The organism is Roseibium sp. RP-7 (genome assembly GCF_053005225.1).
The window spans coordinates 1-56,507 of record NZ_JBRKQA010000004.1 but is presented as its reverse complement, the minus strand read 5'-3'; the positions used below and the strand labels follow the sequence as shown (position 1 = coordinate 56,507).

The window sequence follows — 56,507 nt, the reverse complement described above, 5'->3', positions numbered from 1 at the left end:
ACATCTGGAAGGAGATGGGCAACCCGGAACCGCGTCCGCCCGCGATGGAGATCATCGCGCCCTTCATGTCGCCCTACGAGTTCTTCGAGAACATGGGCATTCGTACCTGGCCGAACGGGCACGGGCATACCGGCGTGCATCACTCGATCCATTCCGACTATTCCGCGATACCTGGCTATTTCGAGGCCTTGAGCGAAACCCACGGCGAGGAGCGCGCGAAGGAAATTCTCGGCGAGAACCGGCATAACACCGTCTATTTCCCGAATATCATGATCAAGGGCCCGATCCAGCAGCTGCGCAATTTCATTCCGCTGGGGCCCGACAAGACACTGGTCGAAAGCTACATCTACCGTCTGGTCGGGGCGCCGGACGAACTTCTGGCGCGCACCGCCATGTACAACCGGATGATCAACGCTCCGACATCGATGGTCGGCCACGACGATCTGGAAATGTACGAGCGCGCGCAGGAAGGCCTCATGTCCAACGGCATGGAATGGGTCAACGTTCAGCGCCTCAGAACGGAAGAGGAAGACTTTAGCGAGGAGGCCGTGGAAAACGGCACCACGGAACGGCAGATGCGCAACCAGTTCGATGCCTGGGTGAAATTCATGACAGCTACGATGGAGAATGCGTGATGGCGGTTTCCAGGGAAGAGGTCATCGACTTCATCTATGACGAAGCAAGAATGCTGGACGAGGGCCGCTACAGTGAATGGCTGTCGTTGTGGCTGGAAGACGGCCACTACTGGATGCCGCTCGACTACAAGCAGACCGATCCACATCTGGTGACGTCCCTGCTCTACGAGGACATGTTCATGCTGCGCTTGCGCGTGGAACGGCTGAACGGGGCCAGAACCTTCAGCCAGAAGCCCAAGAGCCGTTGTCACCATGTCATCCAGCGGCCCTTCATCGACGAGATGGACGGGGACCGGATCGTCACCAACACATCCATTCATTATGTCGAAACGCGCCTGGACGAGCAGTTTCTGCTGGCGCTGACGGCAACGCACGAACTGAAAGTGGTCGATGGCGAGATCAGGATCGCCAACAAGCGTGTCGACATCCTCAATTGCGACGCCGCCTTCGGCAATATTCAGTTGCTGCCATGACGGCCATGACAGTTGAAACAGTTTATGAGGCCTTCGCTGCAACGGCGGAGAAATATCCGGACCGGCCGTTTCTGAACGTTCTGTCCGGCACTGCAGATGTCTACGGCATACCGCCCGGCGAGCTGACATATGGCACCGCGCGCCAGGAAGTCGACGCACTTGCGCGGGACTTGATGCAGGCTGGCTATGGTGCAGGCATGCGTGTTGCCCTGCTTCTGGAAAACCGGCCCACGTTCTTCCTGCATTGGCTCGCGCTAAACCGGATCGGCGGCTCCGTTGTGCCGGTCAATCCGGACCTGAGAGCAGCGGAGCTTGAATATCTCATCGGCCATTCCGAACCGGCGCTGATCATATCGATCGAAGACCGCCACAAGGAACTTGAGGCCGCCGTTGCCGCTGCCGGCATCAAGGCGGCCGTGATTGCCCCCGGCGACCCGGTTCCCGGGCCGCGCGACCAGGCGGTCACCGCCCGGCCGCTGGAAGGCGAAGCCCGCGAGGCGGCTATCCTCTACACCTCGGGGACGACCGGCAAACCGAAGGGCTGCGTCCTTCCCAACACCTATTTCCTGCTTGCGGGCCGCTGGTATGCCGGTGTCGGTGGACTGGCAACGCTGACGGAGGACGGCGAGCGCATGATCACGCCCCTGCCCGTCTTCCATATGAACGCAATGGCCTATTCCTTCATGGCGATGGTCATGGTTGGCGGGTGTCTTACCGTTCTGGATCGCTTTCACCCGCGTGCGTGGTGGCAGGATGTTGCCGCGTCCCGGGCAACCTGTCTGCATTACCTGGGCGTGATGCCGTCCATGCTGATGGGGTTCGACCCTTCCCCTGAAGAACGTGCGCATCAGGTTCGCTTCGGCTTTGGCGCAGGCGTCGACCCGAAGCTGCAGATTGCCTTCGAGGACCGTTTCGGCTTTCCGCTGGTTGAAGCCTGGGCGATGACGGAAACCGGTGCCGGGGCGGTGATTGCCGCCTCGGGTGAAGACCGGCTGGTGGCGCAGGCAAGCATCGGCAAGCCAGGCACGGGCGTCGAATGCCGGCTTGTCGACGATAGCGGCAGAGAGGCGGTTCAGGGTGAATTGCTGGTACGCCACGCGGGGCCGGATCCGCGCTACGGCTTCTTCTCGGAATACTACAAGGACGCTGCCGCGACGGACGAGGCCTGGAAAGACGGCTGGTTCCATACCGGCGACATCGTCCGCCAGGGCAAAGACGGCAACCTGTTTTTTGTCGACCGCAAGAAAAACGTCATCCGGCGGTCGGGCGAGAACATCGCCGCCGTGGAGGTGGAATCGATCCTGATGCGCCATCCCGATATCGAGGCGGCTGGTATTGCCCCTGTGCCCGACCCGGTGCGCGGCGACGAGGTGTTTGCTTGCCTGAAAGTGAAGAACCCGAGCCGAGACAAGGCCGAGGCGATCACACGCTGGTGCCTGGAGCAGATGGCCTATTACAAGGCGCCGGGCTACATCGCCTTTGTCGACAAGCTGCCGTTGACGCCGACCCAGAAGATCCAGCGGGCCGCCTTGAAGAAATTGGCCCTGCAGCTTCTGGACGATCCCGATACAATCGCCACCGGTCACATGAAAAAGCGGCAGGCCAGTTGATGGGGAAACGACAGAGCTATGAGGGCGTTGCGGTCACTGCACCGGTTTCAATTCCCTATCAGCGTTACTCCATCGAAACGGCCCATTGGTGGATCGCAAGCGCATTGCGCGGATCCCTTCAGGCCGCTGGTTTGAGGCCTGCGGATATTGACGGGTTTTCGGTTGCAAGCTTCACCCTGTTTCCGGATACGGCTGTCGGGCTGACGCAGCATCTGGGCCTGTGCCCCAGGTGGCTGGACAATATTCCGATGGGTGGTGCCAGTGGTGTGGTTGCCCTGCGGAGGGCCGCACGTGCAGTTCAGGCGGGCGATGCGGACATCGTGGCCTGCGTTGCCGGCGACACCAACCACATCGACAGCTTCAGAAACCTGCTGTCGAGTTTTTCCCGCTTTGCCCAGGATGCCTCCTACCCTTACGGATTTGGGGGGCCGAATGCCAATTTCGCGCTTCTGACCGACCGGTACATGCAGGAATATGGCGCGACACGCGAGGATTTCGGCAGGATCTGCGTTGCGCAGCGTGCCAATGCCCTGCGCAATCCGAACGCGCTGATGAAGAAGCCGCTGACGCTCGAGCAATATCTCGACGCCCGCCCGATCGCAGATCCGATTGCCCTGTTCGATTGTGTCATGCCTTGCGCCGGGTCCGAGTGTTTTCTCGTCATGCCCATTGAAGAGGCAGAGCGGCGGAACCTGCCCTATGCCGTGATCGGCGGAACAATCGAGCGCCACAACGCCCACGCCGAGGATCCCGTGCAACTGCGTGGCGGCTGGACGCTCGATGTCGAAGAACTCTACGCCATGGCGGAGTGCTCGCCGGACGACATCGATCTCCTGCAGACCTATGACGATTATCCCGTCATTTCGATGATGCAGATCGAGGATCTCGGTTTCTGCGACAAGGGCGCCGCCCCCGATTTCGTCAGGAACCGCGACCTGACAGTTTCCGGAGACTTTCCGCACAACACCTCCGGCGGACAACTGTCTGCCGGTCAGGCCGGGGCAGCGGGTGGTTTCATCGGCCTCGTGGAAGCACTGCGCCAGGTACTGGGTACCGCCGGAGGCACGCAGGTGGCAGATGCGACGACCGCGATGGTTTCAGGCTTCGGCATGATCAATTACGACCGCGGCGTCTGCACGAGTGCGGCCATTGTGAAAACAGGGAGCCCGGCATGAGCACACCGCTTTCCCCTCCCCTCAAGAAAGATCCGCAAAAGCGCACGCAGTCTCCGCTACGTCCCCCGGAGGCCCGGTCCCGCGCGGCTCTCGGCCTGACCGCGGCTGCGGCGGAAGGCCGTTTCGCTCTTCAGGTCTGTGACGACTGCGGCACGGTGCAATATCCGCCCCGGGATGTTTGCGGAAGCTGCCTGTCGGCGGGGCTGGAATGGCAGGACATCTCGCCGGCGGGCACACTGCTGGCAGAAACCCGGATCCGCACGTCGATCAATCTCTACTTCCGGGAGAGAACGCCGTGGCGCATGGGCTCGGTGCAACTGGATGCCGGTCCCGTGGTCCTGTGCCATGTGCATGGCGACTGCGAGCGCGGCGGGGAAGTTACACTGTTGAACCGCCTGGACGCGTCCGGCCAGGGCGTTTTGCTGGCAGTGCCCAAGGACAGGACAAGCAATATGGAAGACGATCCGCAAATGCGTGCCCTTTCAGCCGACCCGAAACACAGGCGCATCCTGATCACGGACCTGCGAAACCCGAATACGCCGGCTCTGGTGAACTCGCTGCTGGAGGCAGGGGCTTCGACCATCTTTGTCGGCGAGGCCGAAAGCTGGCGTCCGCACGCCAACCGCGATCTCTTGTCCGGGCTTGAAAAGGTCAGCGTGCTGCCGCTTGACGTCACGGACACCGCATCGGTAGAGCGGCTTGCCGGGGAAATTGTCGGCAAGACGGATATTCTGGTCAACAATGCCCGGTTTCTGCGGCCGGGCGGTGTTCTGGCAAGAGGCGATACTGCCTTCGCGCGTGAGGAAATGGAGACCAATTATCTTGGTCTGATGCGTCTTGCGCAGGCCTTCGGACCGGGCATGTGCGCTCGCACCAACGATGGCGTCAACTCGGCGGTTGCCTGGGTGAATATCCTGTCAGTCTTCGCCCTGTCCAACACACCGGACTTCGGCTGCTTTTCTGCCTCCAACGCTGCTGCCTATTCGCTGTCGCAGTCCCTGCGCGCAGAATTCCGTGCGTCCGGGCTGCGTGTGATGACCGTCTTCACCGGACCGGACGAAGACGACTGGACCCAGCCGGTGCCGCCTCCCAAGGTCAATGCAAAGGCTCTGGCAAGGTCTGTGGTCACGGGGCTGCAGCAGGGGCTTGAAGACGTGTGGTGCGGTGACGTTGCCATGGAGATACGCGAACGCTGGCGGCGGGACCCGAAAGTCCTGGAACGTGAACTCACGCAAGGGGGAGAAGGCGCATGAGCGGTCTGAACCAGCTGGTCTCCGGCCTCGCCACCGGAGCCGTCAGGATTGTGGATCTGACCCACACGCTCGATCCGGACTTTCCGGTGATTGTGCTGCCGCCCGAGTTCGGTCAGTGCGCGCGTTTCCGGATGGAGGAAATCAGCGCCTACGATCACCGTGGTCCGGCATGGAAATGGCACAACATTTCCATGAGCGAACACACCGGCACCCATTTCGATGCGCCCTCGCACTGGATTTCCGGAAAAGACGTGCCGAATGGCTCGGTCGATGAGATCCCGGTCGAGGCTTTTGTCGGGCCTGTGGTGGTAATCGATTGCTCAAAAGGCGCTTCGGAGAACGACGACTTCGAACTGACGCCCGAGGTGATCGCAAACTGGGAAAGCGAGTATGGCCGCATCCCGGAAGATGCCTGGGTGCTGATGCGCACCGACTGGTCCAAGCGCAGAGGCGCCGACTATCTGAACATGCGCGCAGACGGACCGCATTCGCCCGGGCCGACGCCGGAGGCGATCCGGTTTCTGATCGAGGAGCGGAACATCCGCGGCTTCGGTACCGAGACCGTCGGAACGGATGCAGGCCAGGGGGCGCACTACGTGCCGCCCTACCCCGCTCACTACTTTCTGCATGGCGCGGGAAAATACGGCCTGCAATGCCTGGCCAATCTCGATCAGCTGCCCGCGACAGGTGCCGTGCTGATTGCGGCTCCCCTGAAAATCAAGAATGGAACCGGCAGCCCGCTTCGGGTTCTGGCGATGGTGACGGAATGAGTGAATTTACGGCAGTCGTTACCGGCGGCAACAAGGGGATTGGTGCCGATCTGGTCGAAAGGCTTCTCGGTCAGGGTTACACGGTGGTGTCGGTGGCACGAACTGCACCGGAAAAGTCTCACCCGAACCTGCACTCTGTGGAAGCCGACCTTCTCGATGCACAAGCCGTGGCCGCTGCCGCCGGCGCGATCGCGGCGGAGTTCGACGTCACTCATCTGATCCATAATGCAGGGCTCATCTGGCCCAACCTTGTCGAGGATGCCAAGCCCGAAGACATCACCGGCCTTGCGCAGTTGCACCTGGGATCGGCATTAACACTCCTGCAGGCGGCCTTGCCAAACATGAAGGCGCGCCAGTTCGGCCGTGTCATGTTCAACGCCTCACGAGCGGCGCTCGGCGCACCGACCCGAACCGCCTACAGTGCCAGCAAGGCCGGCATGATCGGTATGGCGCGCACCTGGGCCCTGGAGCTTGCCCCACATGGCATCACCGTCAACGTGGTCGCCCCCGGCCCGATCCTGACCGACAACTTCTGGGGCATCGTCGAAAAGGACAGCCCGCAACAGGAAGCCCTCGCAAAACGCATCCCGGTCGGGCGCATTGGCAACGTCCGGGACGTGACCAATGCCTTCCTGTTCTTCTGCGATCCGGAAAACAGCTTCGTGACCGGACAGACGCTTTATGTCTGCGGCGGCGCGAGCGTCGGAACGCTGACGATCTAGTGTGGTGAATTTGAAATACGCCTCATTGGTGCTGCAACCGCCAGAGCGTATTTCAAACTCGAAAACCACACTAGAAACCTATATTTGCTAGTCACCCTTTTGAATCTGAAGTTCGTTCGGAGCATGCCGGAAATTGAGACGAACTTCAGATTCGGGTGACTAGCGGGAGCCGCGTTTGACGGGAAACCAACGCGATTTGTTCTGAAGCGTCTGAGCCGTCAGCTGTCTTCTTGATCTTGCGGCATGCAGGCCAGCAGGGCTGCCTTCACGTCATCCGGCCAGGGAATGGAGCAATGCTTGTCGAGATCGCTGGCGGCCAGCACCTGGGTGCTCGACCAGCGCTTCTCTCCCTTGCAACTGATCTCGTGATGCATGGTCACCGACGACCGGCCGACCCGCTTCACGGTTACTTCGAACTCCAGCTCTTCCCCGAAAAAGGAAGGGCTTGAGAAGTCGCTGGAAAGATGGACAGTCGGAGTGCCCCAACGTTCCTCCCAGATAATCTTGTGCCATGGATAGCCGAGCTTCAGCCAGAATTCCTCGTTCACACCGTTGAGGATGTTCAGATAGGATGGAAAATAGGCTGTGCCGGAGATGTCGCAATCACCGAAGTTGAGCATGCGGGTGGTTTTGAATGGAACGTCCAAGATGCGTTTCTCCCTGCCACTGGCTGGCTCACCATGGAAAGGTGGCCCAATTTTATTTATTTGATTTTGCACATATCGCAGAGGGGCTTCAACACGTGGATTGTTCGCCAGGATGTAAACTCCTTGCCTGCGTAACGCGGGCTGTGCGCTGAGAAATCTGGATAAATATCTGAAATCAAGAAGAATATTCGGAGTTTAGTGAAGCGTTGATCCACCGTGAAAATGATTGCGGAGCGGCGGTGTTTTCTATTGTCGATTGCAAAAAATACATGCAGTTTCATATTTATTGACAAGGCATGCTCATCAATGGAAGTATTCAAAAACGGTCTCGGGCCTGCGGAGGAGCCCAGCCAGACAGACGCATCATTCAAGGGAGAGGAAGATGAAGTCGCTATTCAAGATTGTTGGCGCTGCCGCAGTTTCACTGAGCCTTAGCGTTTCGGCGCTTTCGGCGGAAACCGTTCTCAAGATTTCCAGCTGGCTGCCGCCAACCCATAGCGTGAATACCGGCATTTTTGCCAATCTGATCACCATGATGGAAGAAGCTACAGGCGGCGAAGTCTCGGGTGAGCTGGTCTTTGGCCTCGCCCCGCCGCCAGCCCAGATGGATCTGGTTCTCGATGGTGCCGCAGACATGGCTATCATCTTCCACGGGTATCAACCGGGCCGTTTCGTCGGAACGAAGCTGATTGAACTGCCGGGTTATGAAGGCAACGCAGAAGACGCATCCGTCGCCTATTGGCGCGTTTATGAAAAATACATCGCTGCCCTGAACGAGCATCGCGGCGTCAAGGTCATTTCGCTCAACACCCATGGCCCCGGTCAGATCCATTCCAGCAAGGAAGTCAGCAGTCTTGCCGACATGAACGGCCTGAAGACGCGCATCGGCGGCGGTGTTGCCGGCGATGTGGGGTCCGCGCTCGGTCTGATCGGCATCAACGTTCCGGCTCCGAAGGTTTATGAAACGCTGGAATCCGGTGCGGCCGACGCCGTTGCGATGAATGTCGGCGAGCGTGTCGGCTTCAAGCTGAACGAAGTGGCCAAGTATCTTTATGACATGCCGGGCGGTCTCTATCGCGGCTCCTTTGCCGTGATCATGAGCCAGGAAAAATTCGACAGCCTGCCGGAAGATGTCCAGAAAGCCCTGGACGAGCAAGTGTTTGGTGAGCCCGCGAGCCGGATGGCAGGTGCATCCTGGGACGAGTCCGACACGATTGCCTATGAAGCGACCAAAAACGCAGAAGGCACGAAGATCACGCCTGCGAGCGATGATGACATCGCCAAGTTCGAGGAAATCAGCAAGGAAGTCACGGACAAGGTTCTGGCGGAATTGCAGGAAGCCGGGGTGGACGCGAAAGCCGCCTACGAAATGGTCAAGCAGGAAATGGCCGGAAACTAAACGAGTCCGGGCGGTCCGGTTCGTCCGGACCGCCCGCAGCTGAAGGATCTGGACGTGTCCCGTCTACTCAAGTTTGCGGCCAGTCTGCCGGCGCTGCTTGCCTCGTTTGCCTTGTTCGTCCTCATGGTCATGACGTTCTGCGACGTGGTGCTCCGGTCGGTGTTCAATGCGCCGATCGAAGTTGCCGCCGACATGACGCGTCTGCTCATGGCAATCATGGTTTTCTCCGTTCTGCCGGTCGTCTCCGCAAAGGATGGCCACATCTGCGTCGACCTGACGGATGGCATGTTCAAGCGCTCCGGACTGACCCGCTGGCGTAATGCATTCACAGATCTCTTTTGTGGCCTGATGCTGGTCCTCCCGGCCATGCGCGTATTTGATCTGGCCGAACGAAGCCGCTCCTACGGCGACGTCATGGAATATCTGCGCCTGCCCCTGCACTATGTCGGTTGGTTCATTTCCATCGTCACGGCAATTACCGCCGCAGTCCTCATTGTTCGCGGGCTCGGCCATATTTTCGCACCGAAATTGATGAGCCCCCGGCATGCTTGAAGGACTTCTCGGATTTGCAGCGGTTCTCGTACTGGTCCTGCTGCGAGTGCCCATCGCCTTCGCCATGGGCTTTGTCGGAATGATCGGCTTCATGATTGAATCGGGCTACCGCGCCTCGATTTCCATGACGGCCCGTCTGATCATCGATACCAGTCAGGATTACGGCCTCTCGGTCGTTCCGCTGTTCATCCTCATGGGGTTGTTTGTCAACAAGGCCGGGATCAGCCGGGAGCTCTATGCCGCTTCCAACGCGTTCCTCGGCCATTTCCGCGGTGGCCTCGCGATGGCAACCATCGTTGCCTGCGGCGGTTTTGCCGCCATATCCGGATCGTCCCTTGCAACCGCCGCCACCATGTCGAAGGTGGCCATGCCGGAAATGCGTCGGTTCGGCTATGCCGACAAACTGTCGACGGCTTCGATTGCCGCCGGCGGGACGCTCGGCATCCTCATACCGCCTTCGGTGATCCTCGTCATTTACGGCCTGCTGACCGAAACCTCGATCGGCAAGCTTTTTGTCGCCGGCATCATTCCCGGCCTTCTGGGTGTCGTACTCTATCTGGTTGCTGTCCAGTTCACGGTCTGGCGCGATCCGGAAGCCGGTCCGGCAGGGGAACGCATCAACCTCAGCGGAAGACTGTCCGCCCTGAAGGATGTCTGGGCTGTCCTGCTGCTGTTCTTTCTGGTGATCGGCGGGCTCTATGGTGTCTTCGATGTGCCGCCGATCAACCTGAGCTTCTCGCCGACGGAAGCCGCCGGCATGGGCGCCATGGGGGCTTTTCTGATTGCGCTCGCCCGCCGACGCCTGTCGCTCGCAGATGCCCTGGAAGCCCTGCGTGAAACGGCCATGACCGCAGCCAGCCTGTTTGCAGTTCTGATCGGCGCCTGGATCTTCTCCAACTTCGTCAATATCGCAGGCCTGCCGACCGCACTTAGCGACATGGTGACCGCCTACAATCTGCCGCCGTGGATGGTCATGGGGCTGATCCTGCTGATCTACATTGCGCTCGGCTGCGTGTTCGAAAGCCTGTCGATGCTGCTGTTGACCGTGCCGATTTTCTTTCCGGTCGTCACAGGGCTTGGCTATGATCCGATCTGGTTTGGCATCATCGTCGTGGTGGTAACCGAAATCAGCCTGATTACGCCTCCCGTCGGCCTGAATGTCTTCGTGTTGCGGGCGGTCGTCGGCGACGTGCCGACGGCCACGATCTTCAAGGGTGTCACGCCGTTCTGGATGGTCGATATCATTCGTCTGATCATCTTGCTGACACTGCCGGGACTAGTGCTCTTGCTGCCAAACCAGATGTAGGATCAGATTTGGTCTGGCATCTGACGGCAAGCCTCTGGCATCGGAGCCGACACAGACCGCAGACGTACCTTTTCAAAGGGGGATGCGGTCCGACTACTTTTCTGGGAGGAGGAGAAAATGGAACGCACTGCGAGCCCTGCAGACGCGATGGCGGGCGGTAAGTCTTCAAGGGGCAGACCGGACAACCCGGCCGCTGCCGAAGCCCAGTGTCCGTTTTCCAAGAAGGCTGCCGAATTCGATGCGTTCGCCGGACCCTATCAGGCGGACCCCGCAGAAGCACTGCGCTGGTCACGGGAGCAGTTGCCCGTCTTCTACAGTCCCAAGCTCGGCTACTGGGTGGTCAGTCGTTACGATGACATCAAGGCGGTCTTTCGTGACAACATCCTCTTCTCGCCCCGGAACGCCCTGGAAAAAATCACACCGGCAACGCCGGAAGCAATGGAGGTTCTGAAGGGCTACGGCTACGCAATGAACCGGACCATGGTGAACGAGGACGAGCCCGTACACATGGAACGGCGGCGCGCTCTGATGGACCACTTTCTTCCGGATAATCTGGAAGCCAGGCAGGAGATGGTGCGCCGGCTGACGCGCGAAAAGATCGACGCCTTCATCGACAGCGGCCGGGTCGATCTGGTCGATGCCATGCTTTACGAAGTGCCACTGAACGTTGCCCTGCATTTTCTGGGCGTTCCGGAAGACGACATTGCGGTCCTCAAGAACTTCTCGGTCGCCCACTCGGTCAATACCTGGGGCAAGCCCACCGACGAGCAACAGGTCGCCATTGCGCATGACGTCGGGCAGTTCTGGAACTACGCGGGCAAGATCATCGAAAAGATGCGCAAGGAGCCGGACGGAACCGGCTGGATGCATGAGACGATCCGCAAGAACGCGGAAATGCCGGATGTCGTGCCGGACAGCTACGTGCATTCGATGATGATGGCGATCATCGTTGCCGCCCACGAAACGACGTCGCTTGCCTCGGCAGGAATGTTCAAGACGCTGCTCACCCACAGGCTGGCCTGGCAGGACATCTGCGAGGATCCGAGCCTGATCCCCAACGCGGTGGAAGAATGCCTGCGCTATTCCGGTTCCATCGTTGCGTGGCGGCGGCAGGCCATGGCGGCGACCAGCATCGGTGGCGTCGAGATCCCGGAAGGTGCGAAGCTGCTTATCGTGCAGGCGTCCGGTAACCAGGATGAGCGGCATTTCGAAGATGGCGACAAGTTTGACATCTACCGCGACAACGCCGTCGATCACCTCACGTTCGGCTACGGCAGCCACCAGTGCATGGGCAAGAACATTGCCCGTATGGAAATGCGGATCTTCCTGGAAGAAATGACCCGCCGGTTGCCGCATCTACAGTTGGCCGAACAGGAATTCACCTACCTCGCCAATACCTCCTTCAGAGGTCCGGATCATGTCTGGGTCGAGTGGGATCCGGTGAAGAACCCCGAGCGGGCCACGCCGTCGATTGCAAACGGGAGCCATCATTTCCCGGTTGGAGCGCCTGCGCGCCGTGATATCGCGCGCAAGATCCGCGTCAAGAATGTCCGCAGGGAAGCAGACGGCATTCTTGGGCTGACGATCGAGGATGCCAAGGGCCGGTCCCTGCCGGGCTGGAGTGCCGGGGCACATATCGAAGTGTGCCTTGAGGGCTTCGATCGCAAATATTCGCTGTGCGGCAGAGCGGATAGCAGGGACTACGATATCGCCGTGCTTCTTGAAGAAGATGGGCGGGGCGGTTCCCACCGAATTCACGAGGTCGCCGCAGAGGGGCTTGAACTGCGCCTTCGCGGACCCAGCAACCTCTTCCGGCTCGACGAACAGGCCAGCTCATACGTCCTGATTGCCGGAGGGATCGGCATCACGCCAATCCTCGCCATGGCAGACCGTCTCAAGGCATTGGGGCAAGACTACACGATCCACTATTGCGGTCGATCCCGCGAAAGCATGGCCTTTCTGGACCGGTTGCAAGCCGACCACCCCGGAAGGCTTGCGATCTATGCCGGGGATGAAGGCGCACGCGCGGATCTGGCCGCCATTGTCGCCGGCTTGCGCGACGGCGGGCAGATCTATGCTTGCGGTCCGCAGCGGATGATTTCCCAGCTGGAAGACCTTACTGCAAGTCACCCGGCCGGCACCTTGCATTTCGAGCATTTTTCCGCGCAGGAGACCGCTCTCGATCCATCGAAGGAAAACGCCTTTCAGGTCGAACTGAAAGATTCCGGCCTGACGCTTGAAGTCGCAGCAGATGTAACGTTGCTCGACGCACTGCTTGCGTCAGGTATCGACATTGCCTGCGATTGCCGGGAAGGTTTGTGCGGCAGTTGCGAGGTTGAAGTTCTTGAGGGAGAAATCGATCATCGCGACGTGGTACTGACGCGCACCGAACGCGCGGAAAACAGGCGCATGATGTCCTGCTGCTCGCGGTCTGTGAAGGGCGGCAAGGTCAAGCTGGCGCTGTAGGGTGCCGGGCGACGGTTCGCAAGGAGCGAACCGTCCGCAGACCGGTAATCGTTTCAACGCTGGAAAACCCGCGTTCTGGTGCCGCCGGCAGGTCCTGTCCGGCTGACGGTGCAGGACTGACTGTTGGTGCTGCAGTTGCGACTGCGCGACGCGGTGCCGCCGTAAGGGCCAACCACGTTTCGGGTGGCATTGCATTCACCATTGGCACAGGTGCGGGACTGGCTGGCCGAACCGCCATAGATACCCGTCGTCGTCCGCGTGGCCGTGCAGCTGTCTCCTGTGCAGGTAACTGCCCTGTCACGCGAAGTAACGCGTGCCGCCGGTGCGACCGGATAACCTGGGCGGTAATAATGACCCCAGCGGCCATACCAGGGATAGGCGGCGTAATAGGTGTCCCAATAAGCGCGGTTATAGGCAACGACGGTGAGGCCGACTGCGGGTGCGACCACTGGCGTGACGATGACCGGGTTGCCGCGGTAAACGACCTGAATGTAGCTGGCCGACACCCAGCCGCGATACGCGCCGAAGCTCACGTCGCACCAGGAATAGCCGGAAACGCAGCCGTAAGTCGTGATCCGTGTTCCGGCGGGAACAACAGTGACGACGGGATAGCCGGTCGAAGGGCCAGCTCTCAGGTTCACGTTTCCGGTGGAGACGGCAACCGTTGCCGCCGCCGCAAGCGATGGTGCGCCGATCAGGATCGCCAGCGCGAGGTACAGTCGTTTCATCATGGTGTTCTCCATATGCGTCGCCGCCTTGGCAGCGGCCTCTGGAGACCCTCGACCCGTCGCTTGCACCGGGTCTTTCCGGCGCGTTGCGTTATGTTTCAATTTGTAAAACATGACCGTTCGGTCGGCGTTGGTCCTGCTGGCGCGTACAGGAAGACAAATGCCGTGGCCGCGGTGGTTCTGCACCGTGCGGCGCTCTGGCAGCCAAGGCATTTCGTTAGATTTCCGGTTTGTATGATTTTGTAATCGCTCCCTGTTTTCGTTTGATTTCGCAGGGTCCTCATGTGCAATTGAACTCATGGAACCGGATGCAAAGACAATATTGATCGTCGACGACGATCATGAAATCCGCCGCCTTGTGGGCGAGTTTCTGAGCCGGGAAGGCTTCGAAGTCGTCTCTGCACAGGACGGCCGGGACATGGATTCGGCGCTTGAACGCGTCCAGCCGGACCTTTTCATTCTCGACCTCATGTTGCCGGGCGAAGATGGACTGTCCATCTGCCGCAGGCTGCGTACTCAGGGCAATACGCCCATTCTCATGCTGACGGCAAAAGGGGATGAAACCGACCGTGTGGTCGGGCTGGAACTCGGCGCCGATGATTATGTCGTCAAGCCCTTTGGCCCGCGAGAGCTGCTGGCACGGGTCAGGGCGATGTTGCGCAGGGCCGCCTCCAACCCCTCGCAACCCATGTCGAGACGGTTTGCCTTTGACCGGTTCATTGTCGATCTGGACGCGCGCCAGGTCGAGACCGACGATGGAGATCTGGTGTCCGTCACCAGTGCCGAATTCGATCTTCTGTCGTGTTTTGTTCTCCGCCCGCGCAGGGTTCTCTCCCGCGATCAGATCCTGGACTGGACCCGTGGTCGCAGTGCCGGTCCTTTCGACCGTACAGTCGATATCCTGGTTTCGCGCATCCGCAAGAAACTGGAAAGTTACAGCCCCGGCAGCAGCTTGATAAACACCGTTCGTAATGGCGGCTATCTTCTGACGGCCTCGGTCCGGCAGGTGGCGTGAGATGCGCTTCGGCCTGGTCGCAAGACTTGTTGCCATCGGCGCGAGCCTGCTGCTGGTCTTGTGGCTGCTGGTGCTGGGCGTCGCCTATCGCGAAGGCAGTCTTTCGCGCGCAACATCCAACCCCGAACCTGCGCAGCTTGCCGCGATTGCAGAGCTTTTTGCTGGTACTCCTCTCGCGCAGCAGGACACGGTTCTGAAAGCTGTCCGCTCGCCGGGGATTGATGTTCAACTGGTAGCCGTTTCCGAGGTTCCCGAAACCGACAGCCAACTGCGTGACAGCGGTGTGCTTGAACCCTACCGGGCAATTCTGGGAGAGCGCCTGCTTGCCGCACAGTCTCGCAAGCTGAACGGACTGGACGGCAGCCGCTGGCGTTTCGGCCCCATGCGCCCGCTCAAGTTCTGGATCGCGGCGGGAGACGGCAAGGCTCTGGCAATCGGGGTTCATCTGCCGTTCCCGGTCACGCCTCTGGGCTTGCCTGTCGGCCTGGGGGCGGGTCTGCTCGGTACGGTATTCGCGTTTATCGCGCTGCTTCTGTTCCACCGTGAGATCCGGCCGCTTGCAAGGCTGGCGGCGGCGGTGGACCGCATCGATCCGTCCACCGAACCTGTTCCCTTGCCGGATACCCGCGCCGGTACGCCGGAAATTTCAGCCCTCGTCCGGGCGTTCGACAGGCTGCAAAAGCGGCTTCACACCATGACCCGCTCGCGAATGGCACTGATCGGCGGGCTCCAGCACGACGTGCGCAGCTTCGCCACCCGCCTCAGATTGCGTCTGGAAAATCTGCCGGACGCCTCGGAGCGAGAGCGGGCAACGTCCGATATCACGGACATGATTTCCCTGCTCGACAATGCCCTTCTGATTTCCCGGGCCGGCGTCGGCGTGCTCGACGAGGAGTTGCTTGATCTCTGCGAACTTGTCAGCGCGGAGTTTGCCGAGTTCAGGGAAGCAGGACTGCCTGCCGAAGCGAGTGAGGATTTCGCGCGGAAGCAGGCATGGATCGTCGGCGATCGTGTCGCGCTCAGGCGCATCATTTTGAACGTGGTCGACAACGCCATCAAATATGGCACCCGCGCGCGGGCAACCTTCGACCAGGACGGAGAGCGGATAACGATCCTGATTGATGATGATGGCCCCGGCTTTTCGGAAGAAGCCAGATCGCTGTTGCTCGAGCCCTTTGTGCGCGCGGAACCATCAAGGTCCCGGGGAACTGGCGGTGCAGGCCTCGGTCTTTCGGTAGCCCGGTCACTGACCGAAGCCCATGACGGGGCCATCAGTCTGGAAAACACCCCACGGGGTGGCCGGGTGAAAGTGACGTTGCCCCTCTTCAAGTCAGGCTGACCACCGGGCGGGAAACAAAAAGCTACAATTTCCCATCAGCCGGAAAACCGGCGGATATGCAGAATTTGCAGGATCTCTCCATCGACAACGAGTTGGAGAGTACCGTGAAGAAGCTGATCCCCTTGTCACTTGTGGCCGGCGTCACGCTTGCCGCCGTCATGCCTTTTGCCGCGGTGTCGCAGGACAATCCCTTCGCCATCAAAGGCCCTGCCTATCCACCCGAATTGCCTGTCGTCTTCGGGGGCGTTCACGACATCTACGACGTTGCGGAACGCCTCGATCATCTTCGGCATTTCTATACCGGGAAAGCCGCCAGGTTCAGGCTGGCCGGCGCGTTGAGTTCGCAGGAAACGGCAATAGGCATCCGGGCCGGCCAACAGGACGAATGGCGAGCCTATACCGCTGCAATGCTCGCTCTGGTCCCGGATGCCGGCACGGTGCGCGCCCTTGCAGGAGCGCCTGACGAAGATCCGGCAGGTCCGGAAGCCTTCGGCCGGATTGAAGCTCTGGCGGACGTCCTCTCCGTCTATGGCGAAAAGGGTGCAGCGTTGAAAACCGCAGTCGAGAACCTGCGCGCAGCGCTAACGGAAGAACAGCTTGAGGCCTCCCGGTTTCCTCGCCTTACCCTCAGATAACCCGCATCTCAATACGACAGAATTGCCGGTGCTCCCGCCGCACCGGCAAAGACGGGCGCGTGGCCGCCAATGTTCTACGCGCCCGTCGTCCCCCTCAAGACACAGGATGATTTTCATGAGATTTTTGATTTCGGCTCTTTTGCTTCTGGGCGTCTCCGGGGCTCATGCCCAGGAGCTGACCCGTCAGCAGATGCGGGAAATCAGGACCGCCTGCGAAGCAGACGTGCGCAGCTTGTGCTCCGGCATACAGCCGGGCGGCGGCAGGCTTCTGCAGTGCCTTCAGGCCAATGCGGCAAACATGTCGCCGAGTTGCGCGAACAAGCTTCTTGAACTTCAGGCGTCACGTCCTCCGCAATAACAAAAGCCGCGGCGGCAAGCGCTTCCCGGCAATGCCGCCGCTACCAATTCAACTTTGCCTTTTGAGGGGCTCTGGCCCATGTCGTTTTATGCAGACGGACTGGTCCAGCCTTTCCATTCCAGCTTGCCGGAAAAGGTTTCGACGAGCGCGTCAATCAGGACTCTGACCTTCCGGGGTGTATTCGCGCCAGGGGGGCGGAGTACGTAAAGACCGACTTCAGGTGTTGGATAGTCAAGCAGCAAGGGAACAAGGTCACCACGCTCAACCGCATCGTTGACGAGAAACAGGGGCGCGTGAGCAATTCCAAGCCCCGCAACCGCCCAGGCTACGGTTATGTCTCCGTTGTCAGTGCGCAGACGTCCCGAGGGGCGTACAGAGATGTTCCCGTTGCCACTGTGGAAGATCCAGTCCGGTGAAAGCGCAGCTGTGTAAATGAGGCATTCGTGGGCCGTCAGGTCTTCAGGCGTTTGCGGTGTACCATATTGCTTCAGATAGGTCGGGCTGGCGACGACGATCGAGTTGATCGGTGCGATCTTGCGAGCGACGTAGCTGGAATCGCGCAACTTCCCAATTCGGATCGCAGCATCGAACCGCTCGCCGATCAGATCGACAACCCGGTCAGAAAACGAGGCATCCACTTTCAACCGCGGGTGACGACAGGCCAGAGATCCGAGGATCGGGCCAAGATGTCTTGTCCCGAAGGCAAGAGGGACGGACAGTCGCAATTCTCCGACGATTTCGTTCGAGTGCTCGGAGATTGCTTCTAGCGTGTCTTCATAGTTGGCCAGAAGATCCTCGCTTCTGGATTTGAATTCCTGGCCAGCCTCCGTGGGGGCAATGCCGCGGGTCGTCCGATCCAGTAGACGGGTGCCGAGCAGGTCTTCAATCCTCGCAATTCTGCGGCTGACGATGGATTTCGAGATGCCGAGTCGCGTCGCAGCCGCGCTCAGGCTGCCGCATTCCACGACTTCGATGAAGCATCGCATATCGTCCAGATCAATCATGCGTTCCTCTCAGAGCAACAATCTGGTTCGGAAAATGACGGTTCCGGAAAAGGCATCCGGGAACCAAGTTGACGACTGAATTTCTTACATGAAAAGCAGGACGTACAATCAATGTCTAAAGTTCTCGTACTGACAAGCAGTGTTCTGGGCGATGCCTCCGTATCCAACCAGCTTACCACCCACATCGTAAACCAGTTGCGTCTCAAGAACGGCAAAAGCAAGGTCATTGCCCGCGATCTGGGAAGCAATCCCGTGCCGCACCTGACGCAGGATTCCACGGTTGCCTTGCGTGTTCCCGAAGCTGAAAACGAAGTGCAGGCAAACGCGCAGGCCCTCTCCGACGAACTCATTGCCGAGTTGAAAGCGGCCGACCTGCTGGTCATCGGTGCGCCCATGTACAACTTCGGCATTCCGTCGACGCTGAAAGCCTGGTTCGACTACGTGCTGCGCGCCGGAGTAACCTTTTCCTATAGCGACGCAGGTCCGGAAGGGCTCCTGAAAGGCAAGCGTGCTATCGTCGTCTTGACACGAGGCGGCCTCTACAGCGAAGGACCGGCGCAGCTGATGGATGCCCAGGAACCTCACCTGCGCACCTTGCTCGGCTTCATCGGCATCACGGACGTCACTTTCATTCGCGCCGAGAAACTTGCCTTCGGTGCCTCTTTCCAGGAAGAGGCCATCGCCGCAGCCAAGAAGGCAGCCAATGAGGTGGTTGACGACTTGCAGCTGGTGGCTGCCTGACATCCTTGCAGCGCACTTCGTCGGTTGCGATAGCGAAGCTCGCATTTTTCAACACCGTCGTCCCCTACTCCCGCCCCTGTCTATGTCAGAGGGCGGGGTTTCCGTTGTGAGCGAACGTCTGCAAGACTGTTTGGTCTCTCCTGTTCGGATTTCTGCATCCACATTCGGAAACACCTGTCCCTTCATGCCCTACCCGAGATGAAGATCGGCTCAGTTTGGCGAGTGATCAATAAAGGTGGACGCAGCGGAGGCCGCCGCCGCGTCCAGACCATGTTTCAATCAGAGATTAAAAGTCCCTTGGACGTGTCGATGGTCGGTGTCGGCCGCATCAGACAACCCGTGCTGGAGCCGGATCATATCCGCCGCCCGCTCTCCGATGACGACACATGGAGCCATCGTATTGCCGGTCGTGATACGCGGCATGATCGAGGCGTCGGCCAGCCGAAGTCCCTCGATGCCATACACCTTGAGCTGATTATCAACCACCGCCATGCTGTCCCGCCCCATCTTGGCCGTACAGGATTGATGCCAGTAGGTGACAGCGGATTTCCGGATGAAGTCGATCATGCCTGACTTGTTTCGGGACCGCGGTGCCGTCTCGGTTTTGACCAGCGGTGTGAAGGCTTCACTGTTTCCCGCCTCACGGCATAGTTCCACTGCCGCCAATGCAGCCGTCAGATCTTCCGGCTCACTCAAGGAGTTGGGTTCTATGAGCATAGGGTCGAGGGCATCCGGCCCGGATAGACGCAGCCGTCCCCGGCTTTTCGGCTGTGCAAGCCCGGCAAACATCGTCCAGCCGTGCTCAGGTGTTTCCAGGTCCGTTTCAACAGGGCTGGGCACGGCAAACTCAAGCTGGCACTGAAGGATATCGGGTTGCTGAAGACCGGAATTGCTCTTCCAGTAGAGGGTCGCTTCACAGCCGCCACCGCCGACCTCCTCAGGTTTGCGGTACGCCCAGGTACACCCAAACGCGATGTGATCCTGATGATTGCGGCCAACGCCGGGAAGATGCTGGACAACGGGGATCCCGTGAACCCGCAGTTCATCCTCGGGACCGATGCCCGACTGCATCAGAACCTTGGGTGTGTTAACAGCGCCGAGTGACAGCACTGTTTCATATCGCGCGCGGAACTGCCGAACTTCGCCGTCGACCAAAGCTTCGACGCCGATCACCTTCTTTCCCTCAAATAGGAGCCGCGTGACCAACGCATTGGTCAACACAGTCAGGTTTGGTTGCACCATCATCTTGTGGGTGTAGGACCGGAAGACCGACTCCCGCTTGCCGTTGCGGATCCTCAGTTCCGCGATCGATGCACCGCCGGCACTTTCCATCATCTCGCCGTTGGGCGTGTCGAAGACGGGAACACCAATCAGCTCCGCCGCGTCGAGAAGTGCCCTGGCAACCGGCTTTGGACTGTCAGGTTGCGCGACGTGGACGGGGCCGCCGGATCCCCTTCGCAAAGGATCCGGTGTTCCGCGCCAGTCTTCAATACGGCGGTAGTATCCGAGCACGGACTGGTATCCCCAGGCTTCGTCGCCGGATTCTGCGGCGAAATGGTTCCAGTCTTCCTTGTGGCCCCGGGCCCACACCATGACATTGATGCTTGAACCACCACCAAGCCCCTTGCCCATGCTTAAGGGAAGACGGCGGCCGGCGAGTCCAGGTGTTGGTTCACCAACGAAGCCCCAATCACGGTCACTGCCAAGGTTCAACGGCCATTGAGCCGGTTCCATGACACTTTCGGCGAGATCGTCGCCTCCAGCCTCAAGGAGCAGAACCCTGGCATTGCCGTCTTCGGCCAATCTGGCTGCGACAACCGACCCGCTGGAACCTGCACCGCATACGATGAAATCGAATTCGGCATTTGTCTTTTCGAGCTGCATGGTCTTGTCCATGTGTTCGACCTCTATCGATGCTTGTGTTGTTTAATGCTGGCTCGAGACCGTTTGTGCGGCTTCGTCGATCGTGTCGGCGACGACCTTCGGCCGGGTCATGAAGAGAGCGTGGCTGGCAGAGACCTTCGTGATCTTTGCGCCGATACGTTCCGCCATGTGGATCAGCATGGCCTGGTCGAATGCCTTGTCTTCGGTTGCAATCACCGCCCAACTCGGCTTGGAGCGCCACGCGGCATTCTTCAGCTTCGTGCCAAACGCTGCCAAGTTGAGGGGAACTTGAGAATCCCGCATGAAAGCGGCGTCCGCGTCGCTGACGTCATGGGCAAAGCCGGATTTGAATTTTTCCCGGTCGACATAGGCGAAATCGTCTTCCGAAGTGTCGATGACGAACTCGGAAGCCGCTGGAAATCCATCATATTGTTGAGCTGTCGTTTCGCCGGCATCCGGTGAAAGCGCCGAGACATAGACCAACCCGGCAACCTTCTGGTCGACCCCCGCTTCGGTAATGACCGTGCCGCCCCAGGAATGCCCGACAAGTATGGCCGGGCCGTCCTGCCGGTCCAATGCGCGTTTGGTGGCCGCAACATCGTCTTCCAGAGATGTCAGCGGGTTCTGGACGATGGTGACCCGGTATCCACGTGTTGTCAGTTCGTCATAGACGCCGCGCCAGCCGGAGCCATCCGCAAAAGCGCCGTGAACAAGCACAACATTCCTGACAGTCTGATCCGTCGGAATGGTGTCTGACGCATTCGCGGACTTCAGTCCGATGACGGCAGCGGCGGCAGCCGCCAGAACAAACATTTTCGTCTTGGTCTTCATAGCTCTTCTCCAAACAAATAGCGATAACAGTTATCGCGATAAGAGTGATTATAGGGATCGAATTTTCAGGTCAAGAGAAATGTTATCGCGATATTGTTTCTCGTGATGTGGTTTGATATACGGGGGCAAAGGAGCAGTGCATGACGAATGACCGGAAGAACAGTCCACCGCCTTTGGACGATCAACTCTGCTACGCGATCTATTCGGCAGGGATTGCCATTCAGCGCGTCTACAAACCCCTTCTTGACGAGCTCGGGGTGACCTATCCGCAGTATCTCGTTCTCAATGTTCTCTGGCGCGACGACCAGAAGACAGTCGGGGCAATCGCCGAGACCCTGGCGTTGGAATCCAGTACACTCACGCCGCTTCTCAAGCGTCTCGAAACGGCGGGACTGCTGCAAAGAACCCGAAATCCAAACAACGAGCGACAGGTTGTCGTGGCCTTGACCGACAAGGGCCGTGCGCTTCAGTCCAGGGCAGGATGCCTTGGCGAGGCTCTGCTGACGGCTTCGATGCAAAGCCCCGAAGACCTCGCGAGTCTCAACAAGAACATCCGAAATCTTCGCGACACGATCTATTCTCAGATCGGCGGGTGGGGCACTCCCGCCTGATCCGCACGTTCGTCATGTCTACGTTGTCGGTATGGTGCCCCCGTCAATGACGTATTCGGTGCCGGTGATCGTGGCCGCGCGGTCGGACGCCACGAACGCAATCAGGTTCGCGACCTCTTCCGGTTTTGTCGGGCGACCGATCGGTATTCCGCCAAGCGCCTCCATGATCATCTTCTTGCCGCCCTCGTAATCGGTGCCTGCCTGCTTGGCGAGACGGTCGGCAAGGCGTACCGACGCTTCCGTCTCAATCCACCCGGGCGATACACGCAGCACACGCACGCCCCTTGGCGAGACTTCTTTCGACAGGGCCTTGCTGTAGGTGGACAGCGCTGCCTTTGCCGATGCATAGGCGGTTGTTGATTCAGGCAACGGCAGTTCCCTCTGGATCGACGAAACGTGGATGACGACACCACTTCCCCGTTCAACCATGTCCGGCACGAGTTGCCGGTCCAGACGAACGGCAGGAAAGAGATTGAGATAGAGCTCGTTATGCCACTCGGCGTCCGTCAGGGCGACATACCCGCCTCCCGGAGCAGAGGAACCGCCGAGCATATGAACAATGATGTCCACGCCTCCCAGCCTTTCCCGGACAGCGGCGGCAAGGTCATCGCAGCCTTCGGTCGTGGTCAGGTCTGCCGCGACGAACTGGACGCCATCTTCAAGCCTGTCCGGTCTGGTCCGGGCGCTTGTCAGCACTTCGGCCCCGAGTTCCCGGAATAGTCTGACCGTCGCAGCTCCTGCGCCTCGCGTTCCGGACGTGACAAGCGCCCGTTTGCCTTCAAGACTGAGGAACTTGCTCACGGCAGAATCTCCAGTTCAGCAATCTTTTCGCCCGTCAGGCGGAAAAAATACCTCAGGTCGACCGGGCTGCCGGGAAAGTTCCCGGCAACGTGGCCCGTCACCACCTTGCGATTTCCTTCCACCTCGATTGCGAAAGGCTCGACCGTGTAGGAGTACTTTGTTGAAGCTTCCGCCTTCCATCGGCGGATCGCGGTGCGTCCCGCATGCACGTTTTTCTCGTCCTTGACGACCGCGTCTTCGCTGAAACAATCAGCGACGGCATCGGCATTCCTGTTTCCGTCAGCTTCGAAATAGGCCTCAATCGGTCCTGGTAACCGGATATCCATCTGACATCTCCGTTTCTGGTGATGGTCCAGCCGGAACAGCGGTGTGTTCCGGCGTCGATGGTCGAAATATATGGCTGGACCTTAATCGCGATAATTGGGATAAAGATGGATGTAACATCACGAAAATCGGAACAATGTCACGTCAGATCCTGGGAGAACTTGAAGCGGTTCTGGCCATCGCCAATCGAGGGTCTTTCCGTGCAGCGGCGCTCGAACTCGGGCTGTCGACGACGGCGCTCAGCAATCTTATTGGCAAGATAGAGCGGCAACTCGGCGTTCGCCTGTTCAATCGCACCACGCGAAGTGTCTCGTTGACGGATGCCGGTCGAACCTTCGTCGAACAGGTGTCCCCCGCACTGCGTGACATCCAGGACGCAATGGCTGCCGTGCGCTCGCAACAGGACACGCCTTCGGGGACATTGCGCATCAATGCTTTCGCAACAGCTGCCCGGGAAGTGTTTGCGCCACTTGTTCTGGCGTTCGTGCAGCGCTACCCACAGGTTCACATCGATCTCGTCACCGAAGGCCGGATCGTCGATATCGTCGCCGAAGGGTTCGATTTGGGAATCCGAACCGCCGACCTGGTGCCAAGTGACATGATCGCTGTGCCGCTGGGGGCGCCTCGCAGCTTTGCCGTGGTCGCCACCCCCGCCTACCTAGAAAAACATGGGAGGCCGGCCGCACCACCCGATCTTCTGGCTCACCAATGCATCCGTGTCCGGCTGCCAAACGGTGCGCTTTATCGCTGGCATTTCGAGAAGGATGGCAATGCCCTCCTGATCGACGTGGAGGGTCCGATTACACTTGATGAAGCTTCGCTTGCACGAATGGCCGTTCTCGACGGGATCGGGATCGGGTTTTTCATGGAAGCCAACGTGCGCGACGACATCGCTGCCGGGCGACTTGAACGGGTCCTGCAGGATTGGACCCCGCCAACGTCGCCGCTGTGTCTCTATTATCCCGGGCGTAAAAACCCTTCGGCTGCCTTCCGGGCTTTCGTCAATATGGCACGGGAACTTGGCAAGGCAGCCACGCGAAGAGATCTATTTCCGGCTGAGCAATGAGCCACTGCCGTTTCTGGAAAGTGTCGTGCGGTTTCAGCTACAGCCGATCAGCGGCAACTGAACGTTTCTGACGATCAGGCCATGCCTTGATGATGGCGTTGGACCGGTCGATCGCATTCTGTCCGAACGCGATCTCGACGGCTAATACGAGCGCGGTCTGAGCCAGTCCGGGGCCACCGGGCAACAGGCAAAGAATGAACTTCAAGCTAAAGCAATTAGCCTGTTTCGTGTCCTCTTTGCTGTGCCCGTGTCCTTAGACGCGGGCAGCTTCGAAAGCCTTCCAGACCTTCTCGAAGGCGGCAAAGTCCATCGCTCCTTTTGCAGTGGCTTCCAGAACGATCTTTTCCGAGGCAAAGAGCTTCGCAATACCTTCTTTAAGGCCGGGTATGACCTCCACTGGAATGACCACGGCGCCATGACGGTCGGCGTGGACCAGGTCACCATCCTGGACAGTCAACCCAAAGATGCTGACAGGCGTGCCCAACTCGCGAACATGCACGAACCCGTGGCTGGGGCCGATGGAACCCGCGACCACCGGAAATCCTTCTGCCATATCGCCGAGGTCGCGCATGACCCCGTTGGTGAGCGCACCGGACATGCCGAAAGCCTTGTGGATCGAAGTATTCACCTCGCCCCAGTAGGCCCCGATGCAATGCGGGAAATCCACGTCCTCGATGACGGCTATCGAGGGTTTGGGAGCCTCGGCCATGCGCCGGTAGTATTCCATGCGGCGGGCGCGGATGACGTCCGCAGGCTCTGTGGGTGGTTCGAGTGCGGCGATCTTGGCCGTTGAGGCATAGCCCACCATGGCGCCACCCTCCGGTGCGCTGCACAGCATGGTGCCTCGTGTGAAGCCATTGAAGCCGCGCTTGCCCTCGACAACCTCGATGGCATTGCAGACCGTCGGCGTATCCACGCGTTTCAGCAGTTCCAGAAGTTCCTGATCCATTCTAATCCTAGTCCTCAAGCCATCGTCCGAGTGCGGCGTTCGTTGCCGCAGGCTGTTCCAGTGTCGTCAGGTGACCGGCTTGTTCGATGATTTCCAGAACCGAGTTCTGAAGCAGTTCGGCCATCTGTGTATGCCGATCAAGGGGGCAGAGCCTGTCGCTCTCGCCGGTCAGGACCAGAGCCTTGCCCTTGTAGGCGCGCAGCGTTTCGGTCTGTGACGGGCGGTCAATCAGCGCTTTCGACTGGCGCAGGAAGACCTCGGGTCCGAGGCTTTCGGCCATGTCAAGCGCAAGGCTCTCGAGGTCGGCGGCGGTCGACCTGTCATGTGCGAAATTTGGAATGACCTCGAGGCGCATGACGTCCGAGAGCCCACCTGCGCGGACCGCCGCCATTTGTGGCGCCCGCTTTTCCTTCACCGTGTCCGGTTCGGCACGCGGATTGGTGTCGAGTAGTGCCAGACGCTCCACACGTTCGGGCGCCTGCCTCACGACCTCCATGGCGACGATCCCGCCCATGGAAAGGCCCGCGAGCGCAAAGCGTTGCGGTGCACCGGAAAGGATCGCCGCCGCCAGGGCCTCGACATTGTCCTCGTTGCAGATCGGAGCAAGATGCAGTGCACGCGACCCGGAAAAGGCAGCGATCTGCGGCTCGTAGAGCCGGGCATCGCACATCATGCCGGGGATCAGGACGAGCGGGAGACGCGTCATGGCCACTTCCTTTTCAAGAAGGCAGCCGGCGAGACCGGAGAGCCTCGCCGGCTGCCAGGTGTCAGTTCCCGGTCCAGGTCAGGCCAGCGGGATCATCTGTGGCGACAACCCGGTAGAGCGATGCCTCACCGGTCATCGACGGCTCAAGCGAGTAAGTCTCTCCGGCGAGCATCAGGGCGGTGTCGCCTGGGTTGAGCACGGTTTGACCGCCGCTCCAGCTTAGCGCCCAGTGGCCACGCATCGGCATCAGCACTGTCGGCTTCTCCGGTGTGATGGTGTCGCTGGAGAGTGAGCCGCGCGTCAGGAACTCGACCTCGAAACCGGGCTTGTCTTTCAGGAGAGCGTTCTCGCCGATCACCTTGGCCGGCTTTTTCGCTGCCAGCGCCATCAGGTCCCAGTAGCGGGCAACATAGTCGCGGACCACGTCCTCCACCGGCGTTTCCGGGAAAGCCTTCAGCTCTTCGTCGGTCAGAAGCGGCATCGGCGACACGTTGTGCGGCAGGGTCTGGCCCTTCTTGCTGTCGTAGAGGACTCCGTTCTCCCCAAGGATGAGACCGTGTTCCCGCGCGTCCTCGATCACCTGAGGTGCCCATGTCACGCCGCCGCCGGCATCATCGCCGCCAAGGATCGCCATGATCATTCCGTAGTCGGTGCCGATGTTCTCGAACCCGCGAAAAATCCCGGTCGGAATGTTGAAGATGTCGCCTTCCTCGGCAACGAATTCGCCGGCCGTGCCATAGCGGCCCCAGAAGAAGCGCCAGCGTCCCTTCAGCACGAAGAAGACTTCGGCTGTGGTGTGGTTGTGAAGCGAGTTGCGGCAATGCGGCGGCTGTCCCGCGGCACCGATATTGAAGCCGACCTTGTCGGTGATGTGGACGTGCTGGTCGGGACTTTCCGAAACCCCGCCGCCGATGATGGTGAAGTTTTCCTTCTGGTTCGAGCCAGGCGTATGGGCGTCGATGAAGGCAGTCTTGCACGGCTTCAGTTCACCGTAGCGAACGATGCGATCGTTGATCGAACTCATGTCGAATATCCTTGAGAAATCTGGTCAGTGTAGGGCGGCCAGCAGCCGGTTCGGCGGGTGGTTGTTCAGCCGCCGTGATCTCAAGCTCTGCAGATAGGTGTGATGCCGTTCCTCGGCCTGAAGGGGTGTCCTCATGTGCCGAACGGGTCCAGCTTGCGCGTGGAGCCGCGCTGGATCAAATCGCCCGGGATCAGGATGCGCGTGGGCTCTGTATGTCCCTCGACGCGGCCAAGCAATGTCTCGACTGTTGCCTCGACCATCCGGTTCACCGACTGGCGAACTGTCGTCAGGTCATAGGTCGGCCAGCCTGCGACGGGCACATCATCGTAGCCGACCACAGCGACGTCGCCCGGTACGGAAAGCCCCAGTTCGAAACGCAGAACGTCCATCACGGGAAGTGCCATATGGTCGTTGCCGACGAATACCGCGTCCGGTCTGTCCGCTGAACCGAAGAGCTCACGCGCAAGCTGACGCGCCACCTCAGTGCTGTATTTGCCGTCGAGCACGGCGCAGGGTTCGCGGCCGTGTTCGGTAAGCGCCTCAGTGAAGCCGCGTGCGCGGTCGCGCCCGGTCGAAGATCCCTGCCAACCGGCGATATGGGCGATCCGTTCATGTCCGCAGGCGACCAGGAAGTTGGCGACGGTCCGGCCGCCTGCAAGGTTGTCGGAGGTTACCGACGACAGGCGGTTGTCGTCCTGACCGCGATTGAACATGACGATCGGGATGCCGGCGTCCTCGCAGCGTGTGGTCAGGTCGTTGGTGATCGCAACAGAGGCCGTGATGATGCCGTCGACGCGGTAATCGAGCAATTCGTCGACCACGCGAGTAACATCGTCCTCCTGGTTCTCCGCCAGAAAGATCAGGATGTGATAGCCCCTGGCCTGCAAGGCCCGGCTGAGACGCTCGATTGCGAGCGGATAGAACTGGTTTTCAAGGTAGGCCACGACGAGGCCGATGATGCGGCTTCTGCCGGTAATCATCGCCCGCGCGATCGGGTTCGGTCGGTATCCGAGTTCCTCGGCTGCCGCCTCGATGCGGTCGCGGGTCTTCTGCGAGACGCTGGAGCCCGGCGTGAATGCACGGCTGACTGCCGACTGGGAAACCCCTGCCAGCTTTGCGACTTCGCTGAGTGTGACCTTTTCCTTGCTCATCAGTCCGCCGTCCAACCTCCATCGACCAGCAATGCCGTTCCGGTCACCAGGGAGGATGCGTCCGAGGCGAGGTAGACGACCGCGCCCATGATATCCTCGACTTCGCCTACCCTGCCAAGCTTGATCTTCTCCTCGATCCACTTGCGCCGTTCGGGGTTCTCGAAGGTCTTCTCGGTCAGCGGGGTGCGAATGAAGGTCGGGCAGATGGAATTGATGCGGATCCCCTTCGGCCCCCACTCGATCGCCATCGATTTGGTCATGCCTTCGATTGCGTGCTTGGAAGCTGAATAGACGGCGCGGTCGATGCCGCCAACATGGCCCATCTGGGACGAGATGTTGATGATCGAACCCGGCTTGCCTTCGGCTGCCAGCCGGCCTGCGGCCAGGGCTGCGAGAAAATAGGCTGCCCGGAAATTCAGGTCGATCACTGCATCGAAGTCTTCGGGCCGGGTTTCCAGCGCAGGACCATGGCGCGCCATGCCGGCGGAGTTCACGACAACGTCAAAGGCCGGCAGGTCGGCGAGGGCTTTTTCAAGCGCTTCACGATCTGCCATGTCGAGGACCAAAACGTCCGCCTGCATGCCTTCGGCCTGCATTTCTGCCTGAAGGACCTGAAGCGGCGCGGCCCGCCGGGCTGCCAGTGTTACTGCCGCCCCGGCTTCCGCAAGCGCGACAGCGCACGCCCTGCCGATGCCGGAGGACGCACCTGTTACGAGGGCGCGCCGGCCATCAAGACGAAAGGACGGGGTGCGCGGAAGGCTCATTCGGCCTTCTCCAGAACCGGTGCGGCCTCACCATAGGGGACGTTGACACCGCCATAGCGGCGAACGCGGACGTTGCACTGCTCGGCGTGGCCGACAAAACCTTCCAGCATGCACAGGCGCGAGCCATAAGCACCGATACTGGCCGCTGCTTCGTCGGTCATGACCTTCTGATAGCTGTGGGTTTTCAGGAACTTGCCGACCCAAAGTCCGCCGGTGTAGCGGCCGGCCTTCTTGGTTGGCAGCGTGTGGTTGGTGCCGATGACCTTGTCACCGTTGGAGACATTTGTCCGCGGCCCGAGGAACAACGCGCCATAACAGGTCATGTTTTCTAGGAACCAGTCGTCGCGGTCGGTCATGACCTGAACATGTTCGGAAGCAATGTCGTCGGCGACCTTCAGCATTTCCTCGTAGGTGTCGCAGACGATCACCTCGCCGTATTCTTCCCAGCTCACGCGGGCGGTGCCCGCTGTCGGCAGAATGGCGAGAAGCCGTTCGACTTCGGCCATGGTTTCTTCCGCCAGCCTGCGGCTGTTGGTCAGCAGCACGCAGGGGCTGTTGTAGCCGTGTTCGGCCTGGCCGAGCAGATCCGTCGCGCAGAGTTCCGCGTCTGCTGCGCTTTCATCGGCGATCACCATGGTTTCCGTCGGTCCGGCAAAAAGATCGATGCCGACGCGGCCGAAGAGCTGACGCTTGGCTTCCGCAACAAAGGCGTTGCCCGGACCAACCAGCATGTGCACCGGCTCGATGGTTTCCGTGCCGATGGCCATCGCGCCGACGGCCTGAATGCCGCCCAGCACGTAGATTTCGTCCGCGCCGCCAAGGTGCATGGCCGCGATCACGGCGGGATTTGGTTTGCCGTCGAACGGCGGAGTGCAGGCAACGATGCGCGGAACGCCGGCGACCTTCGCTGTTGCGACGGACATATGTGCGGAGGCCACCATCGGAAACTTGCCGCCCGGCACGTAGCAGCCGACGGACTGAACCGGCAGGTTGCGGTGGCCGAGAATGACGCCCGGCAGCGTCTCGACCTCGATATCCAGCATGCTGTCGCGTTGGGCCTTTGCGAAATTGACCACTTGCGCCTGGGCGAATTTGATATCGGACAGTTCCTGCTCGGTCAGCTGGGCGATCAGGCCGTCGATCTCCTCTTGCGACAGGCGGTAGGATGCCGGGGAATACTTGTCGAATTTTTCGCTGAGGTCGCGCACGGCAGCATCGCCGCGTTCCTCGATATCCTTCAGGGTTGCCTCGACAACGGCGCGCACCTTGGCGTCGTCCTCGACACGGTCCGCTTCGGGCTTCCCTTTCTTCAGATACTCGACAGTCATTTCAGGTTCCTCAGTTTTCCCGGCGACTTTCTGCGCGGCGAAACCGCATCGTCCGTCGTCATCTTTCGAATGCGGCCGAAATGCCGCTGTTGTGTGGTTCAGCGGGTTGCCCGCCGAAGGTTTAGCGCCCGTAGCCCAGGAACAGTTCTGGCAGTCCAAGGGACAGGACGGGAATGAAAGCGATCAGCAGGAGCGCGAAGATCATCGTCACCACCCAGGGAAAGATCCTGCGGGCGATGTCCTCGAACCGGATCTTGCCGACAGCGGCGGCCATGAACAGGTTCGCTCCGAGCGGCGGTGTCACGAAGCCGATGGCAAGCGCCACGACCATGACGATGCCGAAGTGAACCGGATCCACGCCGAGTTTCAGCATGATCGGCAGAAGGACAGGTGTCAGGATGACGATTGCCGCCAGTGTTTCCAGGAAGGTGCCGACGATCAGAAGCAGGACGATCGCGGCCAGCATCACCACCACCTTGCTCTGGGTCAGCGACAGCACGAGCTGGGCGAGATCGGACGGGATACGCTCCAGAGCAATGATGCGGCCGAAGGCGTAGGACGCACCGATGATGACGAGCACGGCGGAGACCAGCAACGCTGCTTCCAGCATCATCTTCGGAACGGCGGACAGCGGAAGCTCCCGATAGACGAAGCAGCTCACGATCAGGGCATAGACGACGGCGACGGCGGAACTTTCGGTCGGTGTCACCATGCCGGAATAGATGCTGCCGAGAACAACAGGCGGCATGGCGAGGGCGAGCTTCGCATCCCAAAGGGCGGCCCAGAGACTGCCGGTGCGGGTTGGCGGTACCGGGTTGCCCGCACCCTGGTTTCCGGAGCGACGCTGTATCACGTTGTAGCCGATCAGGGTCAGCGCGATCACGAAGCCCGGAACGATGCCGGCCATGAAGAGAGCCGTCACCGAGACGCCGGAAGAGACCGCATAGACGATCATCACCACCGACGGCGGGATCATGACGCCAAGCCCGCCTGCGGAGGCCACCATGGCGCCTGCATAGGCCCGGTCGTAGCCGCGATCGACCAGAGCCGGGATCATGGCGAGGCCGATGGCCGCCACCGTCGCGGATCCTGTTCCGGAGATGGCCGCAAAGAACAGGCAGGACATGATCGTCACGGTGCCCAGATCGCCGGGCATGCCGCCGAAGGCATGGTCCGCAACGGCGATCAGGCGTTTGGAAATGCCTCCCTCGGCCATCAGGCTGCCGGCCAGGGTGAACAGCACCACCGCGATGAGCGTGAAGCTGTCGATGGCCGAGACCAGCCCGAGGGCATACATGTCGAGGCTGAGGAACGGAATATAGAGGATTGCGAGCATGCTCGCGGCACCGAGCGCAATGCCGATCGGTACACCGATGAGCAACAGCAACAGGAAGCTTCCGAAGAGAATGGCTGTCGTCATGGCTCAGATATCCGTCTGGGGGCCGAGGCGCGTGTCGCCATCAACGACGGCAGCCTTGATGGATTGCAAAAGACGCAGGCTGCTCAGGGCACCGGAAAAGATGATCGCCGCGTAAAGCACGGCTTGAGGCCACTCGGTGGAGCTCAGGATCTTGCCGCGGTCGATGGATTGCTGCGTGATCACGACACCGAGCCAGCAAACGACGACGGAATAGATCAGGAAGATCACCTCGGAGAGCACGAACATCCAGTGGCGCAGTGCCTTCGGCATGACATCGATCAGAACCGTGACACGCATGTGCCGGCGCTCGCGGATTGCGTAACTCACGCCGAAGTAGATCATGTAGACGAAGGAAAACCGGGCGAGTTCGTTCGCCACAGCTATCGAGGTGGAGAAGGCAAGCCGCGCAATCACGTCCGCGAAGACCAGAATGATGATCATGCCCAGCATCGAGACGATCACCGCCGGCTCGAACCATTTTTCGAGAAACCGCATTTTGCCTTCTCCTCCCCTGGTTCGCTTACTGCGCGACGGCCTGCATGAAGGTGTCGTAGAAGGAGTCGCCGACCTTGGCGCGAATGTCGCCTTCGATGGCGGCGTTCATTGTTTCGCCGAGGCGCTTCTTGTCGGCCTCCGGCAGCTCGTTCACTTCGAGCCCGGCTTCCTTGAGTTTGGCCAGGGTTTCGGCATTGGCGGCCGCGGTCAGCTCGCGCTGCTTCTTGACGGTTTCCACTGCAACTTCGTCGATGAGCGTGCGGTCGGCTTCGTCCAGGTCGTTGTACCAGTCAAGATTGGCCATCCAGAGTTCCGGCCAATAGATGTGACCGGTCAGGGAAACGTATTTCTGCACCTCGAAGAAACGCTCGATGATCATCGAGCTCAGGGCGCTTTCCTGGCCATCGATCAGACCCTGCTGCAATGAGGAATAGATCTCTCCCCACGCCAGCGGCACCGGAACGGCGCCAACCGACCGCCAGGCCTTGATGGCGATCGGGTTGTCTGCCGAGCGCATGCGCAGGCCTTCGAAGGCTTCGTAGCTGTCGAGCGGTGCACGGGAGTTGGTGAAGCTGCGGAACCCGAGTTCCATGAAGCCCATGTTCTTGAGCCCACGGTCTTCCATGGCTGCAGAGATGGTCTTGCCGGCGTCGCCGTCCAGAAGGCTGCGCGCGGTCTCTTCGTCCTTGAAGAGAAGGAACTGGTCGAGCACGGCCAACTGATCGACAGTCGAGCTCAGATGAACCGACGCACCCGTGGTCATGGTGATGTTGCCGGACTGGACCAGGTCGGTCATTTCCTTGACGCTGCCGAGCTGGCCACCCGGAAAGATCTCTACCTGGATGGTGCCATTGGAGCGCTTTTCGAGTTCTTCCTCGAAGTAGCTCAGAGCCTGGTGGACAGGCGAGACCTCAGGCGTGGCATGGCCGATGCGGATGGTCGTATCGGCTGCTGCCTGTGTGACAAATGCAAGTGCGGCTGTTGCAGCCCAAACGGCGACTTTCATTCTGTTCCCTCCCGAGAAGCGAAATTGAAAACGGGAGAACCGGCATTTGGGAACGCTTGCAAGCTGCAGTCCCACCGGCTCCTCCCCGGAACACGATCGCGGCACCTCCGTATGCCTGCGACCCGGCCCTTGACCCGGTTCCTACGCCGAATTGAGTCAGTTCGCAAGAGATTTTGCAAACGTTCCCAAAATTTTAGGGGCGAAAAAACCCCACAAAATACGTTCTAAATTGTTGGAAAACGATCGAAAAATTCGCGATTTGAGGCAGGCAAAAAAATATTTTTGCAAAATTTGTGAAAACGCTTGCAAGCGGAGTTTTCCGACAAGTGACACGCCAAGGCCTTGGCGAACAGGCGTCGGCCGCACAGCGGTCGCAGCTGGTAAGCGTTCTGTTCGGGAATACTAGCTTCGGGTCGTGCCGCGGATGACCTCGACAGGCGGAATTCGGACCTTGCGGACGTCCGTATTCCCCTCCTCTATCGCATCGACCAGCATGGCGACTGCCGCCGAGACCATCTGGTTGATGGGCTGCCGGATCGTGGTGAGGTTGAACGAAGGCCAGGCGGCTTGCGGGATGTCGTCAAAGCCGACCATGGCTACGTCCTCGGGAACTTTCAGTTTGAACTCGAAGCGGATTACGTCCAGGGCTGCAAGCGCCATGTGGTCGTCGGCGACAAAGACAGCATCGGGCTGATCGGGCACGTCGAAAAGCTGGCGGGCTGCATCGGCGGCATCCGTGTAGTGATAGTTTCCGTCCGCTCGGGAGTGCAGTTCAACGCCTGCTTCCTGCAGCACAGCCATGAACCCGGCTTCGCGATCAATCTGCGTCGAGGCTCCGGAGAAGCCGGCAAGCAGGGCAACGCGTTTCGGCTGTCCACGCAGAAGCGCTTTTGCCGCCAGCTCGCCGCCAAGGCGATTGTCGCTGGTCACCGCGCGCAGATTGTCCTTCGGCTGATCGCGGTTGAACAGAAGCACCGGGATGTCGAGGTCCCGGCACCGCTCCGCCAGCGTCGAGGAAACGGACACAGATACCATGATGATGCCGTCGACCCTGTAACCCATGATTTCCTGGATGACGGGCTCGACATCATTGATGGTGTTCGATGCCATGAACAGGAGGACATGGTAGCCGTTTTCCTGAAGCGCGATCGAAAGCTTTTCAACCGCTTCGGGATAGAACTGGTTCTCGAAGTAGTAGACGATCAGGCCGATGATCCGGCTTTTCCCGGTGATCATCGCCCTTGCCAGAACATTCGGCCGGTAATCGAGTTCGTCCGCGGCGATGCGGATCTTCTCGGCCATCTTCTTGGAAACGGAGGCGCCCGGGGTAAAATATCTGGAGACTGCGGACTGGCTAACGCCGGCCTTGCGCGCAACGTCTACAGATGTAACCGGTTTGCTGTTCAAGCGGGCCTCCGTGATTTTATCATGTTCTGAGTACTCGTGCTTCGCGAACTTGTCACCCCTTCACGGTGAGCCGCCGGCCGTCCTGCGCATCAAACAGATGACAGCATTCGATCGGGATCCGCGCGCTGATCGGCGCACCGATTTCGGAGCGGAAGTCCTTGGCGGCCTTCAGGTTGACCAGTTCCCCACCCGCCTCGACGGCCACCATGGAGGCGTCGCCGAGAAGTTCCAGGGCGAAAACGGTCGACGACAGCTCGCCTCCCCCGTCGACAAGGGTCACATCCTCGGCCCGGAAACCCAGGGTCACCGGCCCGGAGATATCACCGCGCAGACCTTCTACGCGGATGTTCTGAGCCGTAAATACGCCGGCGGAAATCTCTCCCTTGACCAGGTTCATCGCCGGAGAGCCGATGAAGGAAGCCACGAAAGTGTTGGCCGGGTTGTCATAGATCTCCGTCGGTGTCGCTACCTGCTGAATGACGCCACCGCTCATCACCACCACCCGGTCGGCAAGGGTCATCGCCTCGATCTGGTCGTGGGTAACGTAGATCGTGGTCGTCTTCAGCCGGTGCTGGAGGTTCTTGATTTCGGCGCGGGTCGACACGCGCAGCTTCGCGTCCAGGTTGGACAGGGGTTCGTCCATGAGAAACACCGTCGGCTCGCGGACGATTGCACGTGCCAGAGCGACGCGCTGCCTCTGGCCACCGGATAGCTCTGCGGGTCGTCGGTCGAGCAGGTCGGTCAGATCGACCATTTCCGCCGCCTTCATTACTCGGGCATCATGCTGGTCCTTTGGCACCTTGCGAACTTTCAGCGGGAAGCGGATGTTCTCGTAGACCGTCAGGTTGGGATAAAGGCCGTAGCTCTGGAACACCATGGCGATGTCGCGATCCTTGGGTTCCAGAGTGTTCACGACCCGGTCGCCGATGATGATCTCGCCTTCGGAGATGTCTTCCAGACCGGCGATCATGCGCATGGTGGTGGACTTGCCGCAGCCGGACGGCCCCAGCAGAACCAGGAACTCGCGGTCGGCGATGTGCAGGTTGAAGTTGTTGACGCCGTAGACATTGCCCCAGCGTTTGGTGACATTTTTCAGTTGGATCTCGGCCATGGACTATCCCTTGACGGCGCCTGCGGTCAGACCGCTGACAATCTGGCGTTGGAAGAACATCACGAGGATGAATAGCGGTACGGTGGCGCTCACGGTCGCGGCAACCGCATACATGATGGTGCCTTCGGTCTGGATGGTTCCAAGGAACGAATTGATCTTCGGAACCATGGTCTGGTTTTCCTGGGACAGCAGCAGTGCGGTAACCGAGAAATCGTTGTAGGCCAGAAGGAAACTGAACAGGCCGGTGGTGATTACGCCCGGCCACATCACCGGCATGATCGCCAGCCGGAACGCCTGGAAGCGGGTGCAACCGTCAACCATGGCGCTTTCATCCAGATCTTTCGGGATCGACTTGAAGAAGCTGTGCAGCATCCAGATCGTGAAGGGCTGGTTGATGGCCACCAGGACGATGATCGCTGTCGGCAGATAGCCCCAGATGTTGAGCTGGAAGAACGGCAGCAGGAAGCCGGAAACCAGCGTGATGTGCGGCATGGCCCGGAAGACCAGCGCGGCGATCAGGATCCAGAAGGTGTAGTTGCGGCTCGAGCGGGAAAGCGCATATCCGCCGAGTGTTCCGAACAAGAGCGAGATGGAGGTTACGCAGATGGTGACGATCGTGGTGTTCCAGACCGAGTGGTAGAACTCTCGCTCGATCCAGGCGCCACGATAGCCGTCGAGTGTCAGCGCCTCGCCTGTCTGGCGCACGGTCGCAGGCCCAGTTATGGCGTTCCAGAAGGAGACCCGGCTGAAGAAGTCAGCCTGGACCTTGAACGAGCCCCACACGGTCCAGATGAAGGGGAAAGCCGCAACGATCAGCCACACAACCAGGATGACCCCGGTGAAGATGGCGAGCGGGCGGGAATAGCCGATGGATCTGGTCATCACCGGGCCTTTCTCTTGAAGTCGCGCCAGGTCCGCACGAGCACCGGGCTGAGCAGGATGATCACGCCGATCATGGTCAGGATCGAGGTGGCTGCGGCCGAGCCGAAAAGCTGGTTCACCTGTCCCGTCAGGTCGTTGTAGATCAGCCAGGAGAGCGAGGTTGCGTTGGCCTCCGACGAGAAACCGATGATCGGTTCGAAGACGCGGAAATTATCCATCAGCAGAACAAGACCGACGAAGGTCGCCAGCGGCGTCAGGTGAGGCATCACCACGTATCGGATGCGTTCCCAGCGGTTGGCGCCGTCGATCATGGCGGATTCCAGCGTGTCCATCGGCAGGGTCTGCAGACCGGCATAGAAGACCACGAAGGCGAAGGGCGCCATATGCCACGTTCCGTAGGTGATGAGCGTGAGCCACGACAGCACGGGGCTGGCCTTCAGCGACAGTTCCGGATCGTTGAACAGCCACTGGAGTGTCGCTCCGATGATGCCGTCGGAGTTGATCATCCAGAACAGGATGAGGGAGCCCAGAAGGGGCGTCACGATGTAGGGCAGCAGCGAAAGGAAGATGATCGGCCCGCGAAACAGCCTGGGCACACTGTTGACGCCGAGAGCGACGGCAAAGCCGGCAATCATGGCAAACGGTGTCACCAGGAAGGTGTAGACCAGGGTGAAGGACAGCGCCTTGTAAAAGGGCAGATTGTAGATCCTGGTAACGACATCGACAAAACCGTTGCTGCTTTCCAGGATCTCGGCGATCTCTTCAACCGCCAGGTGGGACCGATTGAGATAGGTGCCAAAGGCGTTGAAGCGCCCGAGTGGCTCTTCTTCGCGCAGGACCCGGGTTGCCTCTGTGTCGACCTTGGTTTCGTCGGTGCAGCCGAACGGGCCGCAGTTTTCCACGGTCACGAGAACCTGTTCATGCTCGACGAACATGGACTGCACGAAAACGGACACGATCGGCAACGCAATGAACAAGAGCATGGCGAGTGCCGATGGCCATATGAACGCTGCAAAATCACGGTGGCGCATAAAGTCTCCCCCGAAAAGGATACACCCCTGTCATCGACATGACAGGGGTGTGGCAAAGGGCAGTATCAGTTGAGGAAGCCGGCTTCCTTGGCCGCGGCGCGGTAGGCTGCTTCCACGTCGCTCAACGCCTGTTCGGCACTTTCGCGCCCCTGAAGGAAATCTGAAAGTTCCGCTCCGAGTGCCGTATGCAGAAGCCCCATGTAGGGTGACATCGGGTAGGCTTTCGCTCCGAGCTTCGCGTTTTCGAGGATCGCTTTTGCCGAGGCGGGAGGAGAGAAATCCGCAATCAGCCAGGCAGCTGCGGACGGATTGTCCTGGGCAACCTGCGGCCGGATACCGTGCATCATCGCCTGGAAGGAGGCTGCTGCATCTTCGTCGGAGATGTTCTTGGCGATGGTGAAGCCGTCCCACCAGAGCGCAGCGGCCGGCGTGGTGCCGCCACCGACGGTCGGTGCGGGCGCGAGAATGGTGGCTTCCCCGATTTCCGGTGCCGGGCCGTTGGGGTCGATGTGACCGTTCACCATGGAGGCCCACTGGTTGATGATCGCGACTTCACCCGAAAGGTACATCGCCTTGATTTCATCGGACGTGAAGGTCAGGAACTCGGGTTCCATGTATTCGGAAAGTTCCTTCATCAGCGCCAGGGTCTTCAGACCCTCCTCGCCGCTTATGGCCGGCTCTGCGCTGCCCGGCTCGAAGAAGGTGCCACCGAGGCCCAGGTAGGTGTTGACGAACTCGTTGCCGAGATACCATCCGGCCTGGTCTGCCGCGGCCAGCGGGTATTCCAGAATGCCCTTCTCGCGGATCACCTTGGCAGCCTCGATGACCTCTTCAAGCGACGTCGGCTGTTCGAGGCCGGCTTCCTTCAGGATGTCGCCGCGAATGTAGAGGTTCTGGCCGTTGGCCATGAAGGCGATTGCCATGACCTTTCCGTCGACCTTGATGAGCTGCGTCGGCTGAAGCTGCTGGCCGTGTTTCTCGACCAGCTCGTCCAGCGGGCGGATGAGGTCGTCGTTCATGAGCGGAACGATGGAATTGTTGGCAACCATCGCGACCGTGTACTGCGCCGGGTTGACCGTGAGCGCGGGCACCTGAAGTGCCTTGTGCTCGGTCGTCATGTTGGCTTCCACGGTGACGCCGTCTCCCGCGCAGGCTTCTGCTTCCTTGATAACGGTTCCGAGGGCATCGAAGTCGTTTGCAAGGATCTTGACGTTGCCACCCTCGATGCCGCACCCGGCGTGTGCCGCGCCGGCCCCGAGAACGAGTGCAAGCGCACTCACGGCTAGCTTCAATTTGCTCATCTCATTCTCCATTGGAAGAATGCCCGATTGCCCCGGGCTATTTCTCTTTGTTCTTGACGTTCTTTCAGGCTTCGGCGGCCTCCACCGCGGATGCCTTGTCAGCAAGCTGCGCCAGCTTGATCTGAACCAGCAGGGACAGTTCGTCATAGACCGTCCATTCGTCGACGATCTTGCCGTCCTTGTAGTGATAGTGCGACATGCCCATCAGACGCAGATGCTTGCCGGTGGGCGCACCAAGACTTTCCAGAATGCCGTAGCCGAGGTGATGACCCTCGAGTATCCAGCGAACGGCGACTTTCGTGCCGCCTTCGACGCAGGGCGTGGAACAGATGTGCTGCGGAGCGTAGACCGCATCCGGCATGCTGCCCACGATGCCGAGCGACTGATGAGAGACCGACGCGGTGCCGTAGAGCTCTTTCATCAGCGGCCCATGGTACATGGCGGTCGGTGCATAAACTTCGCGGATGCGGCCGAACATCTTGCGATTGAAGATGTCATGCAGGAACTGAAGCGTTTCGCGTTCCAGATCTGTGTTGGCGATGTCCAGGTCGGCCTTTTCCGCCGGCGGATACTGGCCTTGAAGTAGGCCGACCTCGCCGATGTCGAGCTGCGTGAGGCCTTGGCTCAGTTTCGTTTCAGCGATCTTGCCTGCATAAGCGTCGACGTCGAGGCCGAGTTGGCGAACGACCGCCATCTGGTCGGAAACTACCCATTCGCGGTAGATCTTGTTGCGATGGATCATGCAGTCGGCGACCGTGCGGGACACGAAGGAGCGGCCGTTGGCCGGACCGTAATGGCCGTTCTGCGTATAGCGCCCAGAGCCGGTTACCAGATGAGAAGTGTAATAGCCGTCCTTGTCGTCGCCGTTCCAGATGACATGGGTTGCCATGCCGCGGCGCTCGGGCAGGGAGACGAGCCTCTGGATGGTGTCGCGCACCACGTCCTCACGATTGTAGATCGTGCCCATCGGCAGGTAGAGGACGATGTTATGCGTGTAGTGCGAATAGATGAGGCCTACGTCGCGCTCATCCCAGATCTTGTGCGTGCAGCGGACAATATAGTCGACGATATCGGAATAACAGGGGTCGAAACCCTCCATGCCCTGAACCGGGGCGCGCCCCTCCGGGACCAGGTCGGTGAAATCGGCGCGCTCGACTTGCATGACATTGCCGTTGTGCGGCGCGTCGTTCACACGTGGAGCGGATTTCACGTCCTTTGCCTTTGGGGTGGAGACTTCCTGCGTTCCCATTTCATCGTACCTTTTAGCGAAGCTGTTTCGCGCATCTTGCAGAATTTTGCATACGCTTGCATTTTGATATTGCCAAACATGTTCAGTCCGATCAATAAAAATCTGCATACCTATGCAAAATGAAATTATCACGGTTGAAAATCACTCCCGGAGGACGTGCGCTTGCCGCACCGGAACGACCGGAAGACGACGACAGGAGAGCGGCCGATGACCCTGGCCGAATACAAGAAGCGCCTCGCGGATCTGGGGCTGGCTGTTCCCGAGGCGGATCTGAAAGCATCCGTTGCACAGGCGCAGCGCCTGGCCGAACAGGCACGTGCCCTGAAGGATGACCGCGACCATGGATGATGTTCTGGACAGCCCCTTGCGCCGTCAACAGGAGCTGATCGCAACTGGCCAGGTGTCGGCGTGCGAGATCGGGTCGGCTCTGGTTGCCCGCATCGAACGGCGGGACGGTGCCATTCGTTCAGTTGTGCATCTGTCGCCGGATGCTGTTGCCGAGGCGTCTAGCTGGGACAATGTTCTGCCGAACGACCGGCCGCCGTTGGCCGGGCTTTGCTTCGGTGTGAAGGACATCATTGATGTGCATGGCCAGCCGACCCGCTGCGGGTCGCATGCCCATCCGCACGCTCCCGGTCAGGCCGGGCACATTGATGCTGCCAGCGTCGCGGCGCTCAGGCAGGCCGGCATGGTGCCGCTGGCCAAGCTCGCAACCTATGAATATGCGCTGACTGGCCCCGCCTTCGACCAGCCGAACCCGCCGGCCTGCAATCCCTGGGACACCAGCGCGATCACCGGCGGATCCTCGTCGGGCTCCGCCGCGGCCGTTTCGGCCGGGCTTATGCGTGTTGCACTCGGGACGGACACCGGCGGGTCGATCCGTGCGCCTGCGGCCTATTGCGGTGTGGTTGGGTTGAAGCCGACCACGGGCCTGGTTTCAGCATCCGGGTGTTTTCCGTTGTCGCAGAGCCTTGATGTCGTTGGCCCCCTTGCCGCTTGCGTCGATGACGCTGCCGTCATTCTGGAGGCGCTCGCCCCTGCGAGCCGTGCTGCAGCTGACATCGGACAGGAGCTTACGGGACTTCGCATCGCCTACGCCCGGGACTGGTTCGTTGATGATCCTGCGGCGGATCCTGACCTTGTCCGAGCCATGGACGACACCGCCGCGCTCCTTTCCTTGCTCGGTGCCAGAATAGAGCTGGTGACGCTGCCGCCCTATCAAAGGCTCGAGGACGCGGCCACTGTCATCCTGCAGGCGGAGGCGCTTCAGAACCATTTGGTGGGTCTGCGCAACCGGTTCGATGCCTATGGAAAGGACGCGCGCCGGAACCTTCTGACAGGAGCTGTTCTGGACGCACAGGACGTCGTGCATGCCCGTGGTGTTGCGCATCGTTTCAGGCAGGAGGTTGACGTATTGCTGGCGCAGCACAGCGCACTTCTCATACCGACCACGCTCGGCACCGCACCGAAGTTCACTGCCTTTGCCGACGGTGCGGTCTGGACGGCAATGCGCACCATGCCGTTCAACATGTCAGGGCATCCGGCGATTTCGCTTCCCTGCGGGTTCGGCGCGAGCGGCTTGCCGCTCGGCTGCCAGCTTGTCGGCGGGTTCGGTCAGGAAGCGTTGCTCTGCCGGCTCGCTTACCAGCTCGAACAATCCAGCAACCATTCGGCCCGGCCCGCGATCGGGGCCGAGCCGGTATCGCTGGATTATCCCTGAAGTCGGTCGAGGCGCAGCTGAGCCGCGCGGCGGTGGCCTTCAAGCCCTTCTGAGGCGGATTGGCGGACTGCCGGCGGCGCGACCTCGCGGATGCCGTCCTCGTCCATCCACTGATGGGTTACGGTCTTGATGTACGACCCTACCCAAAGCCCGCCGGTGTAACGTCCGGCGCCCATGGTCGGCAGCGTGTGGTTGGTGCCGCAGCACTTGTCGGAATAGACGACGCTGGCGTTCGGACCGATGAAGAGCGAACCGTAGTGCTTCAGCTTCCTGGCGAAGGTCTTGGCATCCTCGGTGTGCACCTGCAGGTGTTCGGCGGCGACGATGTCCGAATAGGCGATCATTGTCGCCTCGTCCGGGCAGACGGAAATCTCGCCGTAGTCTCTCCAGGCCTGGCCGGCGGTGGCTGCCGTCGACAGGCTCTTCAGCTGAACGTCCACTTCTCTCAGGACCGCTTCCGCAAGGTCCGCGTTTGTCGTCATGAGGCCCACCCGGGTTCTGGTGTCATGCTCGGCCTGTGCCAGAAGATCGGTGGCGATCATCTCAGCGTCGCCGGTGTGATCGGCGAGTACGAAGATTTCCGATGGACCGGCGAGCTGGTCGATCCCGACAGGGCCGAAAACCTGACGCTTTGCTTCATTGACGAAGGCGTTGCCTGGGCCGACGATCTTGTCGACAGGTGGAACCGACTGCGTGCCGAGCGCCATCGCAGCGATTGCCTGCGCCCCACCGATCCGAAAAATCCGGTCGGCGCCGGAAAGGTGGCAGCCCGCAATCATCGCTTCATGGGCGTTCGGCGGAAGGCAGGCGATGATTTCGCCGACGCCGGCCACCTTCGCCGGGACGATCGACATGATCGGCGCGGACAAGAGCGGGTAGCGGCCACCAGGGACGTAGCAACCGACCCGGTCGAGCGGAATGTTGCGGTGCCCGAGGTGAACACCTGGCCGGATCTCGACTTCCAGATCCTGCAAGGTTCCGAACTGGGCCCTGGCGAACATGCGCACGTTGGAGATTGCGAACTCGGTGTCTTTGCGTGTCTGCGGGTCCAGCCTTTCGACTGCTGCCTCACGTTCTTCAGCAGTGACCTCGAACCGGTCGAGCGCCACCTTGTCGAATTTCTCAGAATAGTCACGAACGGCAGCATCACCTTCTGCGGCAACCCGCTTGAGCACTTCTGCAACCAGTGTTTCGACGCTGGCATTGTCGGCAACCGCATCGCGTGCCGGGGATTTCACAAAACGGATGGTGTCCGGGATGGGTAGTCTCGTCATTTGTCTCTCTCAGGTCCCTGCGGCGCAATAGGCCGGCCACACCACGCAGATCGTGGCCGAAAGCTGAAACATCACAGGAAACATCCGGATCGGGAGCGTGATCGGTGTTTCCCGGCAGCCGGTCCGGTAGAGCGCTGCGAGCGCGTCTCGGTAATGAGAGGCGGCGCATCGTGACCGTGGATTTCCTCTTGTCGATCGTGAATCGAACAACGGTGCCGGTGCGCGCCCTCCTCCCAACTGCATACGTTTGCAATACTGCCGCCAAGCATCCATTGCAAGCAAATTTGCATACGAATGCATTTCAGAGGGAAAACGCTCGTTGCGAGCTGCGCGTTTTGTGCGCAGGTGACGATGGGAGGGCCATCGGCAGGATATGTGGAGGGCTGTCCGTGTCGCTTTTCTGATCGATGACGTCTGAAACGCAAAACCACGGCCGGTGGCTACAACTTGGCTGTCTCTTCGGTTAGTAATCGCAACCATCAGAATCTGTTCGAAAACCGGACAGAATTCCACAGGGCTTCAGAATGTTTCAGGTTGATGGCGGCCGGATAACCGACCCCGACGTGCTTGTTGCGGCCGACCTCGTTCGGGCCGTCGAAGGGACTGACCGGCTTGTGGTCCAGTTCAGCAATCCGGAGGCCTGCAAGGTTGCGACGCTTCAGGCATTGAACGAGGCCTGCCGTCTGGCAGGTGACCGGTTGACCGTCCGGTTTTACCAGCACGACGATGAAGGCTTTGACGCGCGCTGCCTGAACCATTTGCCGGATGTCGCAAACCTGGCTCTCGATTGCCTGGATCGCATCTCGCACGTTGAAGCAATCAGCCAGTTACCGAAGTTGGAGCGATTGCATTTCGGAGTGTTGGACTTTGACCAGCCTCAGTTCCTGGAAACCTTGAACCTGCGGCAACTCCGAAGTTTGACTGTCGCCGCCAACCGGAAAAGAGACCTCGATCTTGCCCCGCTTGCCGACGCGGTGAACCTGCAGGACCTGTTCGTTCAAGGTCACTGGAAAGGCATTGAGGTCATCAGCCATCTGCCCAATCTGGCAACCTTGTCATTGAGTTCGTTTGCCGGGAAACATCGCCTCGACTTCGTTTCCTCCATTGCAACCCTCAAAAAGTTCACCCTGGTCCTGGGCAGCCGGGCCAACCTGGGCGACTTTTCACACCAGACGCTAGAGAAACTGCGGATTTTAAGAGTATCCGGACTAGGCACACTGGGTGACCTTGGAAGGTTTCCCGCGCTGTCAGCCTTGCAGGTTCATGATCAACTCAAACTGGTTGAAGTGGACCTGAGACATGTCGGTCTGGAATGGCTGAGCTTGTTCAACTGCAAGAACCTGAGAACACTCCCGGGCCTCGAATTGCAGGATCGCCTTCAGGAATTTGAAGCATGCCGCGTCGGACTGGATCTGGATAGCCTGCGCGACAGAACGTGGCCGGCCACGACACGTGCCGTCCGGTTGATCTCCACACGTGAGATATGGAATGTGGAAGCAGAAAAGAAGCTAGCCGAACGGAAGCTCAGCAGCGAGGTCAGCAGGTGGATCTGACAAGGTACATCTGGTCTTCTCTCCGGGCAGCGAGGCAGGCCCGAGATCATTCCTGGCCTCTTCCGATGGAGAGCATTTTCCTGCGAAGGCCGCATTGGTGAAACGCTGTGCAAATCGCCCCTTTCGAGTGCGTTTCGATCGGTAAATCAAGAAAGAACGTCACAACCAGTTATTGAGAATTGCCGTAGCGTCCACTCTTCCATAGATTTGTTTCCAGGTCCGAAACCGTCTTTTTTTGGTTGGTTTGTTGCTACTTGAACGCGAAGAGCAATTGCAAATATTGGATGAGGTTCGCCTTTCCATTTCCAGGTCGGGTGGACGGATCGTATTCGTTGCCGGGGAAGCCGGGATAGGAAAGTCGTCTCTGATTGCGGATTTCCTGAGCAGCCTCGGGCCCGAAACCAGGAAGGTCATCGGTCTTTGCGATCCTTTGATCACGCCGCGCCCGCTCGGGCCGATAAGAGATATTGCAGCAGGTCTTTCCGGATCGACGCAGATCCGCGATGAAGAAGCCATGCTTTTTGGCGGCCTGGTGGAGCATTTGGCGTCTTTGCGAGAACCGGTGGTATTGGTGATCGAGGACCTGCACTGGGCGGACGATCGCACACTGGACTGGTTGAAGTTCATTGGCCGCAGGATCGCGATGCTGCCGTTGCTGCTGGTTTGCAGTTATCGTGATGACCAGTTGGCGGGTTACCATCCGCTTCGCTCAGCCATGGGCGAGATTGTTCCGGCCCGAAAGAAGCAGATAAATCTCGCTCCTTTGTCTCTGGACGCGGTGCAGATGCTTGTTGGGTCAACCCGCCTGGCTCCAGACCGTCTCCTGGATATCACGGGCGGTAATCCCTTCTTCCTGACCGAGTTGTTGGCTCAGTCTGCAGACGGCAGCAAGGTTCCCCAGACCATCGGGGATGCGGTCGATGCGCGTCTTGCAGGATTGCCGCAGGACGTCGTGCGGCTACTGGAATATGTGTCTTGCTGGCCTGGTGCAATTCCGTCAGGCATTCTCCTGGCTTTGCCATTGCCCGATGGCTACGGCACCCTGACGCAGGCTATCGAGAAAGGTCTGCTGATTGAAAGCGGCGGAAGGCTCTCCTTTCGTCATGAGATTGCGCGGATTGCCATCTACGATCGGCTCAGTCATCCAAGGCGGGTCGAAGCGCACAGGTGCTTCCTGGATCATCTTTGCAATCGGGAAGACGGAGTGCAGCCTCTCGACATGATCGTGCATCACGCCCGCGGAGCCGAACATGAGCAGCTATTGCTGCGTTATGCACCGCTTGCCGCAGACAATGCGGCAAGTCTCGGAGCCCATCGCGAGGCCGCCCGCTTTCTTGAACATGTCTTGCCGCTGGCGGACAGCCTGGACCTCGAGCAGGCCGCCGAAATCTGCGAACGTTGGGCCTATGAGGCAGGGCTGTCGCTTGGCATCGACGCAGACGTCATTTCCAGCCGCCGCAAGGCGGTGGAGCTCTGGCGCAAGGCCGGAAATGAAAACCGGGTGGGAGAAAACCTGAGATGGTTGTCCCGGCTCCACTGGTACAGGGGAGAAGCCGAGGAAGCCAAGAGGTACATCGAGGAAGCAATCGAAGTCCTGGAAAACAACGCCTCGGCCACCGAATGGGCGAAGGCGAAGGCATACGCCCTTCGCGCCCAGTATCATATGCTTCAAGACGAGATGAGTGAGGCGGTGACGTGGGGGCGTCGGGCCTTGACCTTTGCGCAGGCTGTCGAAGACGTTGAAACCTGCACGCATGCGCTTAACACGGTCGGTTCAGCCATGCTGTTCCGAGGGGATCCGGAAGGGGAGACGCTGTTACGTGAGAGCCTGCGGATCTCGCTGGAAAACGGGTTCGATGAGCAGGCAGCGCGGGTTTATACAAATCTCTCCGAATGCCTCATAGAAATGCGTGCCCTCGACCGGGCTGAAGATCTGATCGATGCCGGGATCCGTTTTGACAGTGCTCACGATCTTGACGCCTGGACCTATTACCTGATTGGTCGAAAGGCACAGCTTCGGCTGGAACAGGGACGTTTTGACGAGGCAGTCACGATTGCACGCGGGGTCCTGGGACAGGAAAACCAGACCCTGCTCATGCGGATGCCCGCGCAGATCGTCCTCGCCCGCTCCCTTCTGCGCCTCGGTGATGCGGCCGCCGGAGAGGCTTTGCAGCAGGCACTCGTTTCAGCGGAAAAGATCGGCGAACCCCAGTACCTGACGGTTCTGAAGATCGCGGAAATCGAGCAGTCCGTGCTGGCTGGGACTTCAGAAACCGCAGCGCAGGCCTGGGACTGGCTCTGCAGCCTCGATCCCAGGCTCCTGAGCCCGAGAAAGCTGGGCGAAGCGATGTTCTGGGCCCGGATTGCGGAATTGCCGCTGAAGTCCACTTCCGCCCCTGGCCTTCCAGAGTCTGTTCGCCTGTTTCTCGAAGGGAAGGCCGAAGAAGCCGGATTGGCGTTTCAGATGGAAAGTTCGGATTATCTGGCAGCCTGGTCGTTTGCCGCCACCGGAAAAGCTGAACGGCTTCAGGAGGCCGATGAATTGTTCCGGTCCATGGGGTCGATGGCGGCCCGTCGCTGGTTGCGCTCTCGTGAAGGGGTATCCGGCCTTCCGCCGCTGCAACGCGGGCCTTACAAGAGTTCGCGCAACCACCCTTACGGTCTCACCGCAAAGGAGCAGACAGTGCTCCGACTTCTTGTCGAGGGAAACAGCAATGCGGCAATTGCCGAAACGCTGAGCCGGTCTCGCAGAACCATTGAAAACCATGTTTCGTCGATCCTCTCCAAGCTGCAGGCAAAGGACAGGGTGGAGGTCCTTTTGCGTTCACAGAGCGAACCCTGGATCGTTGTGGCGGAAGACGAGACCGACGTGGAAATTGAGTATTCTTCGCACGAAAATTAGGTGCACCCACCCATGATCCGTTTGGCCATAGGCCTTACTGTTTCCGTGAGCTAACGCGTCTCAGGAAACGGATTTCGTGTCATGTTCAAACCTATTTTAGTATCCTTTATCGCGATGGGCCTGCCGGTTGCCGCCAGTGCTTGTGATCTTCCGGCGGAGAGACCCTCTTTCATTGATGTTCAGGAAAAACCGGACTTTGATACCGCAACGTTCGCAGCGTTGGTCGCTCAAGCGATTGGAGACCGGTACATGGGGTACGCGGTCACGTTGCGCGGCGAAAACGGTCGCATCATTGCCCAGGTCAACCACGGCTACGCCCGCACTCCTTGCGAGAGTGGTGGCGAGCAGAACTTCAACGGCCGCACCGAGGCCGCGATTGGCTCTGTCTCGAAAGTTCTGACGGCGGCAACGGTTATTAACCGAGCCGAGACACTCCAAAGCGTCTCGCTTGACGACCGGTTTCAGGATTACCTTCCCAGACGCTGGCAGGGCGAGCTAGACACCTCCCTGCAACCCGTTACGCTTCGGAATCTCCTGCAGCATCGCGCTGGGTTCGCCAAGTCTGGAAAAACAATCTGGGATCATGCGTTCACGTTGCAGGAACGCTATCAGCTTGGCGCTGAAACCTACATCGTCAGAGCGCAGAACATCGCAACAGGCGCGAATGCCTGCGTGCCTGAACCCGTGACGAAACGGTGTTACGCGAACACGTCCTTTGCGCTTTGGAATGTCAGCGCCGCTTCCCTTGTGCCGACGAAATGGGCGCAGATCGAGGACGGGTTTGCCCCCGGCGAGATAACATATGACAGTTATCTCCAGGTTCATGCGTACAATCGGTACCGGGGTATCGTTGAAAAGACCCTGTTCGAGCCGGTTGGTGTGACGGGCGGCTGCAATACTTTCTCCGATCCGGCGCGAGGCGCTCTCTATTACAACGGACCGATGGATGAGGCCGGTACGGATCGCACCGAAGTCGGCAAGCCGTGTGCTATCGGAGGCTGGTTTCTGTCAACGAGAGCCCTCTCGAAGGTCGTTCATCGCATCGTTTCGACGCGCGAAGTTGTCAACGACAATCACGAGCTGATGTTTTCCGCAGATGATGACCGGCTCGTTTTTGCAAGCCGTCCAAGAACCAACGATGGGCGGGCCGTATCCCACAACGGAAGCCGTTGGGGCGGACAGGCGACCGCTGAGGTGGTTGTCTTTCCAAATGGCTTTGTCGCGGCAGCGATCGCGAACTCCCGCCCGGCAAATGAAGGCGTGGGACTGAGGAAGGCGCTGATCGATGGCTACAACGCAGCGCGTGGGCCGTCGTAAGAACTATTAGCTCAACTATGCTTCATATGAATAAGTATAAAAGATCTACATTTTCATAAATGCAAGTATAGAAAAGTTCTAAATGGTATAAATAAAGAGATAATTGAACAGGAAAGACAATGAATATATTCGACTTTCCCAGCGCGATAATTGCCACCATCTTACAAGCGATTTCAAAAGGGATCAAAGATCCTTCCAATCTCGCTGACCTGGTTTTCTACTGGCACCATCCCGAGTTGCGCGGTTCGGGGATCAGGAAAGGCATGAACAACTACGATGAACTGTCAAAGGAATGGCTGAGCTATTATGACCTGTTTGCCAGGGAATATGGTCCCGTCGCCCCGAAACCCGGTGACAACTCCGACAGGACTTCGTGGCGACCTTACGAAAAATCGAACATCGATGGCATCGGTTTCATTAGTTCCGACATCAAGGCCTGGGCGTCACGACCACCGAAACACAAACGTGAAGTGGCGGCTTTTGTCAGTAACAAGATGGATGGTGACCGGGCACGGCTTTTTATCGTCTGGAAGACAAATGATCCGAGGAGCCACTGTAAATTCCACAATGTGTCCGAAAACGGTTCGATCCACTACTGGACCGAACAGCCGCTCGATTACAATACGATCAGGCAAGACCACAAGCTTGAGGTCAATTGGATCACATACCTAGGGAACGACGCCGGCGTTAAAGGTATTGCGTTGATGAATTTCGGCCTGAACGTCATCATATTCGAAAAAACATTAAAGAACGGCGTGTGCCTCTCGCTGGCGCGCAGTGCTGCGAAAAGGGCTCTGGCTGAAGAAGCCAAACAAACGTACGAGCTTATGCAATCGGTCGTAGGTGGGGCGAGTGGTGCCAAGATGGCAAAACCGAAAAATTTTGGTGACTTGGCCTGGCATTCGTTTGGCGCCCAGGTGAAAAATGTCGTTGAGAACAGGTTTCCTCGATCCGTGTCGCCAAACGTTGGATCCCTTCATGGCATACGTTTCAATGACGAAATCAAGGACGGCAGCGGCAAGGTTATCGGTTGGGTAAACTACTTCGACTAAGGGTCGCTGAATTCATCTTCGCTGGGCCGGCTGCGTTGGGTGGCGCGCTGGAAACGGTTGTTTGAATTGCCGTGTTATCGGCCACTTACCTGTACGGTCAACACAAGTTGCCATTTTGAGATGATCGCGCCGCATTGACTTGTCCCACCGGGCTTGCTAGCTCAAGAGCATGAGCAACGTCCTGCACAACACTGCAAACTATTATTATCCGCCAAGTTAGCGGAGGGACTTTGCTGTCTGTTTACCGCTGCATCGCCAGCGGTTGTGACTCGGTATACAGCTCTTGGCCTTGCAGCCAATTCACCGAGTTAAGTCATGACTGTTTTCCAAGCTGCAATATGTAAACCACATCGCTTTCTCACCCTGGGCCTTATCGGTTACGGGGCGTTCGGGCGATTGATCGCCGAGCATCTTTCTTCTCATGTCGAATTGCTGATCCATGATCCGCGTTATGATGGCAGTGCGGACCTTGCCGAGGTCACCGCCTGCCGGATCGTGGTGGTCGCTGTTCCGGTAGCCTGCATGGAAGAAACACTGCGTGCAATAGCGCCGCATCTGAGGCCGAATACGCTGGTGCTGGATGTCGGTTCGGTAAAGGTCGAGCCCGCTCGTCTGATGCTGGAGTTGCTGCCACCACATGTCGAAATCCTTGCGACCCATCCGCTTTTCGGACCGCAAAGCGCTCGCAACGGATTGCAGGGACTGAAAATCGCGCTGTGCCCTCTGAAAGGCCGAAGCTACAAACGTGTTGCCGCCTTTCTCAAGGTGGCTCTTGGGTTGGATGTGTTCGAAACAACACCGGATGCGCATGATCGCGATGCCGCGCTGTCCCAGGGCCTTACCCACTTGATTGCCAAGGTGCTGGTGAAGATGGGGCCGCTTCCCCGGATGACCACCACCCGAAGCTTCGACCTTCTCAACGAGGCTATCGAAATGGTTCGCCACGATCCGCCGGAGCTTTTCGATGCGATCGAGGGGCTGAACCCCTACGCTTCGGGCGTGCGCCGGCGTTTCTTCGACCTTGCCTCGGAGCTTGATATTGAGCTGCGCACGACGCCGCATTTGCCCGGCCCGGCTGCCCTGTCATGAACCGGGCCCTCTAACGGGCTCCGTTCCGTTCGATAATCAACGCCGCAGTCAGTCAAACCCGCCTGACTGCGGACAAGGTCAAGCCGGCTGCGCCTTTTGGAAATAGCGCCGGCTCGTTATTCAGCCTCCGCAAGTTCCGGCCAGCACCCCCCTTGCCGGTTGCTTGTGTCTTTGGCCGATACCCCGAAAGTCACGTGTTAGATGCGTTGATCGGTTCAATGCCTTCTCTTGGCCATTGTCCCCTCGCGGCAATTCCCCTTCGCAAATGGTCAGTTTCTCGAAGATGAACGTCCACCTCATTCGGTGTGACGGCCGTCATACGTGAAAGTTCCTTGGCCAGCTATCTAAGGTCAGGTCGTCGTTTGATTGGGTAGCCAAGCATCGCGCGGCAAAATTACTGAAATCAACAAAATAAATGTTGCTCTGCGGCGGAAGGAAAAACGCAACGCAGTACGCAAATCATTTGAGCCAAGAGAATACCGAAGATGGAACTTTACAAGTACCGTAATAAACTGCCGCAGATTGGTGACGCCTGCCTGCTCACCGATGGTGGCCTCGAAACAACTCTGATTTTTCATGATGGCATCGACCTGCCACTGTTTGCTTCCTTTCATGCCTTGAAAGAAACAGAAGGCCGCGCTGCCCTTCGCCGCTACTACGAACGCTACGCCCATATTGCGAATGCGCAGGGCTCGGGCTTCATTCTCGACAGCGCGACATGGCGCGCCAGCCGTGACTGGGGTGACCGTCTTGGCTATTCGGCCGAAGAATTGAAGCATGCAAACCAGGACGCGGTTGCAATGCTTTTTGAACTGCGTGCCGAGTTCGAAGGTGAACATCCTTTTGTCATCAGCGGCAATATGGGTCCTCGGGGAGATGGCTACGCACCCGAAACCATGATGTCCTCTGCCGAGTCCGAGGACTATCACGCTATTCAGGTCGCCACACTGGATGCGGCAGGGGTCGATATGATCAGCGCGATCACCATGACCCATGCCGGCGAAGCCATGGGCATAGCGCGGGCCTGTGCGAAACGGGACGTGCCGTTGGCTCTTGCCTTCACCGTTGAGACCGATGGGCACCTGCCGACAGGCCAACCGCTCAAGGACGCGATCGTCGAGCTCGATGCCGACTGCCCGCCCGCCTACTACATGATCAATTGCGCCCACCCGGATCACTTCCGGCACGTCCTGGAAGAAGGAGCGGACTGGACAAGGCGAATTCGGGGTTTGCGCGCGAATGCTTCGAGATTGAGCCACGCCGAGCTGGATGAAGCTGAAGAGCTGGATGACGGCAATCCGCAGGAACTTGGCAGGGACTATGCCAACCTCCTGTCGGTCCTGCCGAACCTGCGGGTCTTCGGTGGCTGCTGTGGTACCGACCACCGGCATGTCGACGCAATTGGGCAGACCTGCCTCCACCAGCCCCTCAGGGCGTAAGGAACGGGGAGTATCACAATGACCGTTTCGACCATGGTTGGCAGGATTGCCTGTCGCAGGAACGCGATCGGGATTCTGGAACGTTGGCGCAGAGCCAGGAAGAACCGCATCCTGATCCAGACACTGGAGAGAATGTCGGACCATGAACTGCGCGACATCGGATTGAACCGTGACAGCGTGCGCCATGTGATCCGTAACGGTGACACCCGGGCGCTGCATCACCTGAGGCCCGCTCCAGCTGTCGTGCTGGATGCGGCGAAGGGGGATGGCATGTGCAATGAGGTCAACGCGGGAGAAGTGAAGTGAAAATGTCGGTCCAATCGAAAGGCGAAACACGGAGCGAACAGATCCGTCCGGCCACGAAGGCAGACGCACATGAAATCGCCTCGCTTTTCCTGATGTCCTCAGATGGACTTGCTTCTTACATCTGGTCTCGCGTCGGGGTTCCCGGCGCGGACCTCCTGGAGGTTGGGGCATCGCGGTATTCGCGGGAAAACACGGCGTTTTCCTATCAGAATTGCCACATGGTTGAGATTGGCGGCCTGGTGGTGGCCATGCTGCATGCCTTCAAGATGGAGAGTGACGAGACACCCGAGGCCGATCCAGTCCTCAGGCCCTACTCCGAGTTGGAAGATTCAGGCTCGTTGTATGTTTCCGGCGTGGCTGTCCGTCCGGAATTTCGCCGTCGCGGGTACGCGCGAAAGCTGATGATCCTTGCCGACCGTCTTGCAGCCGCGCAAGGTCTCACGCGGGTTTCACTCATATGCTTCGACAGGAATGTGCCGGCACTTCGTCTCTATGCGTCACTGGGCTTTCGCGAGATGGATCGTCGCGCCATCGTACCGCATCCAAGCCTGCACTACTCTGACGGCAATGCTCTTTTGCTTGTACGAGAGTGCACTGCCAGGGAGCAGGTGGAGGGTTGATCTTCACCTGTGCCCTGGAAGCCCGGGCTGTCATTCGAAGACCTTGAACCGCTCGTAGACCTGGAACAGCTGTTTTTGTGAATTGACGGCCATCTTTGTCATCGCAGACTTCAGCTGTTTTCGAACGGTATCCTGCTGAACACCCTTGACCCGGGAGTAGTCTGAAAGCGGCTGCAGCGCTATGACAGCGGCAATGGCGGCGCTCTCGCTTCCACTCAGTCCAAAAAACTGGCTGATACGGTCGAGCGTACGCGGAGAGAGAATGTCCTGCGGATTGAGCACCACGATCTTGTAGGTCACCCAGCGTGCCGGTTCCAGTCGTCCGTCAACGAAACGGGGGAGCGGGTTGAACACCTGCACGGCGTAGGTCGTGTTGGTTTTGCTATCGAGAAGACGCACCAGTGGCGCTTCCCCGTTTCGAACGCGCCGATGAACCGCGTCCAGCTTCTTTTGTTCTCTTGGATTGCGGCAGACCAGTCTGCCATTTTGAATTCTCACGAAACCCAGGTCGAGGATATCCTGCGCGATTTGGTTGACGTATTCAGTCTCACCATTGGCAAGCATGATGACGCCATGGGTTTGTGCATCGTTGGACGACCTGTGAACGAGTTCCCGTTCACCGGTTTCCATGCGCAGCTGCCGAAGTTGAAGCGCCTTCCTGGCATGGACAACGAGCCTCGAAAAATCCTCCATTACCTCTTTGGAGAAGGTCCCGTCTTTGCGCACGCTTGTAACACCGAACCAGCCAAGTCGACCTTCAACGGTGATGTTACTGCCCATGATCCTGTTCACATCATATCGCGGAAACAGATCGTGATGGATCGGACTGGAGCGTAAACCTTCTTGTGTATTGAACTGATCGTCCGTCATGACAGCCCCTACAGGTGATTTCGTTATGAGTTTTAAGCGGTAATCGATGTTGACATAGTGCTGGTGGTATTCATCGAGAAAACTCGGATCCATATTGGCGGTGAAATTAAGTCCAATCGAAGAGTTATCCTTCCCAAGAAGACATAAATGAGACTGAGCCGCGCCAAGGTAAGTAACTATTTTTGAAAGAGTTTCTGAAAACAACCTCTCCGTTTCTACGCTCTCATATAACTCTGCGATAAGCTTCTCGAGTTGCTCGGGCATTGCTAAAACACAACATTCTGACAGTAAAAAAATATGAAGAATGGCACGACAAAAACTATGCAATCGTATACACAACTCTAAGAGGAGGCAATAACGTATTCCGCGAGGAATTATTTTTCTCGCGTGCCGAAAAAATTAACAAATGGTTAATTAGGGTGCAAATGTTGACCATACGTCATTTTAACACCCCTCAACGCATTGAAACTCTAAAGCTTTCTCCGAAGTGTTGTTTACGCTGCGTATTTTCTGCGGCGTCGTCTGAAGGCAAGGTTAACAAACTTCTTGGATAACGCAGCCCCCATTTGGGGAATGGCTCAAATTGAAACAGTCTGCCAAGTCTGCTCGTGCATTTCAGCAAGGGTGATTTTTACACCCATTCTTTAATCACCGGTTGTCCCTCTCGGGCAGCCGGTGGAGCTAGTCAGGAATGGATTAATGCCTAATAACATCAATCTGTCGGAATTTTTCGACTCCATCCGCGCCACTCTGGCGGACATCAAGAACAGCACTTCCACGATCAGCGACGTTGACGTTGTCGGTACTTACATCGAAGAAGACGGCAGCGATCCGACCCCGGACGTCTCCAGCATCAATTTCGTGAATGGGACGACCGGTGCCGATGTGCCGCTCGAAGGAACATCTGGTCTTGATCTCGTGCTTGCCAGAAGCGGAAACGACATGCTTGTCGGTTACGGCAGCATCGACATTCTGCTCGGCAGCGACGACGTTGATACAATTGATTATTCTTACCTGAACAGCACAGAAAACGGCATCTTCATCGACCTTCGCAGCGGTATCGCCGTGAGCAAGGGCGGCGATATCGATCTGCTGTCGTCCATCGAAAATGCCATCGGCACGGTCAATGACGATGTCATGCTCGGCAACGGCCTGAACAACATCTTCTTCGGCAACGGCGGCAGCGATATCATTGACGGCCGTGGCGGCTCCAAGGACGTTGCCCAGTTTGCGGGCAAGGCTGAAGATTACGACATCAAGACCAACGAAGACGGTTCCGTCAGCATCACCAACGGCACCGGCACGACCACCCTTTACAACATCGAACTGGTTCAGTTCGGCGAAGGCAGTGAAGTCGGTAACATCCATCTCTTCAGTGTCACGGATGGCGCACTCGTCGCTCATAACGATGCGATCGACGTCACCGAAACCACCGGCGACGACGAAGCGGAAGTTGCAGCGACATTCAACGTTCTCGGCAACGACGACGAAATCGGCGAAACCGGTGGCCAGGTCATCACCCAGCTGGCTTTCAAAACGGCTGGTGGCTCGATTGTCAACGTTGATGCCGTCGCTGATTCAGATGGCATGCTGGAGGTCGAAGGCAAATACGGCACCTTGTTGCTGAACGTCGAAACTGGCGAAGCCAGCTACGTCTATTCCGAAGAAGCAAACCGCCTCGCCGATGGCCAGGTGGGTGTCGATACCTTCGTTTATCAGGTTGTCGGTGGCGACAAGGCCGAATTCAAGGTCACTGTTACCGGTAGCAACGATGCTCCGACGATCGGCGGCGATCTCTCGTTGAACTTCCTGCCCATCGTTGAATGGCCGGGTGCGGAAGACGAAGGTTACGTCCATACCCGCGGCGGTGTCTTCGAGATCAACGATCCCGATACGGTCGTCAATCCGGACAATTTTGAAGTCCAGATCAGCGAACCGAACCTGTCCCTGGCCTCCGGTGTTGGCGAAATTCTGGAGATGCCGGGCGATATCTACGCCGCGCTGACAGCCAAGGACACGAATTTCCTCATCTGGACATTCGACCTGTTCGACGACCAGGGCCGGGTAAACTATTCCTACAAGGTCCAGGACAAGGCTATCGACTTCCTTGCCGAAGGCGATGTTCTGACGATCGACTACACGCTTACGGTCCAGGACAAGAATGACCCGGACTCCTTCGTCGAGCGTCCGATCACC

General features: G+C 59.1%; 55 protein-coding genes (1 of these 55 running past the window's edge). 29 read left to right on the top strand and 26 right to left on the bottom strand.

All coding sequences use genetic code 11. From position 1 onward, the window contains the following. The 7 genes in view from ACVDG9_RS26545 to ACVDG9_RS26515 are tightly spaced (each overlapping or abutting the next) and all read left to right on the top strand, a layout consistent with a single transcriptional unit that may run on beyond the window. On the top strand, positions 1–635 hold the end of the coding sequence (locus tag ACVDG9_RS26545; protein ID WP_447239408.1) for an aromatic ring-hydroxylating dioxygenase subunit alpha. The gene continues 676 nt to the left of window position 1, outside the view; only the last 635 of its 1,311 coding nucleotides appear in the window; its start codon lies beyond the left edge, outside the window; it ends in the stop codon at positions 633–635. After that, the gene (locus ACVDG9_RS26540; RefSeq protein WP_447239407.1) at positions 635–1,108 is read left to right on the top strand and encodes an aromatic-ring-hydroxylating dioxygenase subunit beta; all 474 of its coding nucleotides are present in this window, start codon (positions 635–637) and stop codon (positions 1,106–1,108) included. The genes ACVDG9_RS26545 and ACVDG9_RS26540 overlap by 1 nt, the downstream gene beginning before the upstream one ends. Continuing rightward, positions 1,105–2,718 (top strand): AMP-binding protein, encoded by a 1,614-nt coding sequence (locus ACVDG9_RS26535; protein ID WP_447239406.1) that lies wholly within the window; start codon positions 1,105–1,107, stop codon positions 2,716–2,718. Before ACVDG9_RS26540 ends, ACVDG9_RS26535 begins: the two co-directional genes overlap by 4 nt. Further along, positions 2,718–3,893 (top strand): thiolase family protein, encoded by a 1,176-nt coding sequence (locus ACVDG9_RS26530; RefSeq protein ID WP_447239405.1) that lies wholly within the window; start codon positions 2,718–2,720, stop codon positions 3,891–3,893. The genes ACVDG9_RS26535 and ACVDG9_RS26530 overlap by 1 nt, the downstream gene beginning before the upstream one ends. Continuing rightward, positions 3,890–5,146: an SDR family NAD(P)-dependent oxidoreductase gene (locus ACVDG9_RS26525; RefSeq protein WP_447239404.1), complete on the top strand. Its 1,257-nt coding sequence runs from the start codon at positions 3,890–3,892 to the stop codon at positions 5,144–5,146. Before ACVDG9_RS26530 ends, ACVDG9_RS26525 begins: the two co-directional genes overlap by 4 nt. Continuing rightward, complete coding sequence (locus ACVDG9_RS26520) at positions 5,143–5,916, top strand: cyclase family protein (RefSeq protein ID WP_297839543.1); 774 nt, start codon at positions 5,143–5,145, stop codon at positions 5,914–5,916. Before ACVDG9_RS26525 ends, ACVDG9_RS26520 begins: the two co-directional genes overlap by 4 nt. Then, positions 5,913–6,638 (top strand): SDR family NAD(P)-dependent oxidoreductase, encoded by a 726-nt coding sequence (locus ACVDG9_RS26515; protein WP_447239403.1) that lies wholly within the window; start codon positions 5,913–5,915, stop codon positions 6,636–6,638. Before ACVDG9_RS26520 ends, ACVDG9_RS26515 begins: the two co-directional genes overlap by 4 nt. A 218-nt stretch (positions 6,639–6,856) precedes the next feature. Here ACVDG9_RS26515 and ACVDG9_RS26510 read toward each other — a convergent pair whose 3' ends face one another. Beyond that, positions 6,857–7,285 (bottom strand): acyl-CoA thioesterase, encoded by a 429-nt coding sequence (locus tag ACVDG9_RS26510; RefSeq protein ID WP_031269446.1) that lies wholly within the window; start codon positions 7,283–7,285, stop codon positions 6,857–6,859. A 382-nt stretch (positions 7,286–7,667) separates the two neighbouring features. Between ACVDG9_RS26510 and ACVDG9_RS26505 the strand changes: the two genes are divergently transcribed. From ACVDG9_RS26505 to ACVDG9_RS26490, 4 genes are all read left to right on the top strand, one after another. Continuing rightward, entirely contained in the window at positions 7,668–8,684 is a 1,017-nt protein-coding gene (locus ACVDG9_RS26505) for a TRAP transporter substrate-binding protein (protein ID WP_447239402.1), read from the top strand. Positions 8,685–8,738: 54 nt separating this feature from the next. Further along, on the top strand, positions 8,739–9,236 hold the full coding sequence (locus ACVDG9_RS26500) for a TRAP transporter small permease (RefSeq protein WP_447239401.1): 498 nt from the start codon (positions 8,739–8,741) through the stop codon (positions 9,234–9,236). Then, positions 9,229–10,542 (top strand): TRAP transporter large permease, encoded by a 1,314-nt coding sequence (locus ACVDG9_RS26495; RefSeq protein WP_023001304.1) that lies wholly within the window; start codon positions 9,229–9,231, stop codon positions 10,540–10,542. The genes ACVDG9_RS26500 and ACVDG9_RS26495 overlap by 8 nt, the downstream gene beginning before the upstream one ends. Before the next feature lie 117 nt (positions 10,543–10,659). Next, positions 10,660–13,008 (top strand): cytochrome P450/oxidoreductase, encoded by a 2,349-nt coding sequence (locus ACVDG9_RS26490; RefSeq protein ID WP_447239400.1) that lies wholly within the window; start codon positions 10,660–10,662, stop codon positions 13,006–13,008. Between the two features lie 53 nt (positions 13,009–13,061). On the opposite strand, the gene ACVDG9_RS26485 is transcribed toward ACVDG9_RS26490, so the two are convergent. Continuing rightward, entirely contained in the window at positions 13,062–13,739 is a 678-nt protein-coding gene (locus tag ACVDG9_RS26485; protein ID WP_447239399.1) for an SH3 domain-containing protein, read from the bottom strand. Positions 13,740–14,034: 295 nt separating this feature from the next. On the opposite strand from ACVDG9_RS26485, the gene ACVDG9_RS26480 reads away from it, so the two are divergent. The 4 genes from ACVDG9_RS26480 (at position 14,035) to ACVDG9_RS26465 (ending at position 17,083) form a co-directional block, all read left to right on the top strand. Further along, entirely contained in the window at positions 14,035–14,751 is a 717-nt protein-coding gene (locus tag ACVDG9_RS26480; RefSeq protein ID WP_447239398.1) for a response regulator, read from the top strand. A gap of 1 nt (position 14,752) precedes the next feature. Continuing rightward, positions 14,753–16,090, top strand: a complete 1,338-nt coding sequence (locus ACVDG9_RS26475) for a HAMP domain-containing sensor histidine kinase (protein WP_447239397.1) — start codon at positions 14,753–14,755, stop codon at positions 16,088–16,090. 56 nt (positions 16,091–16,146) lie between these two features. Next, positions 16,147–16,725: a hypothetical protein gene (locus tag ACVDG9_RS26470; protein ID WP_447239396.1), complete on the top strand. Its 579-nt coding sequence runs from the start codon at positions 16,147–16,149 to the stop codon at positions 16,723–16,725. Between the two features lie 115 nt (positions 16,726–16,840). Then, positions 16,841–17,083: a cysteine rich repeat-containing protein gene (locus ACVDG9_RS26465; protein WP_168687600.1), complete on the top strand. Its 243-nt coding sequence runs from the start codon at positions 16,841–16,843 to the stop codon at positions 17,081–17,083. A gap of 86 nt (positions 17,084–17,169) precedes the next feature. On the opposite strand, the gene ACVDG9_RS26460 is transcribed toward ACVDG9_RS26465, so the two are convergent. Beyond that, positions 17,170–18,087: a LysR family transcriptional regulator gene (locus ACVDG9_RS26460; protein WP_447239395.1), complete on the bottom strand. Its 918-nt coding sequence runs from the start codon at positions 18,085–18,087 to the stop codon at positions 17,170–17,172. Positions 18,088–18,198: 111 nt separating this feature from the next. On the opposite strand from ACVDG9_RS26460, the gene ACVDG9_RS26455 reads away from it, so the two are divergent. After that, positions 18,199–18,828: an FMN-dependent NADH-azoreductase gene (locus tag ACVDG9_RS26455; RefSeq protein WP_447239394.1), complete on the top strand. Its 630-nt coding sequence runs from the start codon at positions 18,199–18,201 to the stop codon at positions 18,826–18,828. Between the two features lie 279 nt (positions 18,829–19,107). Here ACVDG9_RS26455 and ACVDG9_RS26450 read toward each other — a convergent pair whose 3' ends face one another. Together ACVDG9_RS26450 and ACVDG9_RS26445 are read right to left on the bottom strand one after the other, a co-directional pair. Then, positions 19,108–20,724, bottom strand: a complete 1,617-nt coding sequence (locus ACVDG9_RS26450; protein WP_447239393.1) for a GMC family oxidoreductase — start codon at positions 20,722–20,724, stop codon at positions 19,108–19,110. Positions 20,725–20,754: 30 nt separating this feature from the next. Further along, complete coding sequence (locus tag ACVDG9_RS26445; protein WP_447239392.1) at positions 20,755–21,543, bottom strand: alpha/beta fold hydrolase; 789 nt, start codon at positions 21,541–21,543, stop codon at positions 20,755–20,757. A gap of 140 nt (positions 21,544–21,683) precedes the next feature. Here ACVDG9_RS26445 and ACVDG9_RS26440 point away from each other — a divergent pair, with 140 nt between their 5' ends. Next, positions 21,684–22,154, top strand: coding sequence for a MarR family winged helix-turn-helix transcriptional regulator (locus ACVDG9_RS26440; RefSeq protein ID WP_075283490.1), 471 nt, complete (start codon positions 21,684–21,686; stop codon positions 22,152–22,154). Between the two features lie 18 nt (positions 22,155–22,172). Here the strand turns inward: ACVDG9_RS26440 and ACVDG9_RS26435 are convergent, their stop codons facing one another. Then, positions 22,173–22,955, bottom strand: a complete 783-nt coding sequence (locus ACVDG9_RS26435) for an SDR family oxidoreductase (protein WP_447239391.1) — start codon at positions 22,953–22,955, stop codon at positions 22,173–22,175. Next, positions 22,952–23,281 carry a nuclear transport factor 2 family protein gene (locus ACVDG9_RS26430; RefSeq protein ID WP_447239390.1) on the bottom strand — a complete coding sequence of 110 codons (330 nt, stop codon included), beginning with the start codon at positions 23,279–23,281 and terminating at the stop codon, positions 22,952–22,954. Before ACVDG9_RS26430 ends, ACVDG9_RS26435 begins: the two co-directional genes overlap by 4 nt. Positions 23,282–23,415: 134 nt before the next feature. Between ACVDG9_RS26430 and ACVDG9_RS26425 the strand changes: the two genes are divergently transcribed. Continuing rightward, on the top strand, positions 23,416–24,345 hold the full coding sequence (locus tag ACVDG9_RS26425) for a LysR family transcriptional regulator (protein ID WP_447239389.1): 930 nt from the start codon (positions 23,416–23,418) through the stop codon (positions 24,343–24,345). A 37-nt stretch (positions 24,346–24,382) separates the two neighbouring features. Here ACVDG9_RS26425 and ACVDG9_RS26420 read toward each other — a convergent pair whose 3' ends face one another. From ACVDG9_RS26420 to ACVDG9_RS26345, 16 genes are all read right to left on the bottom strand, one after another. Next, entirely contained in the window at positions 24,383–24,550 is a 168-nt protein-coding gene (locus ACVDG9_RS26420; protein ID WP_168687593.1) for a hypothetical protein, read from the bottom strand. A gap of 48 nt (positions 24,551–24,598) precedes the next feature. Then, positions 24,599–25,294, bottom strand: coding sequence for an RraA family protein (locus ACVDG9_RS26415; protein WP_168687592.1), 696 nt, complete (start codon positions 25,292–25,294; stop codon positions 24,599–24,601). Between the two features lie 7 nt (positions 25,295–25,301). Beyond that, entirely contained in the window at positions 25,302–26,000 is a 699-nt protein-coding gene (locus ACVDG9_RS26410; RefSeq protein WP_447239388.1) for an alpha/beta fold hydrolase, read from the bottom strand. 61 nt (positions 26,001–26,061) lie between these two features. Then, positions 26,062–27,024: a cupin domain-containing protein gene (locus ACVDG9_RS26405; protein ID WP_168693727.1), complete on the bottom strand. Its 963-nt coding sequence runs from the start codon at positions 27,022–27,024 to the stop codon at positions 26,062–26,064. Between the two features lie 131 nt (positions 27,025–27,155). Beyond that, positions 27,156–28,175 carry a LacI family DNA-binding transcriptional regulator gene (locus ACVDG9_RS26400; protein WP_447239387.1) on the bottom strand — a complete coding sequence of 340 codons (1,020 nt, stop codon included), beginning with the start codon at positions 28,173–28,175 and terminating at the stop codon, positions 27,156–27,158. After that, complete coding sequence (locus ACVDG9_RS26395; protein ID WP_370197759.1) at positions 28,175–28,939, bottom strand: SDR family NAD(P)-dependent oxidoreductase; 765 nt, start codon at positions 28,937–28,939, stop codon at positions 28,175–28,177. The genes ACVDG9_RS26400 and ACVDG9_RS26395 overlap by 1 nt, the downstream gene beginning before the upstream one ends. Beyond that, the gene (gene hisD / locus ACVDG9_RS26390; protein WP_023001281.1) at positions 28,936–30,267 is read right to left on the bottom strand and encodes a histidinol dehydrogenase; all 1,332 of its coding nucleotides are present in this window, start codon (positions 30,265–30,267) and stop codon (positions 28,936–28,938) included. Before hisD (ACVDG9_RS26390) ends, ACVDG9_RS26395 begins: the two co-directional genes overlap by 4 nt. Positions 30,268–30,388: 121 nt before the next feature. Next, entirely contained in the window at positions 30,389–31,687 is a 1,299-nt protein-coding gene (locus ACVDG9_RS26385) for a TRAP transporter large permease (RefSeq protein WP_023001280.1), read from the bottom strand. A 3-nt stretch (positions 31,688–31,690) separates the two neighbouring features. Beyond that, the gene (locus ACVDG9_RS26380) at positions 31,691–32,182 is read right to left on the bottom strand and encodes a TRAP transporter small permease (protein ID WP_023001279.1); all 492 of its coding nucleotides are present in this window, start codon (positions 32,180–32,182) and stop codon (positions 31,691–31,693) included. Positions 32,183–32,207: 25 nt separating this feature from the next. Next, on the bottom strand, positions 32,208–33,188 hold the full coding sequence (locus ACVDG9_RS26375; RefSeq protein ID WP_077294552.1) for a TRAP transporter substrate-binding protein: 981 nt from the start codon (positions 33,186–33,188) through the stop codon (positions 32,208–32,210). Between the two features lie 402 nt (positions 33,189–33,590). Beyond that, positions 33,591–34,595, bottom strand: coding sequence for a LacI family DNA-binding transcriptional regulator (locus ACVDG9_RS26370; RefSeq protein ID WP_447239386.1), 1,005 nt, complete (start codon positions 34,593–34,595; stop codon positions 33,591–33,593). 52 nt (positions 34,596–34,647) lie between these two features. Next, positions 34,648–35,706 (bottom strand): ABC transporter ATP-binding protein, encoded by a 1,059-nt coding sequence (locus ACVDG9_RS26365; RefSeq protein WP_023001275.1) that lies wholly within the window; start codon positions 35,704–35,706, stop codon positions 34,648–34,650. Between the two features lie 3 nt (positions 35,707–35,709). Further along, positions 35,710–36,588: a carbohydrate ABC transporter permease gene (locus ACVDG9_RS26360; protein ID WP_023001274.1), complete on the bottom strand. Its 879-nt coding sequence runs from the start codon at positions 36,586–36,588 to the stop codon at positions 35,710–35,712. Continuing rightward, positions 36,588–37,619, bottom strand: a complete 1,032-nt coding sequence (locus tag ACVDG9_RS26355) for a carbohydrate ABC transporter permease (protein ID WP_447239385.1) — start codon at positions 37,617–37,619, stop codon at positions 36,588–36,590. Before ACVDG9_RS26355 ends, ACVDG9_RS26360 begins: the two co-directional genes overlap by 1 nt. 65 nt (positions 37,620–37,684) lie before the next feature. Next, on the bottom strand, positions 37,685–38,920 hold the full coding sequence (locus tag ACVDG9_RS26350; protein WP_447239384.1) for an ABC transporter substrate-binding protein: 1,236 nt from the start codon (positions 38,918–38,920) through the stop codon (positions 37,685–37,687). A 64-nt stretch (positions 38,921–38,984) separates the two neighbouring features. Further along, positions 38,985–40,169 carry a nuclear transport factor 2 family protein gene (locus ACVDG9_RS26345; RefSeq protein WP_447239383.1) on the bottom strand — a complete coding sequence of 395 codons (1,185 nt, stop codon included), beginning with the start codon at positions 40,167–40,169 and terminating at the stop codon, positions 38,985–38,987. 207 nt (positions 40,170–40,376) lie between these two features. Between ACVDG9_RS26345 and ACVDG9_RS26340 the strand changes: the two genes are divergently transcribed. Both ACVDG9_RS26340 and ACVDG9_RS26335 read left to right on the top strand, forming a co-directional pair. Then, positions 40,377–40,517, top strand: coding sequence for a hypothetical protein (locus ACVDG9_RS26340; protein ID WP_228873378.1), 141 nt, complete (start codon positions 40,377–40,379; stop codon positions 40,515–40,517). Further along, complete coding sequence (locus tag ACVDG9_RS26335; RefSeq protein WP_447239382.1) at positions 40,510–41,889, top strand: amidase; 1,380 nt, start codon at positions 40,510–40,512, stop codon at positions 41,887–41,889. Before ACVDG9_RS26340 ends, ACVDG9_RS26335 begins: the two co-directional genes overlap by 8 nt. Here the strand turns inward: ACVDG9_RS26335 and hisD (ACVDG9_RS26330) are convergent. Then, positions 41,880–43,163, bottom strand: a complete 1,284-nt coding sequence (gene hisD / locus ACVDG9_RS26330; protein WP_447239381.1) for a histidinol dehydrogenase — start codon at positions 43,161–43,163, stop codon at positions 41,880–41,882. The genes ACVDG9_RS26335 and hisD (ACVDG9_RS26330) overlap by 10 nt on opposite strands. A 479-nt stretch (positions 43,164–43,642) precedes the next feature. After that, positions 43,643–43,972 carry a hypothetical protein gene (locus ACVDG9_RS26325; RefSeq protein WP_447239380.1) on the bottom strand — a complete coding sequence of 110 codons (330 nt, stop codon included), beginning with the start codon at positions 43,970–43,972 and terminating at the stop codon, positions 43,643–43,645. 84 nt (positions 43,973–44,056) lie between these two features. Here ACVDG9_RS26325 and ACVDG9_RS26320 point away from each other — a divergent pair, with 84 nt between their 5' ends. From ACVDG9_RS26320 to ACVDG9_RS26285, 8 genes are all read left to right on the top strand, one after another. Continuing rightward, positions 44,057–44,716, top strand: coding sequence for a hypothetical protein (locus ACVDG9_RS26320; protein ID WP_447239379.1), 660 nt, complete (start codon positions 44,057–44,059; stop codon positions 44,714–44,716). A gap of 235 nt (positions 44,717–44,951) precedes the next feature. Further along, on the top strand, positions 44,952–47,618 hold the full coding sequence (locus ACVDG9_RS26315) for an ATP-binding protein (protein ID WP_447239377.1): 2,667 nt from the start codon (positions 44,952–44,954) through the stop codon (positions 47,616–47,618). Between the two features lie 81 nt (positions 47,619–47,699). After that, on the top strand, positions 47,700–48,935 hold the full coding sequence (locus tag ACVDG9_RS26310) for a serine hydrolase domain-containing protein (protein ID WP_447239376.1): 1,236 nt from the start codon (positions 47,700–47,702) through the stop codon (positions 48,933–48,935). Between the two features lie 119 nt (positions 48,936–49,054). Then, positions 49,055–49,987 carry a hypothetical protein gene (locus ACVDG9_RS26305; RefSeq protein WP_447239375.1) on the top strand — a complete coding sequence of 311 codons (933 nt, stop codon included), beginning with the start codon at positions 49,055–49,057 and terminating at the stop codon, positions 49,985–49,987. A gap of 315 nt (positions 49,988–50,302) precedes the next feature. Then, a complete protein-coding gene (locus tag ACVDG9_RS26300; RefSeq protein WP_447239374.1) occupies positions 50,303–51,076 on the top strand; it encodes a prephenate dehydrogenase/arogenate dehydrogenase family protein in 774 nt (257 codons plus the stop codon). Between the two features lie 485 nt (positions 51,077–51,561). After that, positions 51,562–52,515, top strand: a complete 954-nt coding sequence (locus ACVDG9_RS26295) for a homocysteine S-methyltransferase family protein (RefSeq protein WP_447239373.1) — start codon at positions 51,562–51,564, stop codon at positions 52,513–52,515. A gap of 18 nt (positions 52,516–52,533) precedes the next feature. Beyond that, positions 52,534–52,821: a DUF1127 domain-containing protein gene (locus tag ACVDG9_RS26290; protein WP_075283510.1), complete on the top strand. Its 288-nt coding sequence runs from the start codon at positions 52,534–52,536 to the stop codon at positions 52,819–52,821. A gap of 2 nt (positions 52,822–52,823) precedes the next feature. After that, a complete protein-coding gene (locus ACVDG9_RS26285) occupies positions 52,824–53,441 on the top strand; it encodes a GNAT family N-acetyltransferase (RefSeq protein ID WP_447239372.1) in 618 nt (205 codons plus the stop codon). A 30-nt stretch (positions 53,442–53,471) separates the two neighbouring features. On the opposite strand, the gene ACVDG9_RS26280 is transcribed toward ACVDG9_RS26285, so the two are convergent. Then, a complete protein-coding gene (locus tag ACVDG9_RS26280; protein WP_447239371.1) occupies positions 53,472–54,575 on the bottom strand; it encodes a helix-turn-helix transcriptional regulator in 1,104 nt (367 codons plus the stop codon). A gap of 435 nt (positions 54,576–55,010) precedes the next feature. Between ACVDG9_RS26280 and ACVDG9_RS26275 the strand changes: the two genes are divergently transcribed. Next, positions 55,011–56,507, top strand: a 1,497-nt coding sequence (locus tag ACVDG9_RS26275; protein WP_447239370.1) for a VCBS domain-containing protein, incomplete at its 3' end; no start/stop codon positions are given.

Coding starts and splice junctions, on each gene's coding strand:
- ACVDG9_RS26540 (WP_447239407.1), top strand. CDS start 635: ATGGCGGTTTCCAGGGAAGAGGTCATCGACTTCATCTATGACGAAGCA.
- ACVDG9_RS26535 (WP_447239406.1), top strand. CDS start 1,105: ATGACGGCCATGACAGTTGAAACAGTTTATGAGGCCTTCGCTGCAACG.
- ACVDG9_RS26530 (WP_447239405.1), top strand. CDS start 2,718: ATGGGGAAACGACAGAGCTATGAGGGCGTTGCGGTCACTGCACCGGTT.
- ACVDG9_RS26525 (WP_447239404.1), top strand. CDS start 3,890: ATGAGCACACCGCTTTCCCCTCCCCTCAAGAAAGATCCGCAAAAGCGC.
- ACVDG9_RS26520 (WP_297839543.1), top strand. CDS start 5,143: ATGAGCGGTCTGAACCAGCTGGTCTCCGGCCTCGCCACCGGAGCCGTC.
- ACVDG9_RS26515 (WP_447239403.1), top strand. CDS start 5,913: ATGAGTGAATTTACGGCAGTCGTTACCGGCGGCAACAAGGGGATTGGT.
- ACVDG9_RS26505 (WP_447239402.1), top strand. CDS start 7,668: ATGAAGTCGCTATTCAAGATTGTTGGCGCTGCCGCAGTTTCACTGAGC.
- ACVDG9_RS26495 (WP_023001304.1), top strand. CDS start 9,229: ATGCTTGAAGGACTTCTCGGATTTGCAGCGGTTCTCGTACTGGTCCTG.
- ACVDG9_RS26490 (WP_447239400.1), top strand. CDS start 10,660: ATGGAACGCACTGCGAGCCCTGCAGACGCGATGGCGGGCGGTAAGTCT.
- ACVDG9_RS26485 (WP_447239399.1), bottom strand. CDS start 13,739: ATGATGAAACGACTGTACCTCGCGCTGGCGATCCTGATCGGCGCACCA.
- ACVDG9_RS26480 (WP_447239398.1), top strand. CDS start 14,035: ATGGAACCGGATGCAAAGACAATATTGATCGTCGACGACGATCATGAA.
- ACVDG9_RS26475 (WP_447239397.1), top strand. CDS start 14,753: ATGCGCTTCGGCCTGGTCGCAAGACTTGTTGCCATCGGCGCGAGCCTG.
- ACVDG9_RS26470 (WP_447239396.1), top strand. CDS start 16,147: ATGCAGAATTTGCAGGATCTCTCCATCGACAACGAGTTGGAGAGTACC.
- ACVDG9_RS26465 (WP_168687600.1), top strand. CDS start 16,841: ATGAGATTTTTGATTTCGGCTCTTTTGCTTCTGGGCGTCTCCGGGGCT.
- ACVDG9_RS26460 (WP_447239395.1), bottom strand. CDS start 18,087: ATGATTGATCTGGACGATATGCGATGCTTCATCGAAGTCGTGGAATGC.
- ACVDG9_RS26455 (WP_447239394.1), top strand. CDS start 18,199: ATGTCTAAAGTTCTCGTACTGACAAGCAGTGTTCTGGGCGATGCCTCC.
- ACVDG9_RS26450 (WP_447239393.1), bottom strand. CDS start 20,724: ATGGACAAGACCATGCAGCTCGAAAAGACAAATGCCGAATTCGATTTC.
- ACVDG9_RS26445 (WP_447239392.1), bottom strand. CDS start 21,543: ATGAAGACCAAGACGAAAATGTTTGTTCTGGCGGCTGCCGCCGCTGCC.
- ACVDG9_RS26440 (WP_075283490.1), top strand. CDS start 21,684: ATGACGAATGACCGGAAGAACAGTCCACCGCCTTTGGACGATCAACTC.
- ACVDG9_RS26430 (WP_447239390.1), bottom strand. CDS start 23,281: ATGGATATCCGGTTACCAGGACCGATTGAGGCCTATTTCGAAGCTGAC.
- ACVDG9_RS26425 (WP_447239389.1), top strand. CDS start 23,416: ATGTCACGTCAGATCCTGGGAGAACTTGAAGCGGTTCTGGCCATCGCC.
- ACVDG9_RS26415 (WP_168687592.1), bottom strand. CDS start 25,294: ATGGATCAGGAACTTCTGGAACTGCTGAAACGCGTGGATACGCCGACG.
- ACVDG9_RS26410 (WP_447239388.1), bottom strand. CDS start 26,000: ATGACGCGTCTCCCGCTCGTCCTGATCCCCGGCATGATGTGCGATGCC.
- ACVDG9_RS26405 (WP_168693727.1), bottom strand. CDS start 27,024: ATGAGTTCGATCAACGATCGCATCGTTCGCTACGGTGAACTGAAGCCG.
- ACVDG9_RS26400 (WP_447239387.1), bottom strand. CDS start 28,175: ATGAGCAAGGAAAAGGTCACACTCAGCGAAGTCGCAAAGCTGGCAGGG.
- ACVDG9_RS26395 (WP_370197759.1), bottom strand. CDS start 28,939: ATGAGCCTTCCGCGCACCCCGTCCTTTCGTCTTGATGGCCGGCGCGCC.
- hisD (WP_023001281.1), bottom strand. CDS start 30,267: ATGACTGTCGAGTATCTGAAGAAAGGGAAGCCCGAAGCGGACCGTGTC.
- ACVDG9_RS26385 (WP_023001280.1), bottom strand. CDS start 31,687: ATGACGACAGCCATTCTCTTCGGAAGCTTCCTGTTGCTGTTGCTCATC.
- ACVDG9_RS26380 (WP_023001279.1), bottom strand. CDS start 32,182: ATGCGGTTTCTCGAAAAATGGTTCGAGCCGGCGGTGATCGTCTCGATG.
- ACVDG9_RS26375 (WP_077294552.1), bottom strand. CDS start 33,188: ATGAAAGTCGCCGTTTGGGCTGCAACAGCCGCACTTGCATTTGTCACA.
- ACVDG9_RS26365 (WP_023001275.1), bottom strand. CDS start 35,706: ATGGCCGAGATCCAACTGAAAAATGTCACCAAACGCTGGGGCAATGTC.
- ACVDG9_RS26360 (WP_023001274.1), bottom strand. CDS start 36,588: ATGACCAGATCCATCGGCTATTCCCGCCCGCTCGCCATCTTCACCGGG.
- ACVDG9_RS26355 (WP_447239385.1), bottom strand. CDS start 37,619: ATGCGCCACCGTGATTTTGCAGCGTTCATATGGCCATCGGCACTCGCC.
- ACVDG9_RS26350 (WP_447239384.1), bottom strand. CDS start 38,920: ATGAGCAAATTGAAGCTAGCCGTGAGTGCGCTTGCACTCGTTCTCGGG.
- ACVDG9_RS26345 (WP_447239383.1), bottom strand. CDS start 40,169: ATGGGAACGCAGGAAGTCTCCACCCCAAAGGCAAAGGACGTGAAATCC.
- ACVDG9_RS26340 (WP_228873378.1), top strand. CDS start 40,377: ATGACCCTGGCCGAATACAAGAAGCGCCTCGCGGATCTGGGGCTGGCT.
- ACVDG9_RS26335 (WP_447239382.1), top strand. CDS start 40,510: ATGGATGATGTTCTGGACAGCCCCTTGCGCCGTCAACAGGAGCTGATC.
- hisD (WP_447239381.1), bottom strand. CDS start 43,163: ATGACGAGACTACCCATCCCGGACACCATCCGTTTTGTGAAATCCCCG.
- ACVDG9_RS26310 (WP_447239376.1), top strand. CDS start 47,700: ATGTTCAAACCTATTTTAGTATCCTTTATCGCGATGGGCCTGCCGGTT.
- ACVDG9_RS26305 (WP_447239375.1), top strand. CDS start 49,055: ATGAATATATTCGACTTTCCCAGCGCGATAATTGCCACCATCTTACAA.
- ACVDG9_RS26300 (WP_447239374.1), top strand. CDS start 50,303: ATGACTGTTTTCCAAGCTGCAATATGTAAACCACATCGCTTTCTCACC.
- ACVDG9_RS26295 (WP_447239373.1), top strand. CDS start 51,562: ATGGAACTTTACAAGTACCGTAATAAACTGCCGCAGATTGGTGACGCC.
- ACVDG9_RS26290 (WP_075283510.1), top strand. CDS start 52,534: ATGACCGTTTCGACCATGGTTGGCAGGATTGCCTGTCGCAGGAACGCG.
- ACVDG9_RS26285 (WP_447239372.1), top strand. CDS start 52,824: ATGTCGGTCCAATCGAAAGGCGAAACACGGAGCGAACAGATCCGTCCG.
- ACVDG9_RS26280 (WP_447239371.1), bottom strand. CDS start 54,575: ATGCCCGAGCAACTCGAGAAGCTTATCGCAGAGTTATATGAGAGCGTA.